A 57,671-nucleotide genomic window follows, 5' to 3' on the forward strand; every position below is an offset into this window, starting at 1 on the left:
GGTCGGTTCCCACCGCGGCCCGACCACATCGAGATCGTCCAGGGTGGCGGCGAGCCGGCACGCGACCGCCTCGTAGTCGTCGTCCGCGAACAACGCGAGCGCCATCACGAAGTAGACCGCGACCCGCGGCGGGATCGTCGTGTCGGAACGCCGGGCACCTCTCCCGGTCGCCTCGATCGCCTCATCAACCGCGTCCCGCGAGACGAACGACGTCAGGACCCCCAACGAGATCCAGTCCGTCAGCTGGCTACCCGTGTCCGTCACAGCCCAGGATCATGCCGTCAACCCGGCAGATCCACCCGAACCGACACACCACAGCCAGCCAAGATCCAAATAGTGGAAGTGGCATTGCCCGGAGCCCGCAAGCCCCCCTGACGCTTGAGGCCTTCCCTGGCGAAGCAGCTGCAGTGAAGGTCGGGTCGCCAGGCGGCCTCGACGCCGGCGGTTTCGGCGCCAAGGCCGCCGGTGCCGCCCGACCTGAGAAGCAGGCAGGTTAGACGAGTTCAGCCGCTGTCAGGCGACCTGTCGACTAACCTTGATCGACACCAAATATCCGACTCACCAGCCCGTCAGTAGTTCTTCTTCACGTATTCGTAGGTCTTCTCGAAGAGCACGCCAGTGACGGGCAGGCTGAAGTCCTTAAGTGTGGAGCGGATGGCCCTGCGCACCTCCCGGTCGCCGCGGTCGGAGCTGGTCCAGCCGGTGTAGGAGACCTCAACGACGATCTGGTCGATCCGTAAGGCGATGTCGGGCACGATCTTGTGCAACCCAGCAGGGGTGTTCTGCTCGACGATCTGTGTGAGTGCCCCGATCTTTGGGTCGTAGAGACGCCCGTCTTCGGCGAGCGTGCCTTCCTCGGCTGCGCGGTCGGCAGCGACGACGTCGTGGGCGACCTGGAGCGCGTCCTCGAGGAACTGCAGCGACTCCTCGACCGAGGTGATGGTGCGCTGCCGCAGCTTCTCGATCCGCTCGGCCAGGCTCTTGTACGCCGAGGACTCGATGTCCTGGCCGAGCCTGCGCTTGAGCCGGGCCTCGACGGAGTCGAGGATCTCCTCCACGATCTGCCCGGCAGCCTTCGGGTCGGGCACGGGCAGCGGTACCTGGAGCGACTCGGCGATCTTCTTGATCAGCGTGATCCCGGCCGCGTCCAGGGTGACGTTCCGAGAAACCAGCGGCTTCACCGAGATGTCACCCATGTGGGCGTGGATCAGCGCCTCGGTCTTCGCGCCGAGCTTGGCCCACAGCAGCCCCTTGTCGAGCCCCTTGGGCTGGATCGACGCATACAGCTTCGCCAGCCACAGATACGTGCTCTGGAACGGCGCCAGCATCGGGTTGGGGTCGAGGAACTCCCAGATCCGCTGCACCGCGGTGAACGTCTCCACGAACGTGGTCCGCGCCTCGCTGCCGACCGGGATCCGCTCGTGCGCTTCGGCCAACGCGGTGAACGACGCATCACGCGTGTCGATCCCGTCGAAGAACGAGGTGAGCACGGTCATGTCGGTCATGAAACGCCCGACCAGGCTGGCCACGTCGTGCACGGTCGGCTTCTCGGGCTCTGTTCCGTCCTTCGTCTTGGGGCCGAGCAGCGCGTCGCCGATGGCCTTGGCCAGGCCGATGTAGTCGACGACCCGGCCGTACTCCTTGCGTTGTCCGGTCAGCGGGTTCTTCCATGGCCGGTTGGGACGGGTGATGGTCTGGAACAGGTTGGCCGCTTTGAGCGGCTTGTCGAGGTAGAGCACGGCCTCGATCGGCGCGTTGAACCCGGTCATCCACTTCGCGGTGACGACCACGAACGAGAGCGGGTCGTCGACCTTCTTGAAGCGTCGCTTGAGCCGTTCCTCGGCCTCGTCGGAGAGCAGGTACTTCTTGTACGCCGACGGGGTGCTCTTGGAGTTGTCCACGTGCATCACCACGCCGACCTCACGCAAGGCGCTGGACCCGTCCGGCAGTGTCATCGTCGCGGCGCGGCGGTCCAGTTCGGCCTGGATCGCGGTCGCGTACGCCACCACCAGCTCCTGGTTGTACGCCACGACCTGCGCCTTCTGCCCGAGCGGAGCCACGTAGGTGAGGTAGTGGTCGACGATGTCGGCGCAGACCGAGGCGACCCGCTCGGGGTTCTTCAGGATGGTGGCGATATGGCTGGCCTTGCCGGAGAGGTACTCCTTGGCCTCGTCGTCGAGCCCTTCGTCGTCGGCGAGCTCCTCGAACGCCTCGTCGAGCTGCTCCTTGCTCAGCTCGAACTTCACCGACCGGCCTTCGACGATGACGGGCTTGGTGAACCCGTCGGCGATCGAGTTCTCCATCGTGTACCGCGACAGCACCAGGTCGGGGTCCTCGGGGTTGCCGAAGAGCTTGAACGTGTCCCGTTCACCGGCTTTGACCGCGGTGCCGGTCATCCCGAAGAACGTCGCGTTCGGCACCGCCTTCCGCCACGCCTCGCCGAGCGTGCCCTCCTGGGAGCGGTGGGCCTCGTCGACAAGCACGATGATGTTGGACCGGTCGGTGAGGAGACCGGCCTCGGCGAACTTGTGCGGCGTGGTCACCACCACCCGCGGCCCGGGCTTCTTCAGCACGGTCCACAGCGACTGCTTGGTCTTCGGCACCTCAAGGGTCGGCATCCCGGCGGTGCGGAACATCTCCGCGGTCTGCCGGACCAGGTCCTTACGGTCCGCGATCACGATCACCGTCGGCGCCCCGACCTGCGGGTCGCGCAACAGCCGCGAGGCGGTGAACGCCATCAGCTCGGTTTTGCCCGACCCCTGGTGATGCCACACCAGTCCGCCGCCACCTTGGGCGTTCCTGGAACCGGCGAGCACCTTGTCATGGATCGCGACCGCGGCCTCGACCTGCGGATAGCGAGGCAGAAGCTTCACATCCTGCTCCGAGGCATCCCGGGCATGCCGGTACATGGCGAAGTCCCGCAGGATCGCCAGCACCATCGCCGGCGTTAGCAGAGTCCGGGCATCCCGTTCGACCCGCGCCGGCCCGGACAGGTTCGGGTCACCACCGGTCTCACCCCACGGCGCCCAGAACTCGCTCTCCGGATCCGGCTCGGCGCGCACCGGCGCCATCCGTAACTCAAGTCCCTCGGTCGCCACGTTGAACACGTTCGGCGCGAAGAACTGCGGATATTCCACCTCGTAGACATCGTAAAGATCCTTCGCCGCGTTGAACCACGACACCGTCTGCTTCACCGGCGTCTTCGTCTCCNCCACCACGAGCGGGAACCCGTTGACGTAGTAGACGACGTCGAACCGCCGCGCCTCGTGCCCGCCCTTGATCGTCACCTCATCGGCCACGACCAGCCGGTTGGCCTCCGGGTCGTCGAAGTCGATGAACCGCCGCGGCACATGCTTCCCAGCCACCGTCACGAACGGCCGCTGCCCGCGCAGGATCACCGTCAGCGCCTCGTTGGCCGCGACCAGACCATTGGTGGCGTCGAGCATCGCCCGGTGGACCTCGGCGATCACTATATCGGTCGACTCCTCGTCGTTGACCAGGCCAGGGCTGTGCCGAAGCAGGGCGTCCCGCACCCACGACTCGACTATGACCTCGTGCTCAGCACGCGGCAGATCGGTGCCAGATATGTGTTCCCACCCGGCATCCTGCGCCCACTCCAGTAGAGCCGCTTGGATCGTCGAAGCCTCGCTCCAGCCCATGCGCTACGCGACCTCCCCCAAGAAGCGATCGTACGCCTCGGCGATCTCGGTCTCCTGCGTCAGCAAAGAGGTCAGCAAGCTCGCTCTCAGGGTGAGGGTCCGCTCATGCTCCCTCCACACCTCTCGAGCTACCTGACGCGCGGACATCACGGTGGCGGCGATCCGCTGCTGAGCGCTCCGCTCTGGGACGGGGATGGGTGTGGCACGAATCTTGCTCTGACTGATATTGAACATCGACGCGCTCGTGCCGGTCGCAGAACCCGTCAGATGGTCTCGCGCAGAAGCGAGGCTCATGGCAACTACCAGGAAATCCGGGTCCAAGTCGGGGCCAGGCGTGAGCCGAAGTGTCTTGTCGGAGAGAAAAAGCCCACCACGCACGTCTTCGGGAACTCTACAGACCGCGCCGACCTTCTGTGGGGTATTCGCGCGGGTGATGAGGACGTCACCTGGCCGAACCCTGGAGGAAAATGGCAGCGCCGTGTCCAGCAGCAAAGCTTTGGACTCGCCAGGAAGGAACTCGAATGGTGTCACAGCGCTGACTTTGAGGACGCCTTCCTCGGAAGCCGTCGGTGCAACGTTGGTCGTCTGCGGGCTCTTGCCTCCATCGATCTTGACGATGTGTCTGTCCGCGGGGACCCGCTCGACGTCGCGCAGTAGGTCCTCCGCCAAGGCAGATCCCAGCCCCTCGCCCTGCAAGGCTTCGCTGGCCAGCCCGGCGATCGTGGCGTCTACAGACGAGACGAGGTCGACGATCCGGCGCTGCTCGTCCAGCGGTGGAACCCTGATGGGGATCGCAGCGAAGGAAGTGTCGTTAACGGTCTTCCGACGTAGAACAGTTCCAGTAGCCCGGGCCTGCATCTCCCCCCAGAACCTAGGCGTCTGAAAGACAAGGCGTAGGTATTCAGGTAGCAAGTCTCGCGCGACCTCGTAGGTCAGGAACACCCCGGACACGTGAGCGCCGTCATGTGTTGATGTTGCGACGCCTACGGGGCTCTCGAAGGCCGTGATTGTCCGCAGGACGACATCGGCTGTTCGGACCCTGTACAGGGTCGAGTAATTCGTCTCTCCTCCGACGAAGGAATTTTTTGGGCCGAGGCCTTGACCGTCCTTGAGTACCGAGACTGCGCGGTACTCGACTCCTGGTTCGACTGTCACTCTTCGCCGTACTCTGCGAAGGTGCTGACCAAAGGTGGACTCTGGCCACTCAGCCATCGGCCACCCCGAAGGCGGTCAAGTCGATCCCGGCAGCGGTGAGCCGCTCGAACATCGCGGCCTCAGCTGCGATGCGCTGTGCGCGAGCATCGGCGTACGCCACTAGCGCCGTGCCGAGATCAACCGCTTCGCCTGCGGTCTTGGTGATGTAGCGGCCGATGTTGAGGTCGAAGCCGTTGGCCTTAAGCTCGTCGAAGTCGGCGACGTGGACGTACGCGCTGGGCTCGGGGCCGTCGGCGGCGAGCTCGGTGCGGTAGGCATCGGTGAGGGCCTTGATGTCGTCGTACGACATGGTGTTCTGGTTCTTGCCCTTGGCGAACCGTTCGGAGCCGTCGATGAAGACGACTTTGTCCTTGCGGTCGGCGGGCTTCTGGCGGCGGAAGACCAGGATGCAGGCCGGGATCGAGGTGGAGTAGAAGAGGTTCGGCGGGAGGCCGATGACGGCTTCGAGGAGGTCTCGCTCGATCAGGGACTGGCGGATCTTGGCCTCGGCGCCGCTACGGAAGAGGACGCCGTGGGGCATGACGACGCCGACGCGGCCGGTGCCGGGCCTCATCGAGGCGACCATGTGCTGGACGAAGGCGAAGTCGCCGTTCTTCGCCGGCGGTACGCCGCCGATGGCACGAGGATCGGAGGCCCACTGGTCGGCGCCCCAACTCTCCAGGGAGAACGGGGGATTGGCGATGACCACGTCGAACTGGGTCAGCGCGCCCGAGGGCTTCTTGAAGAGTGGCTTGCGCAGGGTGTCGCCGCGCTTGATCTCGAAGTCCTCGATCTCGTGGAGGAAGAGGTTCATCTTCGCGATCGCCGAGGTGGTCAGGTTGACCTCCTGGCCGTACAGGCGCAGGGTGCGATGGTCCTGGGCGGACTCGCGCACCTGGTTGATAGTGGCCACCAGCATGCCGCCGGAGCCGCAGGCCGGATCGTAGATCGTCTCGCCGGGCTCGGGTCGCAGGATGGCGACGAGGAGGTCGACCACCTCGCGCGGGGTGAAGAATTCGCCGGCCTTCTGGCCGGAGACGTCGGCGAACTTCTTGAGCAGGTACTCATAGCCGGCGCCGAGTAGGTNGTGGCTGACCGTGGACGGGTCGAGCGGGATGTCGTCGAATGCCTTCACCAGCCCGCGAAGAGCCGAGGGCGGCAGCCGCTCCTCGTTACCCCAGGAAGCGTCGCCGAAGATCCGGACGAGGGTCCTGGGGTTGGCCTGCTCGATGCGCTGGAACGCCCTCGCAACCGCGTCGCCGAGGTTGGCCTGGGTCTTGGTGACCACCGACCAGCGGGTGTTCCTCGGGAGCTTGAAGCGGTGGTAGTCGGCTTCGATCTCGTTGGTCAGCTCCTCGCCATACTCCTTGACCGCCTGCCTGTGCTCGTAGTCCCAGGTGTCGCTGATCCACTTCCAGAACAGCATCGGGAACACGTACGTCTTGTAGTCGGCCGCGTCGACGGGGCCGCGGAGTGCGTTAGCGGCAGCCCACAGCCGCGACTCAAGGTCGGTCTGTGTGATCACAGGCGGATGGGATCCTTCGTCGTGATGGCACTACTCCGATCATGCTGACGTTGCGCAGTGGTCGGACCGATCACGTACCGATCAGCCGATCGAACTTGTCGACCTTGTCTCGCTGGTCGGGCGATGTCGGGCGAAGCCCGGCTAGGAACTCATGAATCGTGACCGCCACCGCGCCAGTCTGCCGCAGGCACCGGCGCGCTCCTACGACCACCCAGCAGCGGACCGGTGGGCTCGCAGCCACCGCCGACCTCCCTTCCCTCACCGCTGCCGTACACGCCAGCTGGGCGATACGCCCAGCTGGCACGGCGGCGGGAGGTGAGCGGGGGGTCAGGCTGCGAGCTGTCGTCCGTCGAGTCTGGTGGGCGGCATCGCTTGGGGTGGCTGCAGGCGGTTGGACTTCCCGGGCAGCGGGNCATTCACAGGCATGGGGCTGTCAGGGCCTTGGTAGGGCCAGAGGCCGACCAGGTGGCCGAGCGTGTACCGGCCGGTGCCGGTCTGGTTCATGGGGAGCCAGCGGCGCAGGGTGGCATCGAGGTGTCGGTCGGGTTCGGCGAGGTCCGCGGCTGTGGTCGCGACGGGTACCCGTTCGGGCTGGTCGAGGTGGCGCAGCGCCTCGGCAAGCACGTCGCGGATCCTGGCCTCGCGGCGGGTCGTGGTGGTCCAGATCAGGATCGGCGTGGNGATCCGGGNCGCCTTCGCGAGCCGGTGGTAGGCGTCGGCCTTGAGGGCAAGGCGGCGTAGTGGTTCGGTGCCAAAATCCAGTTCGACGAACCACTCGATCTCGGCGCCGCCCTGCGCCCACCGGCCGTAGCCGTCCGGGCGGACGATGTCCCCGTACAGTCCCGCGCACCGTTCCTCTGACCACCAGGCCGTGAGCCGGCCGGTGGCATCGGGCCGGCGGGCGCGGTGGATCAGCCGGGNGAACATCCCGTTGACCGCGATCCGGTGGGCCAGGTGCAGGGAGTGGGCGATGCCCATGGCCCGGTCGTGCTGATAGCCGATCTTCTTCGGGTCTAGGCCGTCCTCGTGCGCGAGGACGGCGACGCCGGCGACGTCGAGGACGTAGTGCATGGGCGACAGGCCACTGACGGCCAGGGGCTGGAACCGGTCGAGGACCCGCCAGCGGTACAGCTCCAACAGGCGGATGTTCGCCGACCGGCGGGTGACCCAGCCGAGCTCGACGATCTGGTGGGNAGTCAACACCCGGTGCTCGTGGATCATGCGGGTGATCCACCGGTCCCGTGGGGTGAGGTGGCGGGCCAGCCACAGTTGGTGCTCACCACTGGACACGATGCGGGCGGTGGGCCGGGCGTAGGTGCGGCGGCCGAGGTAGGTCTGCTGCGGAGGATTCGTGATCATGCGAAGAGGTCTCCCCAAAGAGGGTCGTCAGGCAGGCAGAGGTCGACGAACACGCAGGCAGGAATGGGCAGACGGCAGGCCAGGCCGAGGGGTGAGCGGGCTGTCGCGTCCGCGCCGGGACACCCGCCCGCCAGCACACGGGGTGTGCGCCGGTCCCACCCGCCGGGGCGGGGGCCCTCATCCGACGGCGGCCAGCGCACCTGTCTCGTCCGGCTCCGCCGGCCCAAGGTCAACCATGTCGACGTCGTCCGGCACGACCACCGCGGGCAGCCCATCCGCAGCCGGGTCATCGGCCTCCAGCACGATCGCGGCCGTGCCGGCCTCGGACACGTCGGCGTTGGGGGCGTGTTCTTCCAGCACCCGGTGCGCCTCGGTGCGTAGTTGCGTGACCAGGGCCCGTGCCTTCTTCGAGCCGACTTTCAGCCGCTTGCGCAGCTCGTCCGAGGAGATCGGACGGCGGTGTTCCTCCCAGTAACGGGTGTCCTCACGCCGCGCCCGGTCCAACAGCGAACCATCGACCACCACGGTGTTCGCCTGCTCGGGAGCGCGCTGCGCAGGAACCGCGCCCACCTCGGCCCGCGGGCTCCCACCTTCGGTTGCCACAGGCACCGCGGTGGACGCCGCTGCCCCGGCAGTCTCCGTCGGCTGGGGTGCGGGCTGAGGGATCGTGGCGCCCTGCGCTGCGGGATGGAAGGTGGTGGGGTGGCGCATCGCACGTAGCAATCCCGGGCCAACCTCGGACCAGCCGATAAGCAGCGCCGGGCCGGCGTCGAACGCGGCCTTGCCGTACTGGCCGGCGATCACCGGCTCGGCTACATTCAGCGCCAGGGTCACCACGCTGGAGAACACCAGCAGCCGCCGAGCCGGATGCAGCAGTTCCGGCGGCGCGCCCTGCACCGCCAGCTGCCGTGTCCCCAGCAAAAGGCCCACCACGGACAAGTCGACGGCAGGAGCCACCAAGGGGGCGACCCAGACTGGCACCCCGAGACGTAGCCCGAGCTGGAAGACGTTGCCGAACCCGAAGGCGAACGTCAGACCGACGACCACAGCCATGATCATGGTGACGAGAGTGACCGCCGCATCCCGTCCCGCCGCCGACGGCACCACAACCGGGCCGTCCACCATGGCGGTACCGCCCGCGGCCATCAGGCACCCGCCTTGGCCAGGGCCCGCGCCGCTACCGGCCGAGATCCGTCACTGGGCGTGATAGCCGCAGGTACGCGAGCCGAAACCACCAGGCTCGTCTTCGCCTGGCTTTGCGTGGATCCTGTCCGAGCCNCCCNGGGGACACGCGNCCCGCCATGCCCGTCGGTTGCAACCCGGGTGCTCACGGGTCGGCCGCCCGCCACGGACCGGGTTCTCGCGCCAAGCTGTGTCAGCCTAGGTTGGGAAGAAGCGCGGCGGGCTGGAGACACGGGTGGGACGTGGATGGCGCGGATGAACTGGGAGCTGCGGACGTGTGCCCGCAAGGGCCACGTCACCTACCGTCCGGACGAGACATCGCTGGCCGAGCGGCTGACCGCCCGGACCGCCGTCGGTGTCAGCTGGCGGTGCCTACGGTGCGGCGACTTCGTCGTCGGGGAGCCGGCCCTGTCCGGACCGGCTGAGGACGCACCGCTGCTCCTGCGCGGACGGGCGCTGCGCGACGCGACGGTCCTGCGGCTACTCGCCGTGGAACGGATACTCCGGGCGCTGCTCATGGTCCTGATCGGCTACGCCATCCTCCGGTTCCGCCGATCGGAGGGGCAGCTCCAGCAGCTGTTCGACCGGGCCGTGCCCGCGGCGCGCCCGCTGGCCGACGTCCTGCGTCTCGATCTCGACCATTCCCCTACAATCGATCGCCTGCACCACCTCCTGCACACCCGTCCCCACACCCTGCTCCTCGTCGCGCTGCTGCTGTTCGGCTACGCCGCCGTACAGGTCGTCGAGGGGATCGGGCTATGGCTACTCAAGCGCTGGGGCGAGTACTTCGCCGCCGTCGCCACGTCGGCGTTCCTGCCGTTGGAGATCTACGAACTCACCGAGCGGATCACGGTCCTGCGCATCGGAGCGCTTGTCATCAACGTCGGTGCCGTCGTCTACCTCATCGTGAGCAAACGGCTGTTCAGAGTCCGGGGTGGGGCCGCCGCGTTCGAGGCCGAACGGCACGCGGAGTCCCTGCTCGAGGTGGAGCACTCCGCCCAGGCCGATCCGGCCCGTCCCGATCCTGCGGTACCGCAGGATCCTCGTCCGCAGGCCTTCACCTGAACCGGGCAGGCCCATCACCGGGCAGGCCCATCACCGGGCAGGCCCATCACCGGGCAGGCCCATCACCGGGCAGGGGAGTCCGGCTGAAGCTGCCGTGCCAGACGGCCTGGGCACCACTGTCGCCGATCCGGTAGACCTGCACGACCGAGCCGGCGGCGACGACCAGGCTGAGCACGGCGAGAACCGCCACGAGCACCCTCCGGCCGGGACCGGTCGCGGTGCGCGCCGGAGCCGTTTCCGTTCCGGTGGCGGCCGAGCGGCGTGCGAGCACCCACGACGCCGCGGCCGCGACGAACAGCCCGGCGGCCCAGGGCAGCAGGGTGTCACCGAGTTCGGCGTGCCGGCGGACCAGCTCGCTCGAGGGCACGCGTGCCTCGAGCCACTCCCCCGCATGGGTGGTGAGCGGCACGCTCACCAGCGCGACCAGAGCGACCAGCGGGGTGATGACGCCCAGCCGGCGCCGCGCCGCCGGCCACACCGCGGACAGCACCACCAGCATCGCTGCCAGCGGCACGAGGATGACAACCACATGCACGAGCAAGACGTGCGCCGGCAGTCCGTTGATCTCCGTTGGCCCCACGGTCGCTCCGATCGTCATCTCGTGATGTCCGCACCACGAGCCGTCACAGACAGGAGAAATCCCGCCCCGCATTACTACAGCAGTAGTAGTACTAATACTACTACTACTGCCTCTGTCGTAGATGAAGCGGGGCGACTAGGGACGCACCGTGCCCAGGGCGAGGCGGAAACGCCGGGGCCGGGACGGTCTCCCGCAGGGTGCGCTAGATCTCGTCGAACTCGCGTACCGCCCGGACATACCGGTGCGGCGCGAGCAGCCGCAGCCGCTCGGCCGGCCGAAACCCCAGCTCCGGCTCGGTGACCGCGAATAGCAGGCAGTAGGCACGCCGATAGGCGACTCCCGGGAATACTTTCCCGAGCTCGTGCCGACGGACCATTTCCGCAGTCGCCGCGGGCGGTGTGAAGCTTTCTCCCCCAGCGAGACCACGCACCTGCTCGGCGAGCCCGTCCTGCGTCAGGCCCCGGGCCTCACGGAAGCGACGAAGAGTACTCGGAGTCCAGCCCGGGTGCTTCGCGTTCGACATCGACGACCTCGTTCCAACGACCTCGTTCCGCTGCCCCGCCAGTTCTCCCACCAGCAGAGTAGTCAGACGGATACCGCGGACGGGCGACAATGTCGGAATCGAGCGCTGGACATCCCTCAAGGTCCGTTTCCTGTCCGGTCACCGGACTGCCCGGGTAATCGCCTGCCGGCTGCCCTGGTCAGTGCGGCCGACACGCGTTGGACTCATGACCAGCGGCTCCGCTCGGGCTGACGGGAGGTCCCCGGGTCCGGCGCCGCGCACGGGCCTGGCCAAGAACGAGCTGCCCCCCTTCGGGACCGGCCTGGAGATCTGGGTCGGGAGATCTGGGTCAGGAGATCTCGGCGAGCCCGGCGACCCGCGGAATCACCTCTTCACCGAGTATGTGCAGAGGCTCGACGTGCCAGACGTCGCGCACGCCACCGAGAACCGCCTGGACACCGAGTTCGGCCAGGTCGTTCAGCTCGTCGAGAATCCTCGCCACATTCTCCCCCCTCGGTCCGACGTCAAAGGAGAAGACCACGGTCTTGAGGATGTCGTCGTAGTTCCGACCCTCGCGTTCGCAGTGTTCACGCAGCACCTGGAGCTTGCGCGCCAGATCGGGACCGGGGAAGAGGTTGCACGCCTGTGCGTACCGGGCCACGAGGCGCAGCGTCTTCCTTTCGCCACCCCCACCGATCAGGATGGGTGGATGCGGCCGCGTCAGCGGCTGCGGCGAATTCAGTGGACGGGCCAACTGGTAGTACCGGCCAGAGAAGGGGCTCTCGTCACCGCTCCACATCCGCAGGCAGATCTGCAGCGTCTCCTCGAGCCGTTCGAACCGCTCGGCCAGCGGCGGGAACGGCAGACCGAGACCGACCGCCTCCTGTTCGTACCAGGCGGCGCCGATGCCCAGCCAGGCCCGCCCGCCGGAGAGCACGTCCAGCGTCGTGACGATCTTCGCCAGGGCGCCGGGCTCCCGGTAGACCGTCCCGGTGACCAGGGTCAGCAGCTTCGCGCGGCGGCTGTGGGCGGCCAGGAAACCCAGCGTCGTGTACGCCTCCAGCATCTCGTTCTCGGCCGGACCGACCATCGCGATCTGGAAGAAGTGGTCCATGACGGCCAGGTAGTCGAATCCGACCGTGTCCGCCACGCGGACCACCTCGGCCAGATCTTCCCCGAGCCGCCCGGAACCGTGCGGGGAGGTGAAGTCGGGTAGTTGCAGACCGATCCGCATGTGCGCTCCTCCCCCGCCTCCAGCGCGGGAAGCGGGACATAGCCGATATTTTCCCATCTGTCGCGCGGCGGCAGCCTCCGGCCGCGGCGACCATGATCGGGCCGCCCTGACGTGATGAGTCGACGACACGGCCACGCCTGCGCGCGGTCACCCCACCCGAACCCAACGCCACGCCCGCAAATCGCAACAAATTTCGATATATAAATAACAAGAGGCTGAGATGCACGAGAATGTAGGCATGCCCGGCCAAGCCTCCGTCATGATGGTCACATGAGGCCCGAGTGGCGGGACCTCCNGGGNGTCCGTACCCTTTNCCTCNACGGAGGNAGTCCCACTCCTCCCGCAGGACCGGTCGCCGTCGGCGGCGGTCGATTACTGGATCTGCGGAGTCGGCACCATGGCGGCACCGGAGAGGGGCCGGAGGGGGAGTCGCCACCAGCGCCCGCCCACGGCGCACCCGTAAAAGATCATATTTTTCGGCGAACCGGCCTTCGGCGAACCGGCAGGCAAGACGGCCGTCGGTGCCGCTGGTGTTGTCGCCGCGGCACCGGGCGATGGCCGTCGGCACGATGCCGGGCACGTGCACAGGTTTCCACCACTCTGCGGGGGGATGACCGGTTGACCGCCTCTCTCCCTCCCCCGTGCCGGTTCCGTCTGATCCGGATTGCCCAGCTCGTCCTGATCGTCGCCACGGTCTACCTGTCCGTTTCCGCGTTCGTCACCGTGCCCCACATCGGCAACGAGACCGGGTCGCTGCGTTACGGCGTCGCCCTCGGCTCGGGCCTGATCTGCCTGGCGCGGGCGGTGTTGATCCGCGGCGAACGCCTCCCCTGGGCCCTGCTCGGTACCGGGCTCATCAGCTACGGAGGCGCGACGATCTACTACAACGCGGCGGTCGCCGGCCGGCAGGACGACGACCTCGGGCCGTCGCTGGCCGATCTCGGCTGGCTGCTCTTCTATCCGGCGTGCTATGTCGCCGTCATCCTCCTGCTACGCAGAAGAGTGCTCCGGCTGCACACGAGCGTCTGGATGGACGCGCTCGTCGGCCTGCTCGGCGTGGCCGCGCTGACCAGCGGCATCGGCGTGGCGATGGCGAACGCGTATCCGCGCTACAGCGCGTGGACGATGACGGTGAACCTGATCTATCCGCTCGCCGACCTGCTGCTGATCCTGCTGATCGTCACGGTGTTCAGCCTGCTGGGCTGGCATCCCGGCCGGGTGTGGTGGCTGCTGGGCATCGGGCTGGTGGGCTTCGCGATAGCCGACTCACTCCTGCTGGTCATCGTCACCACGGACAGGGACCCCGGGTCCGGCCTCCTCGGCACGCTGTGGCTGTTCTCGGTGCTCATGCCGGCCCTGGCCGCCTGGCTGCGACCGCGCTGGCACCCACCGGCCAAGATGTCCGGCTGGGGCGTCATCGCGGTCCCACTGGTGCTCACCGTGATCGCGCTCGGTCTGCTCGTCCTCGGCGCCACGGTCCAGCTGCCAAAGGTCACCGTCGGACTCGCCGCGGCCACGGTGCTGACGGCCCTGGCCCGCGCCGCGTTCACCTTCATCGAGGTCCAGCAGCTCGCCGAAAGCAAGGTGCTGGCCCGCACTGACGAGCTGACGGGCCTGGCAAACCGGCGTGGCTTCATCGAACGGCTGACGAAGGCCGAGCAGCGCGCCACCGGGGTGGACACCTTCGCCCTCCTCCTGCTGGACCTTGACCGGTTCAAGGAGATCAACGACTCGCTGGGGCATCAGGTGGGCGACGCGCTGCTGGCGCAGGTCGGAACCCGTATCTCCGACGCCCTGCGTCCCGGCGACCTGCATGCCCGCCTGGGNGGCGACGAGTTCGCGGTCCTGCTCGAACACGCGGACATCGAGGCCGCAAAACGCGTCGCCGACCGGGTGCTGGCCGTGCTCGGCAATCCCTTCGACGTCGGCGGGGTGACCCTGCACGTCGGCGCGAGCATCGGCGCCGCCGTGTACCCCGACCACGCCGAGGACGCCCACATCCTGTTGCAGCGTGCCGACGTGGCCATGTATGCCGCGAAGTCGGGCCGCACCGGCGTGGAGTCCTACCGTCCCGGCTCCGACGTGAACAGCCTCGTCCGCCTCGACATGATCGAGTCCCTGCGCGCGGCGCTCGGCACCGGCCAGCTGGAGGTGCACTACCAGGTCAAGGTCGACCTCGATTCCGGGCAGGCAAATGCCGTGGAGGCCCTGGTCCGCTGGCGGCATCCCAGCCGCGGCCTGCTCGGGCCAGAGGAATTCGTCCCCCTGGCCGAACAGGCCGGTTTCATCCGGATGCTGACCATCGAGGTGTTGGAGACCGCCCTGGGCCAGTGCCGGCAGTGGCACTCCGCCGGATTCGACGTAGCGGTGGCGGTGAACCTGTCCGCCTCGGACCTGCTGGACCGTGGCTTTCCCGAACAGGTCAGCGGCATGCTCTCCGGCTTCGGGCTGAGCCCGACGGCACTCGAGCTGGAGATCACCGAGACCACGTTGATGCTCGACCGGGTCCGCACGGCCGCCGTACTCGGGGAGCTGCGCGACCTGGGGATCGGAATCGCCGTCGACGACTACGGCACCGGGTACTCCTCCCTGGCCAGGCTCTGGGAGCTGCCCGTTGACGTGCTGAAGCTGGACAAGTCATTCATCCAACGCATGGAGGTCGATGGCCGGGCCGAGGCGATCGTCCGTTCGACGGTCGGGCTCGCCCACGCGCTCGGCCTGCGCATCGTCGTCGAGGGCGTGGAGACCGCTGGAGCGATGCGGATGCTGCGGGATTTCGGCTGCGACCTGGCTCAGGGCTACTTCCTCGGCCATCCGGGCCCATCCGAGCAGGTGACCGAGCAACTGCGGCGACGGGCGCCGTCGGCTGGCATGATCGATCCGGAGACGATCGGCCGGACGGAGGAATGTCCCGGCGATCTCTCCCCGACGATGGAGAGTGCCGTGCTGAACGCCCCAGTCGCCCCGGATCGGACGCCGGCGGTCAAGTCGTGGCGCTGACGGCGCCGCCCCGCGATCTCGGCCCCACCGTATGGGACGGGTTCTCGCTGCTGAGCAGCCCCCGCCAGGCCCCGGTCGCCGTCGGCGGTGAGCTGGATCCGGCGACGTTGATCGGCGCCTACCGGGCCGGCGCCTTCCCCTGGCCGGCGAGCGAGGCCGACGGCGGCAAGGTCCATGAGGACGACGAGGCCCACGGGGACGACAGCGACGACGCGAGCAGCGGGACCCGCGGGGGCGGGGGGTGGCTGCGCGAGATCCTGCGGGCGGCGGTGGCCGCCCGACGCATCCCCCATCTGCCCCCGCACCGTCCCGGTGGGCTGGACCTGCCCTGGTGGAGCCCCGACCCCCGGGCGGTGATCCCGATCGGCCGGCTGCGGGTCAACCGGACACTGCGCAAGCGGCTACGTAACTGCGGGTGGACCACCACCGTCGACGAGCGCTTCGTCGACGTCGTCCGCGGCTGCCGCCGCGGCGGTACCTCCGAATGGATCACTCCCCAACTGGTCGAGGGCTACGCCGAGCTGCACGCCCTGGGCTGGGCGCACAGCATCGAGGTCTGGGAGGGCGACGAGCTGGTCGGCGGCATGTACGGAGTGGGCGTCGGCGGCGTGTTCGTCGGTGAATCGATGTTCCGCACCCGGACCGACGCCTCCAAGGTGGCTCTGGCCGACTTCGACGCCCGGTTCACCGCGGCCGGCGGGGTGCTGCTGGACGTGCAGATCGCGACCCCGCATCTGATCGACCTGGGTGCGGTGGAGATTCCACGGGCCGATTTCCTCGCCGTTCTGGCCCGCGTCCGGGATGCCGACGTCCGCCTCGACCGCGACCGGTATCCGGTCGCCCGCCTTGCCCCGCATGGCGCCTCCGGCGCAATGCGGGGACCCCTGGCCTAGGGCGCCGTCCGGGGTCTCCGTCACCTCGCCTCCGGCGAGCTTCCTGGGAGAGCCGTCGGNGACCCCTGGCCTAGGGCGCCGTCCGGGGTCTCCGTCACCTCGCCTCCGGCGAGCTTCCTGGGAGAGCCGTCGGGCGCCTCCGGCGCAATGCGGGGGCCCCGGTAGGAGCCTGTCTCGGCGAGGTGGGGTTCAGTCGCCGGCGCGGGCCTGCGGGACCGACACCAGGGGAAACCGCTCGACCGCCTCGGCCAGGACGGCCAGCAGATGATCGATCTCGGCGTTGGTGTTGGCCGCGGTGACCTGGATGCGCACCCCGACCTGCTCACGGGGAACGACCGGGAACGGCACCACACTCGCGAAGATCCCCCGTTCGAACAGAAACCGGCCCAACGGCTCGGCCTGCGCGGCGTCGACCAGGGGAATCTCTATGATCGGAAAGCCGCTGGCGTTGAGCGTGAACAGACCGAGCCCGCGCAGGCCGTCGAGGAACCGGCTGGTCAGGCGGTGCAGCCGGGCCCGGATGGCGTCCCCGCGTTCCGCGTTGACCCGCAGCCCGACCAGCCCGGTCGCCAGGGACGCCACCGGCGACGGGCCGGAGAAGACGTACGGGCCCGCGGTGGACTTCAGATACTCCTTCACCTCCGTGGGGCAGGCGACGAAGGCGAGCAGCGACGAGTACGCCTTCGAGAAACCGCCGACCAGGACGAGATCGTCGTAGGTCTCGCCGAGATGGCGGACGATTCCGTTGCCGCGGCTGCCGTAGGGGCTCGACGCGGCGGGATCACGCTCGCCGACGACACCGAACCCGTGGGCGTCGTCAACGTAGAGCAGGGCGTCGTGCGCACGGGTGAGCGCCGCGAGTTCGGCGAGCGGCGGGCCGTTTCCGGTCATGCTGTGGACGCCGTCGACGCACACCACCCGGGGGNGAGGGCTCGTCCGCAGCCGGCGTTCCAGCCGGTCGAGCCGGTCCTCGCGGAAGCGCGCCACGGCGGCGCCATGGGCCGCGGCCACGACCGCGCCGTCATGTGCCGTCTGATGGGCGTGCACCTCGACGAAGAGGGCCCCCTTGCCCACGAGGGCGGGCAGCACCGACAGCTGGATGTGGGTGATGGTCGGGAGCAGCAGCGCGTCCTCGGCACCGAGGAGAGCTGCGAGCGTGTGCTCGATGTCGTCGTACATCCGCGGGCTGGCGATCAGCCTCGACCAGCTCGGGTGGGTGCCCCAGCGGTCCAGGTACTCCGGGACCGCCTCGATGATCTCCTGGTCGAGATCGAGGCCAAGGTAGTTGCACGACGCGAAATCGGTGAGCCAATGATCACCGATCCGTATCCGGCGGCCGTCGATCTCGTCCACCGTCGCGTCGTAAAAGGGCGCGTGGCGGCGCAGGCGGTCCAGTTCGGCCCGCATACCCATAGGCTGATCAAGAACGTGTCGCCAGGCCGGCGATAACGCCGAGACAGGGGACGAAGGCAAGTCGGGACTTTCGTAGGTCTGCGACATCCCCGCGGCCTAGCCCATGCCCTGGGCCACGGCGATCGGCCGGGCGGGCAGGATGATCACTAGCATCCCAAACAGTCCAGATAGTCCAGATAGTCCAGATTCTCGGAAGGCAGTCGGCCCTGCCAGCGGAACCGGGTGCACTACCACCATCACCAGCCCTCAGGATCGCCGGGAACACACGTCGCCGGGTTCAGGGAACGAAGAAGCACCAACGGACCAAAGGAGTATTCAACACGTAAACAATAAACCTCAGGGCCCGGATAATTCCACAACAAGCGTGGTATGCCCCTGATCCGCGCAGCGGAGCCGGGAGATCGGGCGGACGCCGAGGCCACTGCGGACCGGGCGTCCACGCCACGGCCGGGGCGGATCCGACTGGCGGCCCGGGCGGCTCCCGCCGCCCACCGAAGGCCCGCCGCCGTGGTGTTATCGTCCCCGGCATGTCTGACACGGCGGCATCCGCGGCGACCTCCACCGCGTCCACGGCTGCGGCTTCCACGGCTCCCCCCGCAGGCTCGAGGCAGGCCCCGACACCCTCCGCGGCGACCCCGGAACCGGGTGGCGAGTCCCGGGCCGCGGCTTTCGGGACCGCGCCGCCGGCCGGCCCGTCCGGCCCGGTGCCGGCGAGCGGAGCGGGCACGGCGAGCGGAGCGCAGGCGGCGGCCACTCCCCGCGAGCGGACCAAGGAGGGTCCGCTGGTGCGCGCCCTGCCCTATTCCGGGTTCGGACTGTCGCGCTCGAAGACGCTGTTCCTCGCGCACCGCAAGGAGCCCGTCGACCCGGCTGGCTTCTACTCGCTGATCGCCGCGGACTCCGTGCGCCAGCTGATGCGGTACACATCCCTGACCGGCCAGCTCGTCCTCGACGTCGGCGGCGGCCCGGGTTACTTCCGCTCGGCCTTCCTCGACGCCGGCGCCCGGTACGTGTGGGTCGAGCCGGACGTCTCGGAGATGGAGGCCGGTGGCATCGAGGTTCCCGGCCGGGTCCGGGGCAGCGCCTTGGACCTGCCGTTCCTCTCCGGAAGCGTTGATCTCTGCTACACGTCAAACGTGCTCGAACACGTCCCNGACCCGTGGCGGATGTGCTCCGAACTGGCCCGGGTGACCCGCCCTGGCGGGCTCATCTTCCTGAGCTACACGAACTGGCTGTCCCCCTGGGGCGGCCACGAGACCGCACCCTGGCACTATCTGGGTGGTGACCGGGCGGCGGCGAGGTTCGAACGCCGCAAGGGCAAGGCGCCGAAAAACATCTACGGCAAGACTCTATTTCCGGTGTCGGTGGCCGACACCCTCGCCTGGGCGAAGCGGCGGTCCGACGTCGAGATCCTCGACGCGATGCCGCGCTATCTGCCCGACTGGGCGAAGGTGATCATCAGGATTCCCGGTGCCCGCGAGATTGTGACCTGGAACCTCGCGATGGTGTTGCGCAAGCGCTGAGCCGCCGGGCCGCGCGAGTGTCGGTCCAGCGGCTCCGGCCCGGTGGCTCAGAGGAGTCGCAACTGCTTGCCCGGTGCCGGCCGGCGCGACCGGCGCCGCCCGCCCTCGGCCGGGACGCCCTCGGCCGGGACAGAGGACAGCAAAGCCGGCCTGATGTCCGCAAGAAACGGTGAGGGACGGGTCGTCACGACCGACCCGGCGCGCCGCCGGCTGGCCGCCGAGGTGAGGACCAACCGATGCCTGGCCCGGGTGACGCCGACGAAGAAGAGTCGGCGCTCCTCCGCCTCGGCGTCCTTCGTGCCGGCGTCGGCGGTTCCGTCGGCGGNTCCGTTGACGCCACCGCCCGGGATCCCACCGCCCGGCGCCTCACCGGCCGGACCGAAGCGCATCGGCAGCAGCCCGTCCTCACAACCGACGATGATGACCAGGCCGTATTCCAGACCCTTGCTCGCGTGCAGGGTCAGCAGCGAGATCCGGTCCGCCCTCGGGTCCAGCCCGTCGACCTCGGCGGCGAGCGTGACCGACGTGAGGAAACCCGCCAGGTCGTTGCCTGCCGCTGCGGCGGCCGGTGCGAGCAGCTCCACCGCCAGGCGCAGCTCGGCCTCGGTCGGCACCCGTCCGCCGGAGAAGCCGGGAAACCCGTCGGACGGCACGGCGCCGAGCTCGCTTCTCCTCGCCTCGGCGAGATCGGTGGCCCGTGCCGCCGCGTCGCGCAGCAGACCCGACACCGGACGCGGGACGCCGGGACCCGAGGGATCCGTGGTCGTCAGGTCCTGCAGCAGGGCGAGCAGGTCGGCGACCGCGGGAGCGTCCGCGAGCGGGAGATGAGAGCGCCGCTGGAACGGGAAACCGCGGGTGGCCAGCGCTTCCATGATCGGCTCGGCCTGGCGGGCGGTCCGGTAGAGCACGGCGATGTCCGCGAAGGAGAACCCCGCGTCGACCGATCCGTCCACCCCCGAGTCCAACGCGTGGAACGAGGTACCGCCGAGCGCCGCGTCGATCGTGTCGACGACGGCGATCGCCTCCTCGGCCTCACTGCGGTAGCGCCGCAGCAGCACCGGGCCGTCGCCCTCGGCGCCCCGCACGGCGGTCAGGGTCCGGTCCGGGACCAGACTCGTGGGCGCGATCACATCGAGCGCCGTCCGCACGATGGTGCGGGTGGATCGGTAGCCGCGGGTCAGGGCGACCGGGCGGGCACTCGGGTAGTCCTGCTCGAACCGCAGGAAGAACCGGACGTCCGCACCCCGGAAGCTGTAGATAGCCTGGTCCGGGTCGCCGATCACGCACAGGTTGGCCGTGGGGGGACACAACAGCCCCAGCAGGCGGTACTGGAGTTCGTCGGTGTCCTGGTACTCGTCGACCCAGACGTGGCGCCACCGCCGCTGGTAGTGCTCGGCGAGATCCGGGGACGACCGCAGCAGGGTCAGCGGCAGGGTGATCAGATCGTCGAGATCGACCATGTCCCGATCGCGCAGCGCGGCGTCGTAACGGGCGAGCGCCCCGACCAGGTCGTGGTCGCGGATCGCCTGGCCGAGCGCTCGGTGCCGCTTGAGCTCGGCGACACCGGCCGCCACCCGCCGGCGCGTTCGGGCGTCGCCCTCACCGTGCAGTGCCGCGGCGATTAGCTCCACGCGCACCGCGTCGTCCGCGACCTGGACCTGCGGGCCCCGGGCGAGTTTCGCGTGCTGCTCACGGATGATCGTAAGCCCGAGGCCGTGGAAGGTCGTCGCGAGCACCCGTCCCGCGGCGTCACCCAGCAGGCCGGCTAGCCGTTCGGCGAGCTCCCCGGCCGCACGCCGGGTGAAGGTGACCGCCAGGCACTCCCCGGCCGGCACCCCGTGCTCAGCGACCCGGTGTGCGATCGCGTGGACNAGCGTACGGGTCTTGCCCGTTCCCGGTCCGGCGAGGACGAGCAGCGGACCGGACAGGTGCGAGGCTGCCAGCCGCTGCTCGGGATCCAGCCCGTCAAGCACCGACGGGGTATCGCCGGAAACCGGCGTGAACAGCTGGCTGTCGGCCACCGCGGCATCCCCCGGCACCACCGCGGCATCGGGTGCCGGACGCGCCCGCGCCGCGAGCGCCTCGTCGAGGGAGGGTCCCGCATCGATCCGGTCCTGCCCACCAGCCGCGCCGGACCCCAGGTCGAACAGGGTGCCACCGTCCCGGGCGAGCTCCCGGGGTTCGAACAACCGGATGACGCCGTATTCGCCGTCGAACCCGGCCTGCCGGATCACCTCCCCGCGGCGCAGGCGACTGATTGCCTCGACCAGCTCCGGCGATCCGACCCCAGCGATGTCCGTGAGCGGTNCGTCGCCGAGGATGTCGAGCTCCGGGCCCAGACGGGAGACCAACGACGTCACCTGGCCCGCGACCGCCTTGCTCTTCGGGCCCACGCCGAGAATCTCCCCGACGACCTCCGGCAACGGAACCAGCGAGGTGACGTCGGGCGCCGTGACGGGGCGGTGGCCGGGCCGCCGGTCGGCCAGCGCCTCGACCCGGTTGAGGACCCCGACGGTGAGGCCACCGCCGCAGGTGGGGCAGCGTCCGCCGACCTCCCGGGTCTGGTCCGGCGTGAGGACCACCCCGCACTTGCGATGCCCGTCGAGGTGGTACTTGCCCTCTTCCGGGAAGAACTCGACGGTCCCCGCGAAGCCGTCCCCGCCGCGCAGCGCGGCCTCGATGGAGAAGTAGTCGAGGTCGCAGGTGAACGCGGTCGCCTCCCGGCCGAGCATCGGCGGGGNGNGGGCGTCAGAGTTGCTCACCAGCCGGTAGCGGTCGAGACCGGAGATCCGCCAGAACATCTCCGGGTCCGCCGAAAGCCCCGTCTCCAGGGCGAAGACCTCGTCGGCGAGGTCGCCGTAGCAGTCCTCGACGGCGTCGAACCCGGACTTCGAACCGAGAACCGCGAACCAGGGCGTCCACACGTGCGCCGGGACCAGATAGCAGCCCGCCCCGCCACCAAGGGTGATCTCCAGCAGATCGCGGGAGTCCAGGCCCAGGATGGGACGCCCGTCCGCGGCGAGGTTGCCGATCCGAGCCAGCGCCGCCGTGATCCGTCCGGCGGCCTCCCGGTCGGGAGCGTAGAGAAGATGATGGACCTTACGGGTCCGGTCGCCCCTCTTGTAGATCGTCGAGATCTCACTAGAGATCATGAAGCGGGTCGCCGTCCGGCAGGAGGCCGGTAACGTGCGCAGCACCTCATGCTCAAGATCGGACCGCAGCCGGAACAGGCCGGGCTCGGCCGGGACCAGCTTCGTCGCGATCTCCTGAGACCAGGCCGGATGGGTGAAGTCGCCGGTGCCGACGACGGCGATGCCCTTGCGTGCCGCCCACCAGGCCAGGTGCTCCAGATCGCAGTCACGACTGCAGGCACGCGAGTACCGGGAGTGAATGTGCACATCAGCGTAGAACCGTGACCTCACGGATGCGTATGTTGTCGCACCCGCCTCACCATGCCGCCGGCGGCACGCCGCAACCTCACCCGAACCCGCACCCGCACCCGCACCCGGCGCACCCCGCGGACGGGCTACCCCCTCCTGTCGCTCCGTCGGAGAGGGGCACGTCATTATGCGTAGGATGCCGGCATCCTGCCGACCTCGCGGACGGGGCGTCACAGATCGGTGGCGCCACGGATCGGGAGAGCGGATCGGGAGAACAGCGCCGACGGGAGGAAAGTCACGTGTCGACAACCGACGGACGGCGTTTCCCTCCCGGCGCGGGCGCCGGGATCTCCAGAGCGAGGTCCTGATGACGACGCAGACCGCCGGCCCCGAGCGGCATGCCGCCCTCGCGGACCGCTGTCACCGGCTGGTGCGGTTCCTCCATGAGGTCGCGGCGGCCCGGTCGGGCCGGATCCGGACCATCGAGGAGCATCCGCTCACGGTGTGGCTCGCCGACATCCCGGCCGGCGTGCCGCTGTCCGAGCACGCCGGGGCCGGCGAGGTGCTGCTGACCGCCCCCGCCGCCACCGTCCTACCCCCACCGCCGCCACCGCCCGCGATCCTCGCCGGCCAGATCGTGCTGCCCGACGCGGCCGGCGCCGATCCCGACCAGCCGCCGGTGTGGAACGGCGCCGCCGCCGAGCAGACCGCCGCCGAGCAGACCGCCGCGGCGGCGGCCTACCAGGCCTGGTTGCCGCGATGGCAGCTCTGGGCGACACGCGCGCGCGTTGACGCGGAGCGACGCAATCTGCACAACACGCTGCACGCGGTCGCGGCCCGGGTGGCCCAGGAGGGTGACGCGCTGGAACTCGTGCTGGCGACCGGCCTGCTGACCTGGCAGCCACCGGGCGGCCCCACCGTCCGCGAGCACCTGCTGACCACCCGGCTGACCTGCGACATCGACCCGGTCACCTCCGATATCAGGGTGCGGGTCCCGGCGGGGGCCACCACGCGCCTCGCCGACGGCCCGCTACTCGACGGCATCGCCGGCTTCCGCCGGGAACGGACGAACGCGCTGCACGAGCGCCTGCGGGGACGACCGTCGGCGCCACTGGGTCCGGACGACATCCGGCTGCTGCGGGACTGGCTGGCGCTGGCGCTCGACGTGCCGACGGACGGCTTCGAACCCGACCTCGCGCCGCCCGCGCCCGACAGCGCGTCACGCCCGCGGGTGACCTTCGCCCCGGCCTTCGTCCTGCGCACCCGTGACCAGGCCGCCCTGCTGACCTACTACGAGCGGATGCTCGACGTCCTGCGGGGTGACGGACCTCCGCCGCTCGGCCTCGTCCAGCTGGTGGAGACCCTCGACGCCGCCGACCGGTTGGCCTGGCTCGAGGCAGAGGGAGCGACGAGCGGCGCCGAACTCGGTGCGGACCCGCTGCTCCCGCTCCCGGCCAGTCCCGAGCAGGCCCGGGTGCTGGAGCGGCTTCGCCACGACAACGGCGTCGTCGTCGAGGGCCCGCCCGGCACCGGCAAGACGCACACGATCGCCAACCTGGTCTGCGCCTTGCTGGCGGAGGGGCAACGGGTTCTGGTCACCAGCCAGAAGTCGCAAGCCCTGCGGGTCCTGCGGGAGAAACTGCCCCCGGACCTGCAGCGGCTGTGCGTGTCGTTCACCGATACCGAGGAGGCGCGCGACGCACCGGTCGACCAGGCCGGGAACGCGGGGGCGGACCTGGACGGCCGGCCCGACGCAGTCTTCGACCCCGCCCCGGCCGGGGCCGAAGACGAAGCGGACGAGCTTGGCGGCATCGGCGTGGGTTCCCCCGAGCTCGCCGCGAGCGTGAGCGCCCTGGCCGCGGAGAAGGCCACCTATCACCCCGAGGCGCTCGACCGGCGGATCGTGCGGGCCGCCGCGCGCCGGCAGGAGGCGATCCGCGCCCGCGATGTCCTGGCGGACCGGGCCCGCGCCCTGCGGTTGGCCGAGCACACGGTGCATCCGGACAGCGAGGTGGCCGCGGGCTGGGGCGGGACGCGGGCGAGCATCGCGGCGCGGGTCCGGGCCGAGGCCGACGCGTCGCGGTGGCTGCCGCGGCCCGTGCCCCGGAGCGCGGCAGCCACCACCACCGCGAGGACCACGGCGACGGGGTCCGGGTCTGTCGGCCCTGCGCCGGTTCCCCCGCCGTTGACCGACGCCGAGGCGCTGGAGCTCCACGCCCTGCTGCGATCCGGTCAGGTGCGATCCGGTCAGGTGCGATCCGGTCAGGACGTCGGCGCGGACCGGTCCGCCGGCCCGGTGGTCGAGATGAGCCGATTCCTACCCGCCGAGCGGTTCGCGGACCTGGTGGCCACCGCCCGCGCGGCCGACGAGGCGGTCCGCCTTGCCCGCGCGGCCGTCCGTCCCGCGACCCGGGGTCTCCTCGACACGCTCGCCGCCGTCGATCCCGCGGTGGTCTCCCTCGATCCGCTACAGCAGGCGGTCGCCAGCCTCTCCCGCGCGCTCGAGGAGCTCGACGGGCGCGGGCAGCGGTCGAACAGACGGCACTGGGTTCCGGCGGCCCTCGACGACGCCCTCGCCGGCCGGGACCGGGTCCTCTGGGCGAAGGTGGCCGCGGCCACGCCGATGATCGCCGAGGCGACGCGGCACGTGACCGAGCTCGGTCTGCACGCGGTCGCCCTTCCGACCTCCGCCTCCCCGGACGGCTCCGCCTCGGCGGCCGACGCCGGCTCCCCGGCGGATCCGGGCTTCGACCCCGCCGCCCTGCTCGCCCGGGGGGAGGCACTGCGCGAGTACCTCGACGCCGGGGGCGAGCTACGGCGCAGGTTCCGGCCGAAGGTCCAGAAGGAGGCGGACACGCTGCTGACCCGGACGCTGGTGGACGGCGTCGCGCCGACCACCCCGGAGCTGCTCGATCTCGTGCTCGTCCGGCTCCGGGCGGAGGTCGCGGTCGAGGCCGCGACCCGCGGATGGGTCCTGGTCGGGATCGCGCCGCGGCCCACCGATCCCTTCGAGGTACGCCTGTCCCGGCTGGTTGAGGCGCAGGAGGCCGTCACGGAGATCCAGGCGATCGTGGCGGCGCGGAACCGGGTCGTGGCAATCCTGGAGGACATCGTGCCCGGCCGGGCACCGGCGATGGACTCCGCCGAGCGCGTCCGGGATCTCGCGGCCGTCATGGCCGCGCTGCGCCCGATGGCAGCCGCCACCGACGCCGAGCGGGCGCTGGGGGAACTGCGGGAGGGCTACGCCGGGCTTGCCACCGCGGCGGGCACGCCGTCCGAGGTCGCCGAGCTGGCCGGCGCGGTAGCGGCCCGCAATGTGGCCGCGTACACGCGGACCCGGGCCGCGCTCGCCACCACCATGGCTGCCCGGGAGGTGGCGCTGCGCCGGGACGAGCTGCTCGGCCGGCTGCGCGCGGCGCATCCCGACCTCGCCGATCTCCTCGTCTCGACGGCCGGCGCGACCCGGCCCAATGGAGCGGAGATCTGGCCGGCCAGGCTCGCGGCGTTCACGACCGCCTGGTCCTGGGCGGTGGCCGCGAGCTGGCTGACCGCCACGGCCCCCGGCGCCGCCACGGCCCCCGGCGGCCCGGCTGGACCACCTGTCGATCTGGACGCCGAGCTGGACGCGGCGGAGGACATGGTCGCCGCGGCCACCGCGGAGCTGGCCGGCGCCCGCGCGTGGAAACACTGCCTCGAACGGATGGGCGCCGAGCAGTCGGCCGCGCTGCGCGCCTATGCCGACGCGGTGGCGGCCAGCGGCACCTTCGGCGGCCGCCACGCCGAGCGTTTCCGCCAGGCCGCCCGGGAGGCGATGGAGATCGCCCAGACGGCGGTGCCGGCCTGGGTCATGCCGATCCGGGAGGTGCTGTCGACGATCCCGGCGGTGCGCGACAGCTTCGACGTCGTGATCGTCGACGAAGGCAGTCAGGCCGGGCTCGACAGCCTGTTCCTGCTCTGGCTCGCCCCACGGGTGATCGTCGTGGGCGACGACCGGCAGTGCACGCCGCCGGTGGAGGTCACGGACGAGCTCGACCGGGTCTTCGACCGGCTGGAGGCCCTGCTGCCGGAGGTGCCGGCGTGGCTACGCGTCGGGTTCACCCCCCGGTCGAGCCTGTTCACGCTGTTGCGAACCCGCTTCGGCGAGGTGATCCGGCTGCGGGAGCACTTCCGGTGCATGCCGGAGATCATCGAGTGGTCGTCGGCCATGTTCTACCGGGACGCGCCGCTGCTTCCCCTGCGCCAGTTTGGCGCCGACCGGCTGCCGCCGCTGGTGGCCCGGTTCGTTCCCCACGGTTTCACCACGGACGCGGGCCTCGGTCCACGCAATCCGGCCGAGGCCGATGCCCTGGTCGCACAGGTGCTCTCCTGCGCCGAGGATCCCCGGTACGCCCGGCTCTCCTTCGGCGTCGTCGTCCCACAGGGCACCGCACAGGCGGCGCTGATCCGCGACCAGCTGGCCGACCGGATGTCCGCCGCCGAGCACCAGCGTCGACGGCTGCGGGTGGGCGTCCCCGCCGACTTCCAGGGTGACGAGCGCGACGTCGTCTTCCTGTCCCTGGTGGTGGCGCCCGACTCGCGCATCACCCCGCTGACCCGGCTGGAGTACCAGCGGCGGTTCAACGTCGCGGCCTCCCNGGCCCNCGACCAGGNCTGGCTGTTNCACTCCGTACCGGTCACCGATCTTGACCCTCGCGATCTGCGGCACAACTATCTGAGCTACGTGCTGTCCACGACGCACCCGGCGGCCGGCGGCCGCGGCGAGGAGCCCCCGGCACTCGCCGAAGTGCCGACCAACCGTCCGCATCCGGCCTTCGGATCCCTGTTCGAACAGCGGGTCTTCCGGGAGATCGTCGGCCGCGGCTACCTGGTCACCCCGCAGGTGGAGATCAACGGTCGGCGGGTCGACCTGGTCGTCTCCGGCGGTCGGGCCCGGCTCGCCGTCGAGTGCGACGGGGACGTCGGCTCCGGTCCGGACGAGATCGCGCACGAGTTCGCCCGGGAGCGCGAGCTGCGCCGGGCGGGCTGGCGGTTCTGGCGGGNCCNCCNGTCCGAGTTCGAACTCGACGCCGACGCCGCGTTGGCCTCGTTGTGGCCGCGGCTGGCGAGGGCCGGTATCGCGCCCGTGAACACCGGGGCGCGAGGACTGCGGGACGAGGCCGCCACCGGCCTCCCCCGCGTCGAACATTCCACCGTCCGGGCGAGCGCCGACGAGGCGCTGCACCGGTGGCGGCCCATCGCCCTGTCCGATCTGGAGGGCCTCGACGACGCACCGCCGGACGCCGATCCGCGCGGTTCGGCCCGTGATTCGGCCCCTGCCCTCCGGCGAGGCACGGGCACGGCCCCGGGCGCCGGTGGGGGAGACTGCTCCCCGCGTGCCGAACGGGTCGGTCAGGCCGGCGGCCCGGTCACCCCGTCCGGTTCGAACGGCGCCGGCAGGACGTCGGGATCGTGATCGTCGTGGGATGCCTCGACACCTGCTCCGGCGCCCGGCCGGTCACGGGGTGTCCGGGCCGCCGGCTTCCGCGTCGATCGGGGGTGAGGCACCGGCCGGCTCGGCCCAGTGAATCCGCACCGCGCGACCGATCTTCTCGTCGGCCCGATCCGGCGTCTTCTCCGCGGCGTGTTCCGGATCCGTCGGGTCCTCGGTCTCCGAGTCGCCCACGCCGACGATCCGCACGAGTCCGGATCGCGGCAGTCGCGGCTTCGCGATCGGCAGTTCGGTGAAGTCCGCCCGACGGATGCGGCAGAACGCGCTCTGGGTGCCGGTGCCGAGCTGGCAGGCCCCGAAGTCGGCCGCGGCGGACAGGTAGGCGAGCGCCTCGGTCCGGTCGAGCCCGACCCGGCTCTGCAGGAAGACCACCGCCGACCGCGCCGCGCGGCGGACGGACTCGGCGAGGTCAACGTCGAGCCCCAGGGTGACCCAGGCCGTGTCGGTCTCGATGAACGGTTCCCGCAGCGCGCCGAGAACCGACCGGGCCGCCGTGTCACGCAGCACGGTCAGCCGCAGCGTCGCCCGTAGCGGGCCATCCAGGGCGGTGGCACCGATCTTCCCGTCCCCGAGGGCGTAATGCGGATCGCCGACGGCGAACAACGCGCCGCTCACCTGGACCGGCAGGAACAGCCGCGCGCCCGCGCCGAGTTCCCGGCAGTCCAGGGCGCCGCCGTGCAGACCGATCGAGGTGGAGGGGACGATCTTGGTGGTAGTGTCCACGCCGACCGCCATGATGCCCAGGAACGGCGCCAACGGAAACCGGGTCCTGCTGCCGTTCACGCTGGTCAGGGCGCCGAACAGGCGGCCCCGCCGGCGCTCCACCGCACAGAAGGTGGTAACGGTGCGGAAGCGTCGCCAATGGCGGGCGTCGGCGTCCGCGTCCGGCGGCCCCCCCNCNGGGNACTCCCCTGCAAGCAGGCCCGCGCCATGGCGGGTCGAGACGATCCCATACCGTGCGCGGGGATGCAGCGAGACCACCTCAACCCGCAGCACGTCCCCCGGTTCCGCGCCCCGGATGAACACCGGTCCGGTGACGATGTGGGGACCGTCCACCCCGAACCGGTGCGGGATACCCGAAGCGGCGATCGCCCGGGCGTCGGCCAGCACCTCCGACGGCGCGACCCCGAAACCGGCGAAGAAGGCGTCGGGATCGCGCCCCTGGTCGCAGAGGATCCCCTCTTGGCTGACCGTGTCGAAGGTGACCGTGGCGCCGGAGTCGATACTGAGAACCGGCCTGGTCAGGGCGTTCGGCAGCTCACCCCATCTGATGGTCTCGGGGGTGGAGGGCAGGTAGTGCCGTCCCTCGATCCTTCCTCGGCCAGGCTGCAGCGCCACCCGACCCTACCTGGACCGATGCCTGGTCAGCGGACCTCCGCTGGGCCGGATCGCCTGGGCGCGCGGCTGACCGACCCCACGGATCACGGCAGGCCGCGGACAACATACACGCGGACAGGTCTGGCTTCGCACGCGCGTCAGATTTCCAGCAGCATATGTCGGGAAGGTGACGCAGACGTTGCGATCACGGTCATTCCGCTGTTTCCGGGTAGGCGGTGCGGCCAGGGCCGCATCCGGCACGCCCCGGACTCGCCACCATCCACCCGTCGGTGCCGCCTCCGGCCGGAAGCCGCGGGACCGGTTGGTCCGGTCGGTCCGGCGGGCGGCGGGGTCGGGAAACTCCGCCTGAGGATGGAATATCTAGATCATCTAGATATTGGAGGATATGGCGAATGGGAAGTCACGGGAGACCCCCGGCGGGGGCGACGCTGCGCGATCTGGGCGAGTTCGGCTTGATCGAGGCCGTGACGGCGCGTTTCTCCCATGGACGGGACGTGCTGGTCGGCCCCGGGGACGACGCGGCGGTGCTGGCCGCCCCGGACGGTCGGGTGGTCGTCACCACCGACCTGCTGCTCGAAGGACGCCACTTCCGCCGGGACTGGTCGTCCGCGGTGGATGTCGGGCACAAGGCCGCCGCGCAGAACCTCGCCGACGTGGCGTCGATGGGGGCGAGGCCCACCGGCCTGTTCCTCGGCTTCGCCGCACCCGGCGACCTCGCGGTCGACTGGGCCCTGGCGATGGCCGACGGAATGGCCGAGGAATGCGCGCAGGCCGGTGCCTCCGTGTCCGGCGGGGACGTCAGCTCCGCGGATTCGATCATGCTCGGGGTGACCGCGCTCGGTGACCTGCAGGGCCGGCCGCCGGTCCTGCGCTCGGGCGCCCGGCCCGGCGATGCCGTGGTGCTCGCTGGTCGTCTCGGGTGGGCCCAGGCGGGGCTGGCCCTACTCACGGCGGGTTNGGCAGCCGGCGACTCCCGATGGGTCGACGACCCGAGATGGAAGGAACTGATCGCGGCGCACCGCCGGCCCCGGCCGCCCTACGCGCTCGGGCCGGTGCTCGCCGCCGCGGGCGCGCACGCCATGTGCGACGTCTCGGACGGTCTCGTGGCGGATCTCGGTCACATCGCCGTGGCCTCGGGGGTGTCCATCGATCTCGCGTCGGAAGCCTTCCTGATCGACGAGGCGATGCGGTCGGCCGGGGCCGCCCTTGATGTGGACCCGTTGCGCTGGGTACTCGGCGGCGGCGAGGATCACCCGCTGGTCGCCTGCCTTCCCCCAGGAGTGACCCCGCCGGCCGGGTGCATCGTGATCGGTTCGGTCCTGAGCGGCGCGGGATCGGCCGGCGCGGGGGTGACAGTGGACGGGAAGCGCCCCGTAGGCAGCGATGGGTGGGATCACTACGGGCAGTCCGCGACGGACGCATCCTGACTCCGGACACACCAAGGGACAACGACACCAAGGGACAACGACACCAAGAGACAACGACACCAAGGGAGAAAAGACACCGAGGAGCAGAAACATCAGGAGGCAGACGCCGGCCCGCCAGGTCGCCTCACGGGCGTAGGTCGCTCGAAGCGACATTTATTGGGTCCGGGGGCCATGATGCGGGCCGGCGTCACCGAAGCATAACCGACGGCCCGCCCGGGAGTATCCCCACCGCGCGGTGAACGATGGAACGATCTCGCTCTCGCCCTGATTGGCTGTAGCTACCGGACGTTCCCGGCGCCGGTCCGCCCATCCCGGAGAACACGCCGAGCAATCTACTCGTAACCGANCATGGACGGGCCAGGCCGGGATGCCCAGAGCGGGTAGGATAGGCAGACGGTGGCGGAAGGGCCTTATCGGAGGCCGAGAAGCGAGACCGTGGATAGAGGCGAATGGCCCCGTGACAGCACCGACGGTACCTGCGTCAGGACCTGACTTCGGACCCAACGAATGGCTGGTCTTCGAGATCTACCAACAGTTTCTCGAAGATCCGCAGAGCGTGTCGCCGGAGTGGCGCGAGTTCCTCTCCGATTACCACCCCGGCGCGCCGCCCGCCGCCGCGGGCGGCGCCGGGCAGGCCGCCACGGCGGCACCTAACGGGGAGGTTTCGCCGGATGGTGAGGTCTTCCACACTACGCCTGTTCCGGTGAAGCCGAGCACGGCCGCGCCGTCTACTCCGGCCGCGCCGGTCCCGGCGTCGGCACAGCCCGCCGGGCCCCCGAAGCAGGCGGCACCCGCCGACAGGCAGGCTCCGGAGGCGGCCACGCCGCTGCGCGGCGCCGCCGCCCGCGTGGTCAGCAACATGGAGACCTCGCTGCACATCCCGACGGCGACCTCGGTGCGGGCGGTGCCGGCCAAGCTGCTCGCGGACAACCGCATCGTGATCAACCGGCACCTGGCCCGCTCCAGCGGCGGCAAGGTGTCCTTCACGCACATCATCGGCTACGCGATGGTCAAGGCGCTGGCCGCGCATCCCGTCATGAACGCCTCCTACACGGAGGTGGGCGGCAAGCCGGCCGTCGTCCAGCCGGAGCACATCAACCTGGGCCTCGCCATCGACCTGGTGACCCCGAAGGGCCGCCAGCTCGTTGTCGCCGCCGTCAAGAAGGCCGAGACGCTGGACTTCACCCAGTTCTGGCAGGCCTACGAGGACCTCGTGCGCCGGGCCCGGACGAACAAGCTGACCACCGACGACTTCACCGGCGTCACCATCAGCCTGACCAACCCCGGCGGCATCGGCACCGTGCACTCGGTGCCCCGCCTGATGGAGGGCCAGGGCACGATCATCGGCGTCGGGGCGATGGAGTACCCGGCCGAGTTCTCCGGCGCGTCGGCGAACACCCTGGCGAAGCTCGCGATCTCCAAGATCATCACTCTGACCAGCACCTACGACCACCGCATCATCCAGGGCGCCCAGTCGGGTGAGTACCTGCGCCGGATGCATCAGCTGCTCCTCGGCGAGGAGGGCTTCTACGACGAGATCTTCCAGTCGCTGCGGGTGCCCTACGAGCCCGTGCGCTGGGTCGCCGACATGCCGGTCGTGCACGAGGGCGACCTCGACCACAACGCCCGGGTGCTGGAACTGATCCACGCCTACCGGGTGCGCGGCCACCTCATGGCGGACACGAACCCGCTCGAGTTCGCCATCCGCAGCCATCCCGACCTCGACATCATCAGCCACGGGCTGACCCTGTGGGACCTCGACCGCGAGTTCGCCGTCGGCGGCTTCGCCGGGCACCGGACGATGTCCCTGCGCGACGTCCTGGGGGTCCTGCGCGACTCGTACTGCCGTCGGGTCGGCATCGAGTACATGCACATCCAGGAACCGGATGAGCGTGCCTGGATCCAGGCCCGGGTCGAGCGGGCCGCGGAGCGGCCGGACCCGGCCGAGCAGCTGCACGTGCTGGAGCGGCTCGGGGCCGCGGAGGCGTTCGAATCTTTCCTGCAGACCAAGTACGTCGGCCAGCGCCGGTTCTCCCTCGAGGGCGCCGAGTCGACGATCCCCGCCCTCGACGAGGTTCTCTCGCGTGCCGCCGGCGCGGGGATGGACGAGGTCGTCATCGGCATGGCCCATCGCGGCCGGCTGAACGTGCTCGCCAACATCGTCGGCAAGTCCTACCGGCAGATCTTCGCCGAGTTCGAGGGCTACCTCGACCCGCAGACGGCGCACGGCTCCGGCGACGTGAAGTACCACCTCGGCGCCGAGGGCGTCTACACCGGCCAGGACGGCCGCACGGTACCGGTTTCGGTGGTCGCGAACCCGTCGCACCTCGAGGCGGTCGACCCGGTCACCGAGGGCGTCGTCCGCGCCAAGCAGGACATTCTGGACAAGGGCTCGGCGGGTTTCACCGTTCTGCCGGTACTCGTCCACGGCGATGCCGCGTTCGCCGGGCAGGGGGNCGTCGCCGAGACCCTCAACCTGTCCCAGCTGCGGGGATACCGCACCGGTGGCACCGTGCACCTGGTCATCAACAACCAGGTCGGATTCACCACCTCGCCGGACTCCGGCCGGTCGTCGGTGTACGCCACCGACGTCGCCCGGATGGTCCAGGCACCGATCTTCCACGTGAACGGGGACGACCCGGAGGCGTGTGTCCGGGTTGCGGCGCTGGCGTTCGAGTACCGCCAGGCGTTCCACAAGGACGTCGTCATCGATCTGGTCTGCTACCGGCGGCGCGGGCACAACGAGATGGACGAGCCCTCGTTCACCCAGCCGTTGATGTACGACACCATCGCCAGCAAGCGTTCGGTGCGCAAGCTCTACACCGAGGCGCTGATCGGCCGCGGGGACATCACCCGCGAGGAGGCCGAGCAAGCGATGAAGAGCTACCGCGCGGAGCTCGAGAAGGCCTTCGCGCAGACCCGGGACACCACCCCGGCGAGCTCGTCGCCGCAGCCACGCATCATCNCCNCCCCGGAGGAGGCCGCCGCGGCGGCCGCGGTCAGCACCGCCGTGTCCGACGAGGCCGTGAAGAAGGTCATCGAGACCCAGGTCAACCTGCCGGAGGGCTTCACCGTCCATCCACGGCTGCGTCCCCAGGTCGAGCGGCGGGCCCAGATGGTGGAGACCGGCTTNATCGACTGGGNGCTGGNGGAGACCCTGGCCTTCGGAACGCTCCTGCTCGACGGCCGCTCGGTGCGGCTGACCGGTCAGGACAGCCGGCGGGGCACCTTCGGCCAGCGGCACGCCGTGCTGGTCGACCGGCACAGCGCCGCGGACCACACCCCGCTGCGGACCCTGCGCCACGGCCTCGACGGCACCATCGTGAACGACGGTGTCGGCACCTTCTACGTCTACGACTCGCTGTTGAGCGAGTTCGCGGCGATGGGCTTCGAGTACGGCTACGCGGTCGCCCGGCCGGACATGCTGGTGCTCTGGGAGGCGCAGTTCGGCGACTTCGCCAACGGCGCCCAGTCGATCATTGACGAGTTCATCACCGCCGGTGAGGCCAAGTGGGGCCAGCGGTCGGCGGTCACCCTGCTGCTGCCGCACGGCTACGAGGGTCAGGGTCCCGACCACTCCTCCGCCCGCATCGAGCGCTTCTTGTCGCTGTGCGCGGACAACAACATGACGGTCTCCGCACCCTCGTCCCCCGCCAGCTACTTCCACCTGCTGCGCCGGCAGGCCCTCTCGCCGGTCCGGCGTCCGCTGGTGGTCTTCACCCCCAAGTCGATGCTGCGGCTGAAGGCCGCAACGTCCACCGTGGCCGAGCTGACCGGCGGCGGCTGGCAGCCGGTGATCGACGACGGGTCCGTCACGGACCCGTCGGCCGTGCGCCGGATACTGCTCACGGCGGGCAAGGTCTACTACGATCTCGCCGCCGCCCGGGGGAAGCACGACGACGCCGAGCGATTCGCCCTGTTGCGCGTCGAACAGCTCTACCCGACGCCCGGGCCGGAGCTCGCGCAGGTCCTGGAGCGTTACCCGAACGTGACGGACATCGTCTGGCTCCAGGAGGAGCCGGCGAACCAGGGCGCCTACCCGCACATGGCCCTCAACCTGACCGAGTTCCTGCCCGGCGACATCCGGCTGCGTCGCATCTCCCGGCGCGCCGCCGCGGCCCCGGCCTCGGGGTCGTCGAAGGTGCACGAGCGCGAGCAGCAGGCCCTGGTCGAGGCGGCGTTCGAGAACTGAGCACGCGGCCGGCGGAGCGTCGCCCGATCCGAGGACCGTCCCGCCGCACCGGTGGTGTTCCCGGGCCGCCGTGCCCGGCAGCGCCACCGGCGTGCGGCGGCCGGTCCGGCTCGCCAGACATCCGCTCGCCAGACAGGGGGCAGCGATGTACTTCACCGACCGGGGGATCGAGGAACTCGCCGCGCGGCGCGGCCCGGAGAGCCTGACCTACGAGGGTCTTGCCGACTCGCTGCGCGTCTTCGTGGACCTGTATCCCGACTTCGAGGACGCGATCGACCGGCTCGCCACCTGGCTGGCCCGCCCCGAGGAGGACCCGGATCTCTAGCCCGCCCAGCCCCGAGCCAGGAGTCCCCGCACCACGACGAAGGGGCTAGGCGGGGGGGCGGAGTATCAACTTGCCGAAGAACTCACCGCCGAGCAGCTGCTCGAAGGCGGCCCGGGCATCGGCCAACGGGCGCACCTCGTGGATCAGCGGCCGCACCCCGGTCCGTTCCACGAATGCAACGAGATCGACTAGCTCGTCCCGGCTCCCCATGGTGGAACCGATCACCGACAGCTGGAGAAAGAAGATCCGGGTGAGGTCCGCCGGCGGGTTCGGACCACTGGTGGCGCCCGAGACCACGATGCGCCCGCCGGGGCGCACTGCCTTCACCGAGTGACCCCAGGTGGCGGCGCCGACGGTCTCGATGACCGCGTCGACCCGGCGCGGCAGCCGGGCACCGGGTTCGAGAACCTCGTCGGCGCCGAGGGCGGCCGCCCGCTTCCGCTTGGTCTCGTCCCGCGAGGTCACGAAAACGGTGTGCCCGGCGGCCTTGGCGATCAGCAGCGCCGCGGTGGCCACCCCCCCACCGGCTCCCTGGATGAGCACGGTGCCGCCGCCCCCGGCGGGCAGCCCCGCCCGGGAGACGACCATCCGGTAGGCGGTGAGCCAGGCGGTCGGCAGGCAGGCGGCCTCCTCCCACGACAACCCTGCGGGCTTCGGGATCAGGTTGCGCCGCGGCACGGCGACCCGCTCGGCAAGGGTTCCCGGGTACAGCTCGGACAGCAGGGTCCGCTTCGGGTCCAGCGTCTCGTCCCCCCCGCCCGCTGCCGGATCACCGATCACGCTGTGGACGATGACCTCCTGCCCGTCGGGGGTCACCCCGGCGGCGTCACAGCCGAGGATCATCGGGAGCCGATCCGCCGGCAGGCCCACTCCACGCAGGCTGAACAGGTCGTGATGGTTGAGCGAGGCGGCCCGCACCGTGACGGTGACCCACCCGTCGAGCGGCGCGGGTTCGGGCTGCTCCCCGATGGCCAGGCCGTCGAGCGGGGAATCGGGGTGGAGGGACATGGCGGCGGCGGCTAGCACCCTTCGAACCTACGGCTACTGGCGTGCAGACGCGAGCGAGGCCGACCGGCGCGGATCCACTCAGGACAACCGACAGGCGACGCCACGGACGAAGGGGACCATCCGGGCCGGCAACCGCGCCTGCCAGGCCGGTGTGCTGAACTCGACACCGTGGGAACAACAAGGGTGGACACCCAATGGTAAACAGGCCGTGGTGACCCACGAGGACATGCCCGACTCGCCACGCAGAAACGGGTCGAGCCGGCGGCTGGGCTGGCGCCGCCGACACCCCGCGCCCGTCCCGGAGGCACCCGCGACGGTCATCGTGGACGGCATACCGGTCATCACGGTGGCTCCCGCCGACTTCGTGTGCTGCTCTTACAAGGGATGTGGGACCCTGCGCCCGCTCGCGGAGGCGGTGGAGAACCGGCCCTGCCCGGGATGCGGCCGGGTCTGAGACCCACGCGGGCTGAGACCACGCGGGCTCGCGAACGGCCCGGGAACGCGGCTCAGGACCCGTAGCGGGACTCGGGGGACTCGACCGTCAAGGGGGGGGACCCCGCGTGGCACGGGCCCCGTGGAGGCGTCCAGGGACCCCGGAGAAGGTGCACCGGGATCCCTGGACGCCTTGGCTGGCACGACGGCGATCAGCCGGCCCTCGTCAGCGGCGGGCCACCCCNTCCGCCCGCGCGGCCGCGGCCGTCGCCGCGGCGACGGCCGGGGCGACCCGGTCGTCGAACACGCTCGGGATGATGAGATCCTCGGCCAGCTCGTCCGCGATCACCGCGGCGAGCGCCCTCGCGGCGGCGAGCTTCATGCCCTCCGTCACGCGGCTGGCCCGGACATCGAGCGCTCCCCGGAAGATTCCGGGGAAGGCGAGGACGTTGTTGATCTGGTTCGGGTAGTCGCTGCGACCGGTCGCCACGATCCGCGCGTACTTGTGGGCGACCGCCGGGTCGATCTCGGGATCGGGGTTGGCCATCGCGAAAATGATCGCCTCCGGCGCCATGGTGGCGACCGCCTCCTCCGGGACCTGCCCGGCGGACAGCCCGAGGAAGACATCGGCGCCGGCGAGCGCGTCGGTGATGGACCCGGCCAGGCCGGCACGGTTGGTCTCGGCGGCGAGCGCGGCCTTGCTCGGGGTGAGGTTGTCCCGACCGGCGTAGAGGATGCCGCGGCTGTCGCCAACCGCGATGTCCCCGATGCCGGCGGCCAGCAGGATGCGGGCCACGGCGGCGCCGGCAGCGCCCGCGCCGGACACCACGGCACGCAGATCACCGAGGGTGCGTCCGGTGAGCTTCGCCGCATTCTCCAGCGCGGCCAGCGCGACGATGGCCGTTCCGTGCTGGTCGTCGTGGAAGACCGGGATGTCGACGCGGTCCTGCAGGAGGCGCTCGATGGCGAAGCAGCGCGGTGCCGAGATGTCCTCGAGGTTGATCCCGCCGAAGCTCGGAGCGAGGCGCGCGACGGTGTCGACGATCTCCTCGACGTCCGTGCAGGCAAGGGCCAGTGGCACCGCGTCCACACCACCGAAGCGCTTGAACAACGCGGCCTTGCCCTCCATCACCGGCAGGGAGGCCGCGGGGCCGNTGTCACCGAGGCCGAGCACGGCCGTCCCATCCGTGACCACGGCAACGGTGTTAGACCGCCAGGTGTAGTCGTCGGCAAGGGCCGGAGTCCCGGCGATGGCGGTACACACCCGCGCGACTCCGGGCGTATAGGCCAGGGACAGGTCTTCCCGACTGTTCAATGGAGCGGTAGCGTTGATGTTGATCTTTCCTCCGCGGTGCAGGGCGAACGCGGGATCGTCGTCGGACGGCCGCGGGCTGAGCCCGGCGAAGTCCGACGTGGTGGAACCGAGAGTCGGCTGGTCAGTGGTTGCGGTCACGGAGGTTGCTCCTCGAACGAGCCGCCGGCGGACCCCGCGACGATCGCGGTCTCACCTGGGCTGCGGCTACAACGTACTCATACTCCCGTGCGGTGCGTGTTTCGCGGAAGAACAAGCCTGAGCGGTACCGCCTCATCGTGTAAGGCGGGCGATCGACCGGGTGTCGCCCGGGGTTGCTTCCAATATGGCACGCGCGGCCGCCCCTGCTCCCGACGGCGCTTCGCCGACGGCGAACCGACAACGAACGTATCGGCAACGGAAACGAAACATACCGCCACGGANAGGATGCCGACGCCCGAGGGAAGCATCACGTGATCAGAAGCGGGGGTCTCCCCCGGCTACCGGCAACCCACCGACACGCCCGCCCGGGCCCAAAAGGTAATCCGTGCACAGCGATGCTTTCCGTCGTACTCGGGCGATGCCCATTCCGGCAATGACGGTAGCACTCCTGATGATTTCCGTCGGTGACCGGAACGACGGCTCCGGTGCCCCGGCGACGGCGATCTCCGGCATCCTCCGTCGACGGCTCCGTCCCTGGTCAGCTGCCCAAGGAGGTGCACGACAAGGGCACTCCGACGGTGTGACGACCAACAGTTCTGACGGTATGGCGACCGACAGTTCGTACGCGCTGAACGAATTCGTCGACACCGACGGAAGAACCATCGTCAGCATGGATATCGACCTGGCCTGGTCGCTCGCCGGCCTCCTGGCGGGCGAAGGTGCAACGCGCCCGGATCGCCTTCAATTCGGTTCCGCCATGGCCCGCGTCCGGTTGTTACGACATCGCTATGTCCTCGTTAACCGACACCAAGGAGCGGGAGAAACGGGTGGAATTTGTCACCTGCTTCGCCGCGGCCCCTCCGTCACGACCGGAGTCCGGGGCCGGCTCGGGTCCGACGCGTGGTCCGGCGTCCTGGGAGGCGCGGGACCGAACCGGTACCTTCGCACACGTGGAGATCAGCGAACTATCGGTTCCGGACGCCTGGGTGTTCACCCCGCGCCAGCACTCCGACAGCCGCGGGACCTTCCTGGAGTGGTTCCGCTCGGACGCTCTCGCCGAGGCGGTGGGGCATCCGCTCACCCTGTCGCAGGCCAACCACAGCGTGAGCCGGGCCGGCACGCTGCGCGGGGTGCACTACGCGCAGGTCCCCCCCAGCCAGGCGAAGTACGTGACGTGCGTGCACGGCCGGGTGCTGGACTGCGTCGTCGACATCAGGGTCGGCTCACCGACCTACGGGACGTTCGCGGCGGTCGTCCTCGACGACGTCGACCGGCGGGGCCTGTACGTCGCGGAGGGTCTCGGGCATGCCTTCATGGCGCTCACCGACGACGCCGCGATCTCCTACCTGTGCTCGACTCCGTATACCCCCGGGCGCGAGTACGGGGTCCACCCACTCGATCCCGATCTCGCGCTGCCCTGGCCCGACGATCTCGCGCCGTTGCTGTCCGACAAGGACACCGCGGCGCCGTCGCTCAAGGAGGCGGAGGCGGCTGGCCTGCTGCCCGACTATCGCGCCTGCCGGGCCCTGTACGCCGAGCTCCGCTCGGCGAGCGCCGCCGGGGACATCCGGTGATCCGGGTGGCCGGCCCCGGAGACGTCGAGGTCGTCCACCGCCTGGTCACCGAACTCGCCGCGTACGAGAAGGAGCCGGCCGCCGTCGCCATGACGCCCGCCGATCTCGACACGGCCCTGTTCGGACCGGTGCCAGCCGCGCACTGTCTGGTGGCCACCACAGACCACCTTGCCGGCGACCCCACCCCACCACAGGTCGCCGCCCCACCACAGGTCGTCGGCTTCGCGCTCTGGCACCCGACCTTCTCCACCTGGACCGGCCAGACCGGGATGTACCTCGTCGATCTGTTCGTCCGGCCGAACCACCGCCGCCGTGGCTACGGGCAGGCCCTGCTCACCACCCTCGCGACGATCTGCGCCGACCGCGGCTACCGGCGCATGGAATGGGCCGTACTGGACTGGAACGCCCCGGCGCAGGCGTTCTACCGCTCCCTCGGCGCGGGGCCGATCGAGGGCTGGACGACCTGGCGCATGGACGCCGACGCCATCACCACCCTGGCCGGCGTCGGGACCGGCAGCGCCGCGGCCGACGACCGCCTAAGCCGACGACCGCCTAAGCCGACGACCGCCTAAGCCGACGACGGCCAGACAGGCCGGATGCAACAGCTTACGATCACCCGACCTGCGGTACCCAGCGGCGGCTGGGTACGGTGGAGTCGGTGGCCGCCGCCCGGCCGCCGACGGAGCGGAAACCGTCCGCCCATGCGGGACGTCATGGTCGGGAGCGGAATACTCGACCCGTCGACGGGTGGGAGAGGAACCGCCGACAATATCATTATCTAATCGACCTTGGTCGGCAGGACACCCGCGAGGCGCCGTCCTCGCGCGACGCAGGCTCTTTGGGGGTAGGAACGTGGATCCGACGCCTTCGACCGGCGGCGCGGAGAGCTCCGACACCATCGACAGCCAAACCGCCCACTCGGGCGGCCTACGCGACGTGGTTGCGCTCACCCTGCCCGCCGCGAGCGCCTACCTCACCGTCCTGCGCACGGCGACGGCCTCGCTGGCGGCCCGCCTCGACTTCACTCTCGACGACATCGAGGATCTCCGGATCGCCGTGGACGAGGCGTGCGCCCTGCTGCTCGTCTCGGCCGTGCCGGGTTCCTCGCTGGACTGCACGTTCACCCTCTCGCCGGGGGTGATGCACGTCCTGGTGACGGTCGAGAGCCTGGACGGCGAGCAGCCCTCCGAGGACACCTTCGCCTGGACCGTGCTCAAGGCGCTGGCGGGCGACGTGCAGACCTCGACGGGCCCAGGGTCGCGGGTGAGCATCGCCCTGCAGAAACGCAGGGGCGTGCGCGCCGACCTCGGCGGGCCTCCGGCCGGCCACGTCCGAGGGTCGGGCGCGTCCAGAGAGACTCCACTGGGCGACACGGTAGGTACGTCGTGACGTCGACCGGGAGGACGCCGACCCCACCGCGCACGGTACCTGATCGCGACGTAGCCGATCATGACGTAGCCGATCGCGACCCGGTGTCCACGGTGGACCCGGTAGCGGCGTTGAGCCAACGGGGATCCGGGCTCGACGACCAGCCGGGGATCGACAGCGATCTCGGCCCCGAGGTGACGACCCAGGCGCCACCGAACCCGGCGGTGGACGGTCCGGCGATCGACGGGGAGAGCGATCGGCCCGAGCGCGCGCACTCGCCCGACCGGGCCCTGGCCCGCACGCTGTTCGTCCGCCTCGCCGAGCTACCCGAGGACGATCCCGAACGCTCCGCCGTCCGCGATCAGCTCGTCCGGATGCNCCTNCCGCTGGTGGAGTNCCTCGCCCGCCGCTTCCGTAACCGGGGCGAGCCGCTCGACGACCTCGTCCAGGTGGCCACCATCGGATTGATCAAATCGGTGGACCGGTTCGATCCGGAACGTGGGGTGGAGTTCTCGACCTACGCCACCCCGACCATTGTCGGTGAGATCAAGCGGCACTTCCGGGACAAGGGCTGGGCCATCCGGGTCCCCCGCCGCCTTCAGGAGCTCAAACTCTCCCTGACGAAGGCGACCTCCGAGCTCTCCCAGACGCTGGGCCGCTCCCCCACGGTGAGCGAGATCGCCCGGCATCTGCAGATGAGCGAAGATGACGTCCTCGAGGGGCTGGAGTCGGCGAACGCCTACTCGGCGGTCTCCCTCGACGCGCCGGACTCCGGCGACGACGAGGCGCCCGCCGTCGCGGACACCCTCGGCGTCCAGGACGAGTCCCTGGAGGGCGTCGAGTACCGCGAGTCCCTCAAGCCGCTGTTGGAGAAGCTCCCTGCGCGGGAGAAGCGCATCCTGCTGCTGCGGTTCTTCGGCAACATGACCCAGTCCCAGATCGCGACCGAGCTCGGCATCTCCCAGATGCACGTTTCCCGGCTCCTGGCCCGGACCCTGGCCCAGCTGCGGCGCGGCCTGCTCGAGGACGGCTGAGCGGATTCGTCACCCGGTCCCGCCGCCGCGCCGAGGCGGGACCACCGGCCCGAGCCCACCGGCCAGCAGCAACGCGACGACGATGACAAGGGGCACGACGAGCAGCGGGATGCCGTAGCCGTAGCGGCCGGACTGCACCAGCCCCCACGCCACCGGCAGGCACAGGATCTGCACGACCAAGGTGGGCGAGCGGAAGGATGCGCCGTTGCGCAGCACGCCCCCCGCGAGGACCGCCACACCGAGCCCGCCGACGATGGCGAGCACCCCACCGCTCTCGGCACGACCCACGTCGTCGATGTCCGGCCCGAAGCCGCGCAGCACCTGCAGGATTCCGAGGGCCAGCAGGGTCAGCGCCTCGATGGCGAGCAGGACGGACGCCACCCGAGTGGGCACGGACGCCGCGCGAGCAGCCTGCCGCAGCGTGCCGAAGCGGCCGGCCGCCGGCTGATCGGGATGACTCGTGGATCCCATATCCCTGACACTACGTTCCCGGGGCCGTCGGCGTTCCCGGGGCCGTCGACCGGTGCCCCCGGGGACCCTCCGGACGGTGTCCACCGCGCCATCACCCGTCGCACTTCGCGAGGTGCCCGCCGGATTCCACCGGTGTGAGAGTTTTCCCAGCCGGCGACCCGGATGACCGGGCGGACTACGGTGGAGGCATGCGAGGGCTGTTGGTCGTCAACCCCGTCGCCACTGCTACGACCGAACGTGTTCGTGACGTCCTCGCCAGCGCGCTCGCCGCGGACCTCGCTCTGGAGACTGTGGTCACCAAGGGGCGGGGGCACGGGGTGGAGCTGGGGGCCAGAGCGGCCGAACTCGGCGTCGACGTGGTGCTTGCGCTCGGTGGGGACGGTACCGTCAACGAGATCATCAACGGACTGCTCCAGAACGGTCCGGTACCGGGCGGCCCAGCGTTCGCCGTGGTCCCGGGTGGCAGCACCAACGTCTTCGCTCGCGCGCTAGGCTACTCCGCGTCACCGGTGGAGGCGACCGGCGAGCTGCTGAGCGCGCTCCGCGAGGGCCGCACCCGGCGGATCAGCCTCGGCCGGGCTCAGTACGGCGACGAACGGCGCTGGTTCACGTTCTGTTTCGGTATCGGCCTGGATGCCCGGGTCGTCGCGCGGGTCGAGGAGAAGCGTGGCAAGGGCAGGCGCAACACCGCCGGCCTGTTCCTGCGGACCGCGGCGGGTCAGATCCTCCACGGCACCGACCGCCGCGGTTCGCCCATCACCCTGACGACCGCCGACGCCGGCTCGGCCCCCGCCCCCGGGACCACCGACCCGGCGGGNGGGNGGGCCGAGGAGCACATCGCCTTCTGCATCGTCTGCAACACCCGCCCGTGGACCTACCTCAACTCCCGTCCCGTCCTCGCCTGCCCGGACGCGTCCTTCGACACCGGTCTGGACCTCCTCGCGCTGCGGCGGGTACGGTTGCCCAGCGTGCTGCGGGCCGCCTCGCGGNTACTCACCNACGGCGAGGGTCCGCGCGGTCGCAACGTGGTGCGCCGCCACAACACGTCGCGTATCCGCTTCTCCACGGATACGCCCCTGCCGGTGCAGATGGACGGCGAGTATCTCGGGATGTTCTCCGAGGTGCTGCTGACCCACCAGCCGCACGCGCTGCGCGTCGTCGCCTGACGGCTGCCCGCCCAGGAGAGTGTCCGCTCAGGCGTCGAGCGCCGTGGTGGGGGTCCCGTCCGGCCGGGACAGCGCCTGGTGGATCTCCATGGGGTCGTCGCAGATCGCCCCGGTGACGCCCGCGTCGCGGATCCGCCGGGCGTCCTCGAGACTGGTCACCGTCCAGGTGATCAACCGGATGCCGGCTTCGCGCGCCCGTCCCGCCGCGTCGGAGGTGCCGAGCACCGCGCTGGTGTGCACATGCAGTTCGGTGTGGCCCGCCGACCGTGCGTAGGCGAGGCCGCCGCTCACCGACATCCGGGGCATGGTGAGGAACGCCGTCGTGACCGCGAGGTCGGCGTCACGCACCGCCTCGATGGCAAACCAGTCGAACGACGACACCGTGATGCCGCCGGCACCGGCGTCAAGGTCGGCGGCGTCCGGCCGGCGGCCGGTCCATCCCCGGGCACGCAGCGTCTCGGCGAGCCGGCGCGCGGTCTGCTCCCGGGGGGCGTCGAAGTCCGGCTGCCCGGGCTGGTTCTTGATCTCACAGATGAGCCGACCGCGGCCATCCCACACGTCGAGGATCTCATCGAGCAGAGGGATGCCCCGGGCCCGCAGCGCCACCGTGGTCTGCCGGACCACGGCCCGGCCGGCGGGACGGGACAGCCGCGCGTCGTGCACGCAGACCAGGTCGCCGTCCGCGCTGCGCCGCACGTCGACCTCGACACCGTCGGCGCCCACCCGCAACGCGGCATCCACCGCCTCGACCGTGTTCTCCGGGCCGGGAACCCTGCTGCCACGATGACCGAGAACCTCCATGCCCCAACCCTGCCATCTCCGGCGACGCGAGCGGGTCAGATCGGGCCGGGATGACGGCGCGCACCGGCGCCGGAGCAGCCCTCAGGCACCACAGAACGGATCCATGACCGACTGGCATGACACCGGCGGCTTGATCGCCGAGGATCCGGGCCGCCCACCGGCCGCACCGGTGACGATCGATGCAACGGAGCGTAACATCCCCTGGCAATCGGGACTCCCGTGGCACTTCGGCCATCCAGGGAGACGGTCGCCCCCCGTGGTCCGTCTGTGTCCTTGCCGGACAAGTGCAGGCCAGCCAGGCTGTGAAGAGGCTTGCAGGTTCTTGCGCCGCTGCCTGTTCGGGTGGGAGGGTGGCGAATGTCCGAGGTGGATGCACGTGCACCCGGGCTTACCGACACCCGGCAACCCGCTCTACGGCCGCCGTCGAGGCCGAGCAGACATCCTGCTCAATTTATTTTTCACCTCGGCACAACCGTAGCGGCTCACAAAGCGTCTCATGTGCAGTGTGGCCCGAGACGAGAGAGGGAGTTGTACGCATGGACTGGCGCCACAGAGCGCTCTGCCGTGACGAGGATCCCGAGCTCTTCTTCCCGATCGGTACAACCGGTCCGGCGGAACGCCAGGTCGAAGAGGCAAAGGCCGTTTGCGCGCGGTGCGCAGTCACGAGTGACTGCCTCAACTGGGCACTGGACACCGGGCAGGACTCCGGTGTCTGGGGCGGGATGAGCGAGGACGAACGCCGGGCGCTCAAGCGCCAGGTCCGACNCCGGGTTCGAACCGCCTGACCGCAGGACCGTCCCCGACGGCGGGCCGACAGCACCCGAGGAACCGGCACCACGTCCCGGGTCCGAACAACAACACCCGCTCGCGGCAGACCCTGCCCGCCGGAACCGGCACCACCGGATCCACCGGCGGACCGCAGTGGTCGCCGCATGAGGTCATGCCACAACCCGTACCGCGGCACAGGGGTGGCTGGCAGCAGCATCGGCCGTTCTGTCCGCGCGTCCGCCGCAGCAATGCGGCGCGACGCGGACGGGGCGGCCGTAATGTTTTCCGCCCCCGACCACACCTTCCGGCGATCGGGCCCGCTCAGGCGAACCACCGCCCGGGACGGTCCCGATCCGGCCCCCCACGAGCACGCCACATCGGCACGACGGCCATGGACGAGGGACACATCCTGGGGGATACCCCCTCCCGGGCACCCTAAACACTCAACTTTCAGAAAGTGGGATCGACAGGAGCGCCTCCGTCCCGTGCTCTGGACCGGCCTGGAGCCGGATGGTGCCGTGCATCTCGCCCAGCACCAGCTGGCGGACGATCTGCAGCCCCAGCCTTGGCGAGTGCTCGAGCTGGAAGTCCTCGGGCAGCCCGGCACCGTCGTCGGCCACGACCACGTCAAGCCGGTCCGCCAGGCGGCTGACCCGGATCTCGATGGAACCCGCCGAACCGTCGAACGCATGTTCTACAGCATTCTGCAGAAGTTCGGAAAGCACAAGAGCCAACGGGGTGGCGAGTTCGCCGGGAAGCCGCCCGAACGACCCGGTCCGGCGGGTGTTCGCCCGGGCCCCGGTGGAGGCCAGATCCACCGTGACCGAGGTGATCTGGTCGGCGATCTCGTCGAACGGCACGCTCTCCCCCAAACTCTGGGACAGCGTCTCGTGCACGACCGCGATCGAGGTGACCCGGCGCACCGACTCCCGCAGCGCCGAGCGCGCCTCGTCGACCTTCGTCCGCCGCATCTGCAACCGCAGCAGGGCTGCTACGGTCTGTAGATTGTTCTTGACCCTGTGATGAATCTCACGGATCGTCGCGTCCTTACTCAGCAGCAGCGCCTCGCGGCGACGCAGTTCGGAGACGTCCCGGACGAGCACCAGCACCTCCCGGGTCGCCCCGGGGAAGAGCGGGATCGCCCGCAGAAGTACCACCGTGCTCCCGACCGCGGCTTCCACCTCCACCGGCCGGCGCCGGCCGAGCGCGTGCCAGACCGCCGGGGTCGTGGCGGACAGGTTCAGCGCCCGGTGCACGGAGCGGAGGTCCTCGCCCGTGACATTGCCGGTGTAGCCAAGCCGGCGGTACGCCGAGAGCGCGTTCGGACTCGCGAAGATCACCTTCCCGGCGCCGTCGAGCCGCATCATGCCGTCGCCCACCCGGGGGGACTCGGGAAGCTCCGCCGAGCTGCCGCGGAACGGAAAGGCGCCCTCGGCGATCATCAGGGCCAGGTTGTTGGCACCCTGCAGATAAGCCGACTCCAGCGCGCTCGGCGTCCGGGTGGTCGCGAGGTTGGTGTCCCGGGCAAGGACGGCGATCACCTCGTCACCCCGCCGGACCGGGATCGCCTCCGTCCGCACCGGGACCCCACCGTCCCACTCGGGCTCGCCCTCCCGCGCGATCCGGTGTTCCCGCCAGGCGTTCTGGACCACCCAGCGATTGATCACGACGCTGCCGACCTCGTCGTTGTGGTACGCGGTCGGACCGGTGGTGGGACGGACCTGGGCCACGACGAGGAATTCGGCTCCGCTGGCGTGGCCGCCCCGGCTGGCCCCCGAGCCGGAGCGGACAGGCACGAGCAGCAACAGATCAGCGAAGGAGAGGTCGGCGAGCAGAGCCCAGTCCGCGACGAGCGCGTGCAGGTGGTCGATGCCGTCGTCGCTGAGATCCGTGCTCGCGCGCAGCATGTCGGCGAGGGTTCCCACGGCTCGCAGACTGCCAGACCGGCCGGGTTCGTGAGGTGGCGGGCACCCCATCACAGTGGCCGATACCCGTACGCTGGCCGTCGTGACCGTCGATGACGTCGAGGCTGCCGCGCCGCTCGCCTGGCTCACGGACCACGCCCGGGCCCGGGCCGCCGCCGGGCTGCGCCGCGAGCTACGCCCGCGGGGCGGCCCGGATAAACCGGGCGCAAGCGTGCTCGTCGATCTCGCGGGCAACGACTACCTCGGGCTCGGCCGTCATCCGGCGGTCGTCGGCGGCGGGATCCGCGCCCTGCGCGCCTGGGGTGCCGGGGCCACCGGGAGTCGGCTCATGACCGGGACGACCACGTTGCACGGGGAGCTGGAGAACGCGCTCGCCGCGCACGCCGGATTCGCCTCGGCCCTGGTCTTCTCCTCCGGCTACACGGCGAACCTCGCGGTGGTCACCGCCCTGGCCGGCCCCGGCGACCTGGTCGTCTCGGACGCGCTGAACCACGCCTCGATCGTGGACGCCTGCCGGCTGTCCCGGGCGGACGTCGTCGTGACACCGCATGCCGATGTGGCCGCGGTCGCGGCGGCCCTCGCCGGACGCCCCTGGCGACGGGCACTCGTCGTGACCGAGTCGGTGTTCTCCGCGGACGGCGATCTCGCCCCGCTGACCGAACTGCACGAGGCCGCCCGGGCCCACGGAGCGGTCCTGGTCGTTGACGAGGCCCATGCGCTCGGGGTGGTCGGGCCCGCCGGTCGGGGGGCACTCGCCGCCACGGGCCTTGCCGGGGAGCCGGACGTGGTGGCGACGGCCACCCTGTCCAAGGCGCTGGGCGGCCAGGGCGGCGCGGTGCTGGGCGAGGCGGCCGTGCGCGATCACCTCATCGACACCGCCCGCAGCTTCATCTTCGATACCGGCCTCGCCCCGGCGAACGTGGGCAGCGCGCTGGCCGCCCTGGAGTTTCTGGGGGCCCACCCGGAGCTGCCCGGCACCGTCCGGCGCCGGGCCCGTCAGCTCGCCGGCCTGACCGGCGCGCCGGATCCCGCCGGGGCCGTCGTTTCAGTGATCATTGGGGATCCCGAACCCGCGATCGCGGCCGCGACGACCTGCCGCGGGCACGGGGTGGCCGTCGGCTGCTTCCGGCCACCGACGGTGCCGGTCGGGACCAGCCGGCTGCGCCTCGCCGCCCGGGCCGATCTCACCGATGCCGACCTCGCGATCGTCACCAACGCGCTGGCCGCCGCCGGGGTCCTGGCCCGATGACAGCCCTGGCCCGATGACAGCCCTGGCCCGATGACAGCCCTGGTGGTGACCGGGACCGGCACCGGGGTCGGCAAGACGGTGGTGACGGCCGCGATCGGCGCGCTCGCGCACGACCGACACCACGCGGTCNCGGTGGTGAAACCGGCCCAGACCGGTGTCGGCCCCGGCGAGTTGGGTGACGTCGACCTCGTCCGCGATCTGACCGGGATCACCGACGTCCACGAGCTGGCCCGCTACCCCGACCCGCTCGCTCCGGCCACNGCCGCCCGCAGGTCCGGGCACCGGGCCGTCGACCTCGACGAGCTCGCCGCCCGGATCGGCACCCTCGCCGACAGCCGCGATCTCGTCCTCGTCGAGGGCGCCGGCGGCCTGCTGGTCCGCTACGACGCGGGCGGCGCCACCCTCGCCGACCTCGCCCGGGTGCTGCGGGCGCCGGTGCTCGTCGTGACCGCCGCGGGCCTGGGCGCTCTGAACGACACGGCGCTGACCCTGGAGGCGCTGGCGCACCGCGGCCTGGACCTCGCCGGCGTGGTGGTCGGGTCCTGGCCGGCCGAACCGGATCTGGCCTGCCGGTGCAACCTCATCGACCTGGAAAGCCTGGCCGCCCGGCCGCTGGCCGGCGTCCTTCCGGCGGGAGCCGGCCTGCTGGCCCGGCTCGAGTTCCTGGCCGTGGCGCGTGCCTCGCTGCAACCGGCACTTGGCGGCACGTTCCGTGCCCAGGAGTTCAGAGCTCGCTACGAGACGTAACCACCATGCTCGATAGTCTTCGGGGCTCGATGGTGTTCGGGAATCCGGCCCCACATCCGCGCGCCGGTTCGACAATGGATGCGCATGCACCTGGGTGCATGCGCATCAGTCCCGACCACGATGCCCACCGCACCCACGCACCCACGCACCCACCGCACCCGTCGACCCTTGTCTGGAGACCCCTGTGACTGCATCCGTGACCACGTCCGTGACCGCGCACCCCACCGCACCTGCACCTGCGTCGCAGCGGCCGCCGGCGGACCAGGACGGTGCCGACATCCTCACCGTGGCACGGCGCGAGGTCCTCGATGGCGGACGGGGGCTGGACGAGGCCGGCGTGCTCGCCGTGCTCCGGCTCCCGGACGAGACGCTGACCGATCTGCTCGCCCTGGCCCACGAGGTGCGGATGCGCTGGTGTGGTCCGGAGGTCGAGGTGGAGGGGATCGTCAGCCTCAAGACCGGCGGATGCCCGGAAGATTGTCACTTCTGCTCGCAGTCCGGCAAGTTCGACTCGCCGGTGCGGTCCGCCTGGCTGGACGTGCCCTCGCTCGTCGACGCCGCCCGGCAGACCGCGGCGACAGGCGCCACCGAGTTCTGCATCGTCGCGGCCGTGCGGGGCCCGGACGCCCGGCTCATGGCGCAGGTGCGGGAGGGGGTCGCCGCCATCCGTGCGGCGGTCGACATCAACGTCGCCTGCTCGCTGGGCATGCTGACCTCCGAGCAGGTCGACGAACTCACGGCGATGGGTGTGCACCGTTACAACCACAATCTGGAGACGGCCCGCTCGCACTTCCCGAACGTGGTCACCACCCACAGTTGGGAGGAGCGGTGGGAGACCTGTGAGATGGTGCGGGCCGCGGGGATGGAGCTGTGCTGCGGCGCCATTCTGGGCGTCGGCGAGAGCCTCGAGCAGCGTGCCGAGCTCGCCACCCAGCTTGCGGCCCTGGAGCCCGACGAGGTTCCGCTGAACTTCCTCAACCCGCGGCCGGGAACGCCCTTCGGGGATCTTCCGCTGGTCGAGCCGCGTGACGCGCTGCGCGCGATCGCGGCGTTCCGCCTCGCCATGCCGCGCACGATCCTGCGCTACTCCGGCGGACGCGAGNTCACCCTGGGCGATCTCGACGTGCAGGGGATGCTCGGTGGCATCAACGCCATGATCGTCGGAAACTATCTGACGACGCTGGGCCGCTCCGCGGAGGCCGACCTGAAGATGCTGGCCGAGCTGAGCATGCCGATCAAGTCCCTGCAGGCCACTCTCTAAGCCGTTTTGACGCTGGTTCGTGCCCGGCTGGTTCGTGCCCGGTGCTGATGCTCCCGTTCGCGCAGGAGGTGGACCTGCTTCACACTTGGATGCGTCTCTACCCGCCCGAGTCTCCGACGGTGACCGGCGGCTCCGGCCCCGGCAGGACTGGTCCCGAGATGAACCCGACGCCGCAGCCCGATGGTCAGGTACGCAGCGACATCTGCGGGCCTCGGCCCGGCCTGCCGGACCCGCNGGCACTCGCCCGGTGGGAAGAGGCGCTGCTGTGTCTGCGGGTGTTCGACACGGCGCCGATCATATTCGCGGTCTTCGACCGCGGCCTGCGCTACCGGGCGGTGAACCAGGCGGCTGCCAGGGCCTCCGGCCTGTCCGCCGAGGAGATGATCGGTGGGTATGGCCCGGAGNTGNNCCCGGNCATAGACCCTCTCGGCTGGGAGCGGCNCCGCCGGGTGTTGGCGACCGGTGAGGCGATCCTCGACGAGGAGATCATCGGAGCGACCCCGGCGGACCCGTCGAATCCGCGCATCTGGCGGGCCTCCTACTATCCCCTGCATGACTCGACCGGGGCCAGAATCGCGGTCGGCGTGACGGCGGTGGACGTGACCGACGAGCGTCGCGCGCAGGCCGAACGTGACCTGGTACTGCGGCGGTTGCGGCTGCTGAGCCGGGCGAGCGGGCTGCTCGGCGCGTCGCTGGACCTGTCGGCCACCTTGCGGGAGATGGTCACGCTGGTCGTCCCGGAATTCGCCGACGCCTGCGAGCTGTACCTCGCCGACGAGCCCTGCCCCCCGGGGGCCGAACCCGACCCGCCGCTGCTTCGCCGAGCCGTGTGGGCACACTCCCCCGACCTGCCCCGACCATCCCCCGACCTGCCCCTCCCCCCACCAGACACAAGAAGCAACCTGACCGGACGCCAGGTCGGACGGGTATTCCTCACCCGCCAACCGGTCCGCCTCGACCTGGACGAACGGCTCCCCGACGCACCCGACGCACCCGACGCACCCGACGCACCCGACGCACCCGACGCACCCGACGCACCCGCGAGCAGCGTGGCCGCCCTGTTCCGGCATTCCCACCTTCGATCCGCGATCATCGTCCCGCTGCTGGTCGGCCCGCACTGCCTGGGAACCGTCGGGTTCGCCGTCACCGCGGCCCGCCCCTACCGCGNGCAGGACACCCAGACCGCCACCGAACTGGGCAGCCGGATCGCAACCGCGATCGCGAACGCCCACGCCTTCGACCACCAGCGGACCGCCGCCCTGACCCTGCAACGCGCCCTGCTGCCCCGCGACATCCCCACCCTGGACGACCTCGACCTGGCCTGGCGCTACCAGCCCGGCACCAGCGGCACCGAGGTCGGCGGCGACTGGTTCGACGTCATCCCCCTGCCGGCCGGACGGGTCGCGCTGGTCATCGGCGACGTCATGGGCCGCGGCCTGAACGCCGCCGCCGCCATGGGCCAGCTACGCNCCGCCGCCCGCNCCCTCGCCCGCCTCGACCTGCCCCCCGCCGCCCTGCTGACCGAACTCGACGCCGTCACCCGCAGCATCGACACCATCGCCAGCGTCGCCTACGTCATCCAGGACCCGGCCACCAGCACCCTGACCGTGGCCAACGGCGGCCACCTCCCCCCCGCCCTGCGCCACCCCGACGGCACCGCCGACCTCCTCGACGACCCCCACGGGATCATCCTCGGCGTCACCGAACAGACCTTCACCGAAACCCGCCACCGCTTCCCCCCCGGCTCCACCCTCGCCCTCTACACCGACGGCCTCGTCGAATCCCCCACCGTCGACATCGGCGAGGGCTGCCGACGCCTGCTGCGCATCCTCACCGAAACAGCCGACCTGCCCACCACCGCGGACCGGCTACTGACCCTCCTCAACCGCAACGACGGCAACGACGGCTACGACGACGACGTCACCCTCCTCCTCGCCCACGCCCGGCGGGGTCGGCGAGCTCAGACCGAGAGCAGCCCATGCTCCGCGCACCGGGCCGACCAACCCACCGGGGTGACCTGGACGACCATCCGCCGCCGGCAGGCTCGACAGTAGCGGGGTGGCTCCAGCTCGCGGGCCCGCCGGCAGGCCTCGTGGCTGCCCACACTGGCCAACTGACCGCAACGGTCACAAAACGCGGCGTCCATAATGGGCAGCTTAGGACATCGCCCGAGGCATCGGATCTCTCAGCCGCTACCCCGCCGAACAAGGACGATCAGGCGGCGGGGAGCGGCTCGACCACGGCGATCAGGTCACCGTCCTGGACGACGTCGCCCTCCTGCACCGCGATCCGGGCGACCGTCCCGCCGTCCTCGCTGATCACGGGGATCTCCATCTTCATCGAGTCGAGGATCACCAGGGCGTCACCGGCGCTCACCGGGTCTCCCACACCGACGACGACCTTCCAGACGTTGGCCACCATCTCAGCGCGGACTTCCTCGGCCATCAGGCTCCCTTCAGCGGCGGTGAATCTGGCAAGAGCGTAGTGCGCCGAGGCTGTCCGACCAACGTCCCTGGGCCCCGGATGTATCCGGGCCGGCACGCTGGGGCGACGCGACCGCCCGGTGCTGGGACTGTCGCTCATAACACCGCACACTACGCATGTGCTCGTACTTCTGGTGCTGACCCTGCTATGCGGTCTGGGCGTCGGCCTCGCCCGCGGCGGAACTCTCGGCGCCCTCGCCCGCATCGATGTCTCCCGACCATGGCTGCTCGCCGCGGCGGTCCTGGTGCTCGCGATCGGCCGACTCGTGCCCGCCCTGCACAGCCCGGCGTGGATCGCGGCCGCCGTGGTCACAGCCCTGTTCGCCAGCGCGAACAACCGCCTGCCCGGACTCGGTCTCCTGGTCACCGGTCTCATCTCCAACGCCGCCGTCATCACCGCGAACGGCGGCCAGATGCCGGTGTCGCGGTGGGGGGCCGACCACGCCGGTGTACCGATTTCCGACATCTTGACCTCGGCATTTCACACGCCGGCCGGGGATGGTACGGTCCTGCGCCTGCTCAGTGACATCATCCCGCTGCCCCTGCCCTGGACGCCCGCGGTCGTCAGCGTCGGCGACGTGGCGATCGCCGCGGCGCTGGGACTGTTCGGAACGCTGGCCCCCGTGCGGGCGTGGCGCACGTTGCAGGCCCGCCGCCACGCCAGGGCGGTACAGTCTCCGGCCCAGGGGAACCTCGGCGATGGCTCACCGGATGGGTTCGGCGACGCCGACGAGGACGACGGCCTCGACGGACCCGCCGGTCACCTCCCGTCGGTGCGGACTGGCACGATGACTGCACGTCGAAGCAGAACGGAGGGAGATTCCTGATGGCGAAGAAGAAGCGCAAGCGGCGCGCACGGGCGAAGAACAAGGCCAACCACGGCAAGCGCCCGAACACCTGAGCCACCCGGCGGGCCGTGGCAGCCACGGCCCGCCCCCGGGCTGCCCGATACTCCGTCCGGCCCCAGCTACTCCGGCGGGCCCCAGCTACTCCGGCCGGTACTCGGCGGCGTCGATCTCCACCCGGGCGGCCCGCAGCCGGGCGAGCAGGCTCGCCCGCAGCGACTCGGGCGCCCGCTCCCCGCCGCACTTACGGGCGACGAGCATCTTCACCTCGTGCTCCACCCCGAACTCGCGCAGGCAGGGGGAGCATTCGTCAAGGTGGGCCCGAATCAGATTCTGCTGCCCGCCCTCACACTCACCGTCGAGATACAGAAAAACCGCGTCGAGCACTTTCCGGCAATCGATCTCGTGTGGACCGCCGCAGCTCACGACGCACCGCCCTCGCCGTCGGCGGAACCGGCCGCCACGAGCCCACGGTCCAAGGCGTACTTCTCCAGGGACTTCCGCAGACCCCGGCGACCGCGGTGCAACCGGGACATCACGGTCCCAATCGGCGTACCCATGATCTCCGCGATCTCCTTGTAGGCGAAGCCCTCGACGTCGGCGAGGTACACCGCCATGCGGAAGTCCTCGGGCAGGGCCTGCAGGGCGTCCTTGATGTCACTGTCCGGCAGGTGTTCCAACGCCTCGGTCTCCGCGCTCTTGAGCCCACTGGACGTATGCGACCCCGCCTCGGCGAGCTGCCAGTCCTCCACCTGCTCGGTGGGGCTCTGCAACGGCTGGCGCTGCCGCTTGCGGTACGTGTTGATGAACGTGTTCGTCAGAATCCGGTAGAGCCAGGCCTTGAGATTCGTGCCCGCCTGAAACTGGTGGAAGGCCGCGAACGCCTTGACGAAGGTCTCCTGCACGAGATCCTCCGCGTCGGCGGGATTACGGGTCATGCGCAGGGCTGCCGCATACAGCTGGTCGAGGTAGGGAAGGGCGTCCTGCTCGAAACGGGCGCCTCGCTCCTCGGTGGTCTCGTCGACCAGGATCACTTCCTCACCGTCATGCTCCCCGGCGGCCCACCCCGCGTCCACCACACCTGACCGGGCGACACGCGACCGTCCTTCCAGAGCGGACGATACCCCGGCCAAAGCCGGAGCGCGCATCGGCGCAACGCTCGGCAAAGGCCGGCCGGCGGCGGTCCGCGCCTGCGCGGACCTACACATCTCCGAGCCCACGAGAGGAGTCATGAAGCCTCCGTGACGTCATCTGGCTGCCGGTTAGCTGTCGGCTGACTGCCCACACAACCGGATCAGCCCGCGGATGATTCCCGCAGCCGGCCCCGCAGCCAGAATGCGCCGACCCGGGCCGCTTCGGCCACGCCCTCGCCGGGCGGACGCGCATCCCGTCGGCGGGTCTGGAAGGAGTGGTCGGCTCCCGCGACGAGATGGATCTCGCGGCCGAGTTCCGGATCGGGCCGCGGTCGCCCGAAGGAGTCCCGCTCACCCTGGACGACGAGCACCGGGACGCCCGCGCCGTCGAGTTCGTCCTGCCGCGACGGCCTGGTTTTGCCTGCCGGCGTGGTTCCCGGTGGCTGGAGCGGGAAGCCGAGGGCGAGCACGCCGCACGCCTCGAGCCCGGCCGCGACCCGCATAGCCACCCGCGATCCCATCGAGGCGCCGGCGAAGGCCAACGGGCGCGGCGGGCCCAGCGCCTCGACCGCGGCGATCGCGACCGCGTCGAGCCGGGCCGGCCGGTCCGGCGCCCGCCGCCCGGCGACGCGGTACGGCATCTCCAGCCGCGCCACCTGCACCCCGACAGAGGTGAGATATGCCGCAAGTTGGACGAAAAGCGGCGTGTCCGTGCCAGTCCCGGCTCCGTGCAGGAAGAGCACCGTCGACTCCGCCGTGCCGGGAACCACCAGCAGCCGTCCGCCGTCCACAGCTGTGGGCGCTCCATCACCCGGGACCTGCCCGGGGTCGGCGGCGGTGGACGGCGAATCCGGTGCGCATCTATCCGCGCGAACAGGGAAGGACACGGCGTGGTCGAGCCTGGAATCTGTCAGACTTCCGCCTTGAGTGTGTGACTTACCTCGCATCATCGCCCCTCGAAGGGTAGGAACGTTTCATGCCGCCTGGCCCCGACGCCGATCCGGGTCCGTCTCGCGGACGAGCGAACACCCTGGTCTGCGAGGCTCCAGCCAACAGTGACGACCCATACTGGGCGTTCTACGAAGAGGTCGCGGCGGTCCAGCTCCGCGAATGGCTGCCGTCCCGGCCCGCGCGGGTGCTCGACGTCTCCGGCCCGCGGGCCCGCTTCGCCCGCCAGATGGTGAGCACCGGCCATCAGGTCGTCCGGGTGGTCACCAGCGCCCTGCCACCCGATCCGGCAAGCGGTCCCGGAACGCTTCTGCCGGTGGTGGGGGACCCCCGCTCGCTGGACTGGTTCGCTCCCGGTTCCTTTGACGCCGTCCTCGCCGAGGCTCGGGCGCTGTCGTTCTGCCTCGCCACCGAGACCATCCTGGAGGAGATCCATCGGATGCTGCGGCCGGGCGGCCAGCTGCTGCTCTGCGTCGATTCCCTGCTGCTCGGACTCGCCCGGCTCGCCGAACAGCACCGCTGGGCGGAGCTGTCCGACGTCCCGCGGGCGGACGTGGTACTCGTGCCGGCGGAAGACGGAACGATCACCCGGTGTTTCTGGCCCGAGGAACTTCGGGCACTGCTGACCAGCGCAGGGCTCGACGTGGACTGGATCCGCCCGCGCACCGTGCTCTCCGCGGAGGCGGTCAAGCGCGCGGTCGCCGAGGACGTCTCGTGCTTCCCCACCCTGGTACGCACGGAGGTGGAACTCTCCGCCGAGCGTGAGGGTGAGTCCATCGGCATCCATCTCATCGCCTCGGCCCGCCGGTCCGCCTAAGATCCGGCGCGGCGGTCGGTCCACGCGGGCCAGGGGGCGAGGCGTTCGAGGACGGCCGCGATTCCCAGGAGCCGGGCCTCGTCCCCGTGCCGGCCGGCGGGAATCGGGTGTCGGGAATCAGGTGGCGGGAATCAGGTGGCGGGAATCAGGTGTCGGGAATCAGGTGTCGGCCGGCGCATGTCACGAGGACGCGGTTGACCCGGGCCGTCGTCCGGCATGCTGTCATGGTGAGCATCCTGACGGGTAGCGAAGCCACCGGAACGCAGTCCGATCCGTGGCCGGCTCCACTCGCACGGCAACCGGTCGAGGCCGTCGTCGCGGTGCCCGGCTCGAAGTCCGGCACAAACCGGGCACTCGTGCTCGCCGCGCTGGCGAACGGAACCTCCCGGCTGCGGGGTGCGCTGCGCTCCCGCGACACCCTGCTGATGGCCGGGGTGCTGAGGACGTTGGGTATCGAAGTATCCACCGAGGGTCCCGACTGGGTCGTCCACGGCCACCCGACACCGAGCGCCGCACCCACCGCGCGCGCGGAGTGCGGAAACGCGGGCACCGTGGCGCGCTTCACCCCGGCACTGGCCACGCTGACCCGCGGCGACGTCGTCTTTGACGGAGACGCGCGGATGCGCGAGCGTCCGCTCACCCCGCTGCTCGGCGCGCTGCGCGAGCTCGGCGCCGAGATCGACGGCGACCGAATGCCCTTCACCGTGCACGGCCGAGGGCGGCTGCGTGGCGGCGAGGTGATCGTGGATGCCTCCCACTCCAGCCAGCTTGTCTCGGGGCTGCTCCTCGCCTCCCCGCACTACGACACCGGGGTGACGGTCGTCCACCGCGGGTCCCGGCTGCCATCGGCTCCCTACCTGGACATGACCGTCGCGGATCTACGGGCCGCCGGTGCCACGGTCGAGGTCG

Annotated in this window: 44 protein-coding genes and 1 pseudogene (1 of these 45 running past the window's edge); 23 read left to right on the forward strand and 22 right to left on the reverse strand. The window is 70.6% G+C overall.

Annotation, left to right across the window (positions count from 1 at the left end):
• From ALLO2_RS03650 to ALLO2_RS03675, 6 genes are all read right to left on the reverse strand, one after another.
• A partial coding sequence (locus ALLO2_RS03650; protein WP_035729749.1) for a transposase domain-containing protein occupies positions 1-264 on the reverse strand: 264 nt, incomplete at its 3' end.
• 305 nt (positions 265-569) lie between these two features.
• Positions 570-3,659: a type I restriction endonuclease subunit R gene (locus ALLO2_RS03655; protein ID WP_035729752.1), complete on the reverse strand. Its 3,090-nt coding sequence runs from the start codon at positions 3,657-3,659 to the stop codon at positions 570-572.
• A gap of 3 nt (positions 3,660-3,662) precedes the next feature.
• The gene (locus tag ALLO2_RS23075) at positions 3,663-4,814 is read right to left on the reverse strand and encodes a restriction endonuclease subunit S (protein WP_023842067.1); all 1,152 of its coding nucleotides are present in this window, start codon (positions 4,812-4,814) and stop codon (positions 3,663-3,665) included.
• Positions 4,815-4,863: 49 nt separating this feature from the next.
• A complete protein-coding gene (locus ALLO2_RS03665; RefSeq protein ID WP_035729754.1) occupies positions 4,864-6,378 on the reverse strand; it encodes a class I SAM-dependent DNA methyltransferase in 1,515 nt (504 codons plus the stop codon).
• 327 nt (positions 6,379-6,705) lie between these two features.
• Positions 6,706-7,737, reverse strand: coding sequence for a replication-relaxation family protein (locus tag ALLO2_RS03670; protein ID WP_035729756.1), 1,032 nt, complete (start codon positions 7,735-7,737; stop codon positions 6,706-6,708).
• Between the two features lie 177 nt (positions 7,738-7,914).
• Positions 7,915-8,886, reverse strand: coding sequence for a hypothetical protein (locus tag ALLO2_RS03675; RefSeq protein WP_369808123.1), 972 nt, complete (start codon positions 8,884-8,886; stop codon positions 7,915-7,917).
• Between the two features lie 279 nt (positions 8,887-9,165).
• Here ALLO2_RS03675 and ALLO2_RS03680 point away from each other — a divergent pair, with 279 nt between their 5' ends.
• Positions 9,166-9,984 carry a DUF2127 domain-containing protein gene (locus ALLO2_RS03680; RefSeq protein ID WP_011438110.1) on the forward strand — a complete coding sequence of 273 codons (819 nt, stop codon included), beginning with the start codon at positions 9,166-9,168 and terminating at the stop codon, positions 9,982-9,984.
• Between the two features lie 46 nt (positions 9,985-10,030).
• Here the strand turns inward: ALLO2_RS03680 and ALLO2_RS03685 are convergent, their stop codons facing one another.
• The 3 genes from ALLO2_RS03685 to ALLO2_RS03690 all read right to left on the reverse strand — a co-directional run bounded on the left by ALLO2_RS03685 (position 10,031) and on the right by ALLO2_RS03690 (position 12,300).
• Complete coding sequence (locus ALLO2_RS03685; protein ID WP_173645816.1) at positions 10,031-10,564, reverse strand: DUF2231 domain-containing protein; 534 nt, start codon at positions 10,562-10,564, stop codon at positions 10,031-10,033.
• A gap of 202 nt (positions 10,565-10,766) precedes the next feature.
• Entirely contained in the window at positions 10,767-11,087 is a 321-nt protein-coding gene (locus ALLO2_RS25350; RefSeq protein WP_023842061.1) for a helix-turn-helix transcriptional regulator, read from the reverse strand.
• Positions 11,088-11,415: 328 nt separating this feature from the next.
• Positions 11,416-12,300, reverse strand: a complete 885-nt coding sequence (locus tag ALLO2_RS03690; protein WP_023842060.1) for an LLM class F420-dependent oxidoreductase — start codon at positions 12,298-12,300, stop codon at positions 11,416-11,418.
• 618 nt (positions 12,301-12,918) lie between these two features.
• Between ALLO2_RS03690 and ALLO2_RS03695 the strand changes: the two genes are divergently transcribed.
• Complete coding sequence (locus tag ALLO2_RS03695) at positions 12,919-15,300, forward strand: bifunctional diguanylate cyclase/phosphodiesterase (protein WP_023842059.1); 2,382 nt, start codon at positions 12,919-12,921, stop codon at positions 15,298-15,300.
• Entirely contained in the window at positions 15,291-16,193 is a 903-nt protein-coding gene (aat, locus tag ALLO2_RS03700; protein ID WP_023842058.1) for a leucyl/phenylalanyl-tRNA--protein transferase, read from the forward strand. The genes ALLO2_RS03695 and aat overlap by 10 nt, the downstream gene beginning before the upstream one ends.
• A gap of 189 nt (positions 16,194-16,382) precedes the next feature.
• On the opposite strand, the gene ALLO2_RS03705 is transcribed toward aat, so the two are convergent.
• Positions 16,383-17,600, reverse strand: coding sequence for an aminotransferase class I/II-fold pyridoxal phosphate-dependent enzyme (locus tag ALLO2_RS03705; RefSeq protein ID WP_369808119.1), 1,218 nt, complete (start codon positions 17,598-17,600; stop codon positions 16,383-16,385).
• A gap of 791 nt (positions 17,601-18,391) precedes the next feature.
• On the opposite strand from ALLO2_RS03705, the gene ALLO2_RS03710 reads away from it, so the two are divergent.
• Positions 18,392-19,129 carry a class I SAM-dependent methyltransferase gene (locus ALLO2_RS03710; RefSeq protein WP_035729926.1) on the forward strand — a complete coding sequence of 246 codons (738 nt, stop codon included), beginning with the start codon at positions 18,392-18,394 and terminating at the stop codon, positions 19,127-19,129.
• Between the two features lie 47 nt (positions 19,130-19,176).
• On the opposite strand, the gene ALLO2_RS03715 is transcribed toward ALLO2_RS03710, so the two are convergent.
• Complete coding sequence (locus tag ALLO2_RS03715) at positions 19,177-22,551, reverse strand: UvrD-helicase domain-containing protein (RefSeq protein ID WP_035729765.1); 3,375 nt, start codon at positions 22,549-22,551, stop codon at positions 19,177-19,179.
• A gap of 325 nt (positions 22,552-22,876) precedes the next feature.
• Between ALLO2_RS03715 and ALLO2_RS03720 the strand changes: the two genes are divergently transcribed.
• Complete coding sequence (locus tag ALLO2_RS03720) at positions 22,877-27,961, forward strand: AAA family ATPase (RefSeq protein ID WP_035729767.1); 5,085 nt, start codon at positions 22,877-22,879, stop codon at positions 27,959-27,961.
• Positions 27,962-28,003: 42 nt separating this feature from the next.
• On the opposite strand, the gene ALLO2_RS03725 is transcribed toward ALLO2_RS03720, so the two are convergent.
• Positions 28,004-29,335 carry an acetamidase/formamidase family protein gene (locus tag ALLO2_RS03725; RefSeq protein WP_035729769.1) on the reverse strand — a complete coding sequence of 444 codons (1,332 nt, stop codon included), beginning with the start codon at positions 29,333-29,335 and terminating at the stop codon, positions 28,004-28,006.
• Positions 29,336-29,727: 392 nt separating this feature from the next.
• Here ALLO2_RS03725 and ALLO2_RS03730 point away from each other — a divergent pair, with 392 nt between their 5' ends.
• The 3 genes from ALLO2_RS03730 to ALLO2_RS03740 all read left to right on the forward strand — a co-directional run bounded on the left by ALLO2_RS03730 (position 29,728) and on the right by ALLO2_RS03740 (position 35,279).
• Positions 29,728-30,762 carry a thiamine-phosphate kinase gene (locus ALLO2_RS03730; RefSeq protein ID WP_035729771.1) on the forward strand — a complete coding sequence of 345 codons (1,035 nt, stop codon included), beginning with the start codon at positions 29,728-29,730 and terminating at the stop codon, positions 30,760-30,762.
• A 457-nt stretch (positions 30,763-31,219) separates the two neighbouring features.
• Complete coding sequence (locus tag ALLO2_RS03735; RefSeq protein ID WP_035729774.1) at positions 31,220-34,954, forward strand: multifunctional oxoglutarate decarboxylase/oxoglutarate dehydrogenase thiamine pyrophosphate-binding subunit/dihydrolipoyllysine-residue succinyltransferase subunit; 3,735 nt, start codon at positions 31,220-31,222, stop codon at positions 34,952-34,954.
• Between the two features lie 145 nt (positions 34,955-35,099).
• Positions 35,100-35,279 carry a DUF6104 family protein gene (locus ALLO2_RS03740; protein ID WP_011438124.1) on the forward strand — a complete coding sequence of 60 codons (180 nt, stop codon included), beginning with the start codon at positions 35,100-35,102 and terminating at the stop codon, positions 35,277-35,279.
• A 45-nt stretch (positions 35,280-35,324) separates the two neighbouring features.
• On the opposite strand, the gene ALLO2_RS03745 is transcribed toward ALLO2_RS03740, so the two are convergent.
• Positions 35,325-36,305, reverse strand: a complete 981-nt coding sequence (locus ALLO2_RS03745) for a zinc-binding dehydrogenase (protein ID WP_011438125.1) — start codon at positions 36,303-36,305, stop codon at positions 35,325-35,327.
• Here ALLO2_RS03745 and ALLO2_RS26900 point away from each other — a divergent pair.
• Entirely contained in the window at positions 36,286-36,741 is a 456-nt protein-coding gene (locus ALLO2_RS26900) for a hypothetical protein (RefSeq protein ID WP_232234865.1), read from the forward strand. The genes ALLO2_RS03745 and ALLO2_RS26900 overlap by 20 nt on opposite strands.
• A gap of 204 nt (positions 36,742-36,945) precedes the next feature.
• On the opposite strand, the gene ALLO2_RS03755 is transcribed toward ALLO2_RS26900, so the two are convergent.
• Positions 36,946-38,172, reverse strand: coding sequence for an NADP-dependent malic enzyme (locus ALLO2_RS03755; protein WP_035729778.1), 1,227 nt, complete (start codon positions 38,170-38,172; stop codon positions 36,946-36,948).
• Positions 38,173-39,122: 950 nt separating this feature from the next.
• Here ALLO2_RS03755 and ALLO2_RS03760 point away from each other — a divergent pair.
• From ALLO2_RS03760 to ALLO2_RS03775, 4 genes are all read left to right on the forward strand, one after another.
• Positions 39,123-39,746, forward strand: coding sequence for a dTDP-4-dehydrorhamnose 3,5-epimerase family protein (locus tag ALLO2_RS03760; RefSeq protein WP_011438127.1), 624 nt, complete (start codon positions 39,123-39,125; stop codon positions 39,744-39,746).
• Complete coding sequence (locus ALLO2_RS03765; protein ID WP_011438128.1) at positions 39,743-40,318, forward strand: GNAT family N-acetyltransferase; 576 nt, start codon at positions 39,743-39,745, stop codon at positions 40,316-40,318. Before ALLO2_RS03760 ends, ALLO2_RS03765 begins: the two co-directional genes overlap by 4 nt.
• A 280-nt stretch (positions 40,319-40,598) precedes the next feature.
• Positions 40,599-41,135: an anti-sigma factor gene (locus ALLO2_RS03770; protein ID WP_011438129.1), complete on the forward strand. Its 537-nt coding sequence runs from the start codon at positions 40,599-40,601 to the stop codon at positions 41,133-41,135.
• Positions 41,132-42,148: a SigB/SigF/SigG family RNA polymerase sigma factor gene (locus tag ALLO2_RS03775; protein WP_084588346.1), complete on the forward strand. Its 1,017-nt coding sequence runs from the start codon at positions 41,132-41,134 to the stop codon at positions 42,146-42,148. Before ALLO2_RS03770 ends, ALLO2_RS03775 begins: the two co-directional genes overlap by 4 nt.
• Before the next feature lie 9 nt (positions 42,149-42,157).
• On the opposite strand, the gene ALLO2_RS03780 is transcribed toward ALLO2_RS03775, so the two are convergent.
• A complete protein-coding gene (locus tag ALLO2_RS03780) occupies positions 42,158-42,619 on the reverse strand; it encodes a hypothetical protein (protein WP_023841776.1) in 462 nt (153 codons plus the stop codon).
• Between the two features lie 188 nt (positions 42,620-42,807).
• Between ALLO2_RS03780 and ALLO2_RS03785 the strand changes: the two genes are divergently transcribed.
• On the forward strand, positions 42,808-43,785 hold the full coding sequence (locus ALLO2_RS03785) for a diacylglycerol kinase family protein (protein ID WP_035729780.1): 978 nt from the start codon (positions 42,808-42,810) through the stop codon (positions 43,783-43,785).
• 27 nt (positions 43,786-43,812) lie between these two features.
• Here the strand turns inward: ALLO2_RS03785 and ALLO2_RS03790 are convergent, their stop codons facing one another.
• On the reverse strand, positions 43,813-44,586 hold the full coding sequence (locus tag ALLO2_RS03790) for a glycerophosphodiester phosphodiesterase (protein WP_011438133.1): 774 nt from the start codon (positions 44,584-44,586) through the stop codon (positions 43,813-43,815).
• A gap of 536 nt (positions 44,587-45,122) precedes the next feature.
• Here ALLO2_RS03790 and ALLO2_RS03795 point away from each other — a divergent pair.
• Positions 45,123-45,371 (forward strand): WhiB family transcriptional regulator, encoded by a 249-nt coding sequence (locus ALLO2_RS03795; protein WP_035729783.1) that lies wholly within the window; start codon positions 45,123-45,125, stop codon positions 45,369-45,371.
• 426 nt (positions 45,372-45,797) lie between these two features.
• Here ALLO2_RS03795 and ALLO2_RS03800 read toward each other — a convergent pair whose 3' ends face one another.
• The gene (locus ALLO2_RS03800; RefSeq protein WP_173645812.1) at positions 45,798-47,261 is read right to left on the reverse strand and encodes a sensor histidine kinase; all 1,464 of its coding nucleotides are present in this window, start codon (positions 47,259-47,261) and stop codon (positions 45,798-45,800) included.
• Positions 47,262-47,361: 100 nt separating this feature from the next.
• Here ALLO2_RS03800 and ALLO2_RS03805 point away from each other — a divergent pair, with 100 nt between their 5' ends.
• The 4 genes and pseudogenes from ALLO2_RS03805 to ALLO2_RS03820 all read left to right on the forward strand — a co-directional run.
• A complete protein-coding gene (locus ALLO2_RS03805; protein ID WP_035729930.1) occupies positions 47,362-48,528 on the forward strand; it encodes an 8-amino-7-oxononanoate synthase in 1,167 nt (388 codons plus the stop codon).
• Positions 48,529-48,558: 30 nt separating this feature from the next.
• Positions 48,559-49,275 (forward strand): dethiobiotin synthase, encoded by a 717-nt coding sequence (bioD, locus tag ALLO2_RS03810; protein ID WP_035729785.1) that lies wholly within the window; start codon positions 48,559-48,561, stop codon positions 49,273-49,275.
• Between the two features lie 184 nt (positions 49,276-49,459).
• Positions 49,460-50,536: a biotin synthase BioB gene (bioB, locus tag ALLO2_RS03815; protein WP_035729787.1), complete on the forward strand. Its 1,077-nt coding sequence runs from the start codon at positions 49,460-49,462 to the stop codon at positions 50,534-50,536.
• Between the two features lie 158 nt (positions 50,537-50,694).
• Positions 50,695-52,464: pseudogene (locus tag ALLO2_RS03820) on the forward strand (SpoIIE family protein phosphatase); the annotation flags it as partial.
• Positions 52,465-52,496: 32 nt separating this feature from the next.
• Here the strand turns inward: ALLO2_RS03820 and ALLO2_RS28035 are convergent.
• Entirely contained in the window at positions 52,497-52,682 is a 186-nt protein-coding gene (locus ALLO2_RS28035) for a hypothetical protein (protein WP_076806814.1), read from the reverse strand.
• Positions 52,683-52,750: 68 nt separating this feature from the next.
• Positions 52,751-52,981: a biotin/lipoyl-binding carrier protein gene (locus ALLO2_RS03825; protein WP_011438140.1), complete on the reverse strand. Its 231-nt coding sequence runs from the start codon at positions 52,979-52,981 to the stop codon at positions 52,751-52,753.
• Between the two features lie 157 nt (positions 52,982-53,138).
• Here ALLO2_RS03825 and ALLO2_RS03830 point away from each other — a divergent pair, with 157 nt between their 5' ends.
• A complete protein-coding gene (locus tag ALLO2_RS03830) occupies positions 53,139-53,846 on the forward strand; it encodes a DUF5317 domain-containing protein (RefSeq protein ID WP_232234866.1) in 708 nt (235 codons plus the stop codon).
• Positions 53,846-53,920, forward strand: coding sequence for a 50S ribosomal protein bL37 (locus tag ALLO2_RS28040; RefSeq protein ID WP_369807823.1), 75 nt, complete (start codon positions 53,846-53,848; stop codon positions 53,918-53,920). Before ALLO2_RS03830 ends, ALLO2_RS28040 begins: the two co-directional genes overlap by 1 nt.
• 85 nt (positions 53,921-54,005) lie before the next feature.
• Here the strand turns inward: ALLO2_RS28040 and rsrA are convergent, their stop codons facing one another.
• The 3 genes from rsrA to ALLO2_RS03845 form a co-directional block, all read right to left on the reverse strand.
• Positions 54,006-54,290: a mycothiol system anti-sigma-R factor gene (gene rsrA / locus ALLO2_RS03835; RefSeq protein ID WP_011438142.1), complete on the reverse strand. Its 285-nt coding sequence runs from the start codon at positions 54,288-54,290 to the stop codon at positions 54,006-54,008.
• A complete protein-coding gene (locus ALLO2_RS03840) occupies positions 54,287-55,072 on the reverse strand; it encodes a sigma-70 family RNA polymerase sigma factor (RefSeq protein WP_232234878.1) in 786 nt (261 codons plus the stop codon). The genes rsrA and ALLO2_RS03840 overlap by 4 nt, the downstream gene beginning before the upstream one ends.
• A gap of 86 nt (positions 55,073-55,158) precedes the next feature.
• On the reverse strand, positions 55,159-55,788 hold the full coding sequence (locus ALLO2_RS03845) for an alpha/beta family hydrolase (protein WP_308726831.1): 630 nt from the start codon (positions 55,786-55,788) through the stop codon (positions 55,159-55,161).
• A gap of 185 nt (positions 55,789-55,973) precedes the next feature.
• On the opposite strand from ALLO2_RS03845, the gene ALLO2_RS03850 reads away from it, so the two are divergent.
• The gene (locus ALLO2_RS03850; protein ID WP_011438145.1) at positions 55,974-56,762 is read left to right on the forward strand and encodes a methyltransferase domain-containing protein; all 789 of its coding nucleotides are present in this window, start codon (positions 55,974-55,976) and stop codon (positions 56,760-56,762) included.
• Between the two features lie 224 nt (positions 56,763-56,986).
• On the forward strand, positions 56,987-57,671 hold the 5' portion of the coding sequence (aroA, locus tag ALLO2_RS03855; protein WP_035729792.1) for a 3-phosphoshikimate 1-carboxyvinyltransferase. 656 nt of this gene lie beyond the right edge of the window; the window shows 685 of its 1,341 coding nt (coding positions 1-685); its start codon is at positions 56,987-56,989; its stop codon lies off the right edge, out of view.

This window comes from Frankia sp. Allo2, assembly GCF_000733325.1.
In the GTDB taxonomy this organism is placed as follows: domain Bacteria; phylum Actinomycetota; class Actinomycetes; order Frankiales; family Frankiaceae; genus Frankia; species Frankia casuarinae.

What these genes read in the sequence shown, in the direction of transcription:
- ALLO2_RS26900 (WP_232234865.1), top strand. Translation starts at nt 36,286, where the DNA reads ATGGCGGCGGCGGCTAGCACCCTTCGAACCTACGGCTACTGGCGTGCA.
- ALLO2_RS03825 (WP_011438140.1), bottom strand. Translation starts at nt 52,981, where the DNA reads ATGGCCGAGGAAGTCCGCGCTGAGATGGTGGCCAACGTCTGGAAGGTC.
- ALLO2_RS03690 (WP_023842060.1), bottom strand. Translation starts at nt 12,300, where the DNA reads ATGCGGATCGGTCTGCAACTACCCGACTTCACCTCCCCGCACGGTTCC.
- ALLO2_RS25350 (WP_023842061.1), bottom strand. Translation starts at nt 11,087, where the DNA reads ATGTCGAACGCGAAGCACCCGGGCTGGACTCCGAGTACTCTTCGTCGC.
- ALLO2_RS03850 (WP_011438145.1), top strand. Translation starts at nt 55,974, where the DNA reads ATGCCGCCTGGCCCCGACGCCGATCCGGGTCCGTCTCGCGGACGAGCG.
- ALLO2_RS03790 (WP_011438133.1), bottom strand. Translation starts at nt 44,586, where the DNA reads ATGGAGGTTCTCGGTCATCGTGGCAGCAGGGTTCCCGGCCCGGAGAAC.
- ALLO2_RS03800 (WP_173645812.1), bottom strand. Translation starts at nt 47,261, where the DNA reads ATGCTGCGCGCGAGCACGGATCTCAGCGACGACGGCATCGACCACCTG.
- ALLO2_RS03740 (WP_011438124.1), top strand. Translation starts at nt 35,100, where the DNA reads ATGTACTTCACCGACCGGGGGATCGAGGAACTCGCCGCGCGGCGCGGC.
- ALLO2_RS03780 (WP_023841776.1), bottom strand. Translation starts at nt 42,619, where the DNA reads ATGGGATCCACGAGTCATCCCGATCAGCCGGCGGCCGGCCGCTTCGGC.
- ALLO2_RS03680 (WP_011438110.1), top strand. Translation starts at nt 9,166, where the DNA reads ATGGCGCGGATGAACTGGGAGCTGCGGACGTGTGCCCGCAAGGGCCAC.
- ALLO2_RS28035 (WP_076806814.1), bottom strand. Translation starts at nt 52,682, where the DNA reads ATGGACGCCGCGTTTTGTGACCGTTGCGGTCAGTTGGCCAGTGTGGGC.
- ALLO2_RS03840 (WP_232234878.1), bottom strand. Translation starts at nt 55,072, where the DNA reads ATGTGTAGGTCCGCGCAGGCGCGGACCGCCGCCGGCCGGCCTTTGCCG.